At 65.3% G+C, this 57,671-nt stretch carries 47 protein-coding genes and 1 tRNA gene (1 of these 48 only partly in view); 13 read left to right on the top strand and 35 right to left on the bottom strand.

From position 1 onward, the window contains the following. Window positions 1–152: 152 nt before the first annotated feature. The 15 genes from B5G20_RS08005 to B5G20_RS07940 all read right to left on the bottom strand — a co-directional run bounded on the left by B5G20_RS08005 (window position 153) and on the right by B5G20_RS07940 (window position 15,682). Window positions 153–422: a hypothetical protein gene (locus B5G20_RS08005; protein WP_087356386.1), complete on the bottom strand. Its 270-nt coding sequence runs from the start codon at window positions 420–422 to the stop codon at window positions 153–155. A gap of 257 nt (window positions 423–679) precedes the next feature. Next, window positions 680–1,141 (bottom strand): hypothetical protein, encoded by a 462-nt coding sequence (locus tag B5G20_RS08000; RefSeq protein WP_087356385.1) that lies wholly within the window; start codon window positions 1,139–1,141, stop codon window positions 680–682. A 115-nt stretch (window positions 1,142–1,256) separates the two neighbouring features. Next, the gene (locus B5G20_RS07995; RefSeq protein ID WP_239286930.1) at window positions 1,257–2,873 is read right to left on the bottom strand and encodes an alpha-glucoside-specific PTS transporter subunit IIBC; all 1,617 of its coding nucleotides are present in this window, start codon (window positions 2,871–2,873) and stop codon (window positions 1,257–1,259) included. A 79-nt stretch (window positions 2,874–2,952) separates the two neighbouring features. Further along, window positions 2,953–4,302: a 6-phospho-alpha-glucosidase gene (locus tag B5G20_RS07990; protein ID WP_087356384.1), complete on the bottom strand. Its 1,350-nt coding sequence runs from the start codon at window positions 4,300–4,302 to the stop codon at window positions 2,953–2,955. Between the two features lie 301 nt (window positions 4,303–4,603). After that, window positions 4,604–5,383 (bottom strand): MurR/RpiR family transcriptional regulator, encoded by a 780-nt coding sequence (locus tag B5G20_RS07985; protein WP_087356383.1) that lies wholly within the window; start codon window positions 5,381–5,383, stop codon window positions 4,604–4,606. Between the two features lie 1,572 nt (window positions 5,384–6,955). Continuing rightward, window positions 6,956–7,537 carry a nucleotidyl transferase AbiEii/AbiGii toxin family protein gene (locus tag B5G20_RS07980; protein WP_239286939.1) on the bottom strand — a complete coding sequence of 194 codons (582 nt, stop codon included), beginning with the start codon at window positions 7,535–7,537 and terminating at the stop codon, window positions 6,956–6,958. Between the two features lie 60 nt (window positions 7,538–7,597). Beyond that, window positions 7,598–7,738, bottom strand: coding sequence for a hypothetical protein (locus tag B5G20_RS10480; RefSeq protein ID WP_204207723.1), 141 nt, complete (start codon window positions 7,736–7,738; stop codon window positions 7,598–7,600). Then, on the bottom strand, window positions 7,731–8,162 hold the full coding sequence (locus B5G20_RS07975; RefSeq protein ID WP_255377030.1) for a DUF6088 family protein: 432 nt from the start codon (window positions 8,160–8,162) through the stop codon (window positions 7,731–7,733). Before B5G20_RS07975 ends, B5G20_RS10480 begins: the two co-directional genes overlap by 8 nt. 635 nt (window positions 8,163–8,797) lie before the next feature. Further along, window positions 8,798–8,874, bottom strand: a tRNA-Met gene (locus tag B5G20_RS07970). Window positions 8,875–9,018: 144 nt separating this feature from the next. Next, window positions 9,019–9,210 (bottom strand): CcmD family protein, encoded by a 192-nt coding sequence (locus B5G20_RS07965; RefSeq protein ID WP_087356381.1) that lies wholly within the window; start codon window positions 9,208–9,210, stop codon window positions 9,019–9,021. A 2-nt stretch (window positions 9,211–9,212) separates the two neighbouring features. Then, window positions 9,213–10,211, bottom strand: a complete 999-nt coding sequence (gene ccsA, locus B5G20_RS07960; protein ID WP_087356380.1) for a cytochrome c biogenesis protein CcsA — start codon at window positions 10,209–10,211, stop codon at window positions 9,213–9,215. 543 nt (window positions 10,212–10,754) lie between these two features. Then, entirely contained in the window at window positions 10,755–11,480 is a 726-nt protein-coding gene (locus B5G20_RS07955) for a heme exporter protein CcmB (protein ID WP_087356379.1), read from the bottom strand. Between the two features lie 265 nt (window positions 11,481–11,745). Continuing rightward, on the bottom strand, window positions 11,746–12,627 hold the full coding sequence (locus B5G20_RS07950) for an ABC transporter ATP-binding protein (protein ID WP_087356378.1): 882 nt from the start codon (window positions 12,625–12,627) through the stop codon (window positions 11,746–11,748). Next, complete coding sequence (gene ccsA / locus B5G20_RS07945) at window positions 12,614–14,764, bottom strand: cytochrome c biogenesis protein CcsA (protein WP_087356377.1); 2,151 nt, start codon at window positions 14,762–14,764, stop codon at window positions 12,614–12,616. The genes B5G20_RS07950 and ccsA (B5G20_RS07945) overlap by 14 nt, the downstream gene beginning before the upstream one ends. Before the next feature lie 225 nt (window positions 14,765–14,989). Continuing rightward, window positions 14,990–15,682 (bottom strand): cytochrome c maturation protein CcmE, encoded by a 693-nt coding sequence (locus tag B5G20_RS07940; protein WP_087356376.1) that lies wholly within the window; start codon window positions 15,680–15,682, stop codon window positions 14,990–14,992. Window positions 15,683–15,829: 147 nt separating this feature from the next. Between B5G20_RS07940 and B5G20_RS07935 the strand changes: the two genes are divergently transcribed. Further along, window positions 15,830–16,603 (top strand): type III pantothenate kinase, encoded by a 774-nt coding sequence (locus B5G20_RS07935; protein WP_087356375.1) that lies wholly within the window; start codon window positions 15,830–15,832, stop codon window positions 16,601–16,603. 512 nt (window positions 16,604–17,115) lie between these two features. Here the strand turns inward: B5G20_RS07935 and B5G20_RS07930 are convergent. Continuing rightward, on the bottom strand, window positions 17,116–18,039 hold the full coding sequence (locus tag B5G20_RS07930) for a biotin--[acetyl-CoA-carboxylase] ligase (RefSeq protein ID WP_087356374.1): 924 nt from the start codon (window positions 18,037–18,039) through the stop codon (window positions 17,116–17,118). A gap of 409 nt (window positions 18,040–18,448) precedes the next feature. Then, a complete protein-coding gene (folP, locus tag B5G20_RS07925) occupies window positions 18,449–20,281 on the bottom strand; it encodes a dihydropteroate synthase (protein ID WP_087356373.1) in 1,833 nt (610 codons plus the stop codon). A gap of 608 nt (window positions 20,282–20,889) precedes the next feature. On the opposite strand from folP, the gene B5G20_RS07920 reads away from it, so the two are divergent. From B5G20_RS07920 to B5G20_RS10585, 3 genes are all read left to right on the top strand, one after another. Further along, window positions 20,890–21,396, top strand: a complete 507-nt coding sequence (locus B5G20_RS07920) for a DUF4430 domain-containing protein (protein ID WP_087356372.1) — start codon at window positions 20,890–20,892, stop codon at window positions 21,394–21,396. 66 nt (window positions 21,397–21,462) lie between these two features. Continuing rightward, entirely contained in the window at window positions 21,463–22,326 is an 864-nt protein-coding gene (locus B5G20_RS07915) for an energy-coupling factor transporter transmembrane component T (RefSeq protein ID WP_087356448.1), read from the top strand. Next, complete coding sequence (locus B5G20_RS10585; protein WP_275531858.1) at window positions 22,314–24,989, top strand: ATP-binding cassette domain-containing protein; 2,676 nt, start codon at window positions 22,314–22,316, stop codon at window positions 24,987–24,989. The genes B5G20_RS07915 and B5G20_RS10585 overlap by 13 nt, the downstream gene beginning before the upstream one ends. Window positions 24,990–25,117: 128 nt before the next feature. Here B5G20_RS10585 and B5G20_RS07905 read toward each other — a convergent pair whose 3' ends face one another. After that, window positions 25,118–25,879 carry an NAD-dependent protein deacylase gene (locus B5G20_RS07905; RefSeq protein WP_087356371.1) on the bottom strand — a complete coding sequence of 254 codons (762 nt, stop codon included), beginning with the start codon at window positions 25,877–25,879 and terminating at the stop codon, window positions 25,118–25,120. A gap of 296 nt (window positions 25,880–26,175) precedes the next feature. On the opposite strand from B5G20_RS07905, the gene B5G20_RS07900 reads away from it, so the two are divergent. From B5G20_RS07900 to B5G20_RS07890, 3 genes are all read left to right on the top strand, one after another. Then, complete coding sequence (locus B5G20_RS07900) at window positions 26,176–27,030, top strand: exodeoxyribonuclease III (RefSeq protein WP_204207722.1); 855 nt, start codon at window positions 26,176–26,178, stop codon at window positions 27,028–27,030. A gap of 206 nt (window positions 27,031–27,236) precedes the next feature. Next, complete coding sequence (gene glmU / locus B5G20_RS07895; protein WP_087356370.1) at window positions 27,237–28,625, top strand: bifunctional UDP-N-acetylglucosamine diphosphorylase/glucosamine-1-phosphate N-acetyltransferase GlmU; 1,389 nt, start codon at window positions 27,237–27,239, stop codon at window positions 28,623–28,625. A gap of 60 nt (window positions 28,626–28,685) precedes the next feature. Beyond that, window positions 28,686–29,669 carry a ribose-phosphate pyrophosphokinase gene (locus B5G20_RS07890; RefSeq protein ID WP_087356369.1) on the top strand — a complete coding sequence of 328 codons (984 nt, stop codon included), beginning with the start codon at window positions 28,686–28,688 and terminating at the stop codon, window positions 29,667–29,669. Between the two features lie 234 nt (window positions 29,670–29,903). Here B5G20_RS07890 and B5G20_RS07885 read toward each other — a convergent pair whose 3' ends face one another. Together B5G20_RS07885 and B5G20_RS10580 are read right to left on the bottom strand one after the other, a co-directional pair. Further along, on the bottom strand, window positions 29,904–30,176 hold the full coding sequence (locus tag B5G20_RS07885; RefSeq protein ID WP_087356368.1) for a helix-turn-helix transcriptional regulator: 273 nt from the start codon (window positions 30,174–30,176) through the stop codon (window positions 29,904–29,906). Next, window positions 30,139–30,270: a type II toxin-antitoxin system RelE/ParE family toxin gene (locus B5G20_RS10580; protein ID WP_239286937.1), complete on the bottom strand. Its 132-nt coding sequence runs from the start codon at window positions 30,268–30,270 to the stop codon at window positions 30,139–30,141. The genes B5G20_RS07885 and B5G20_RS10580 overlap by 38 nt, the downstream gene beginning before the upstream one ends. Before the next feature lie 442 nt (window positions 30,271–30,712). Between B5G20_RS10580 and pth the strand changes: the two genes are divergently transcribed. The 3 genes from pth to gltA all read left to right on the top strand — a co-directional run bounded on the left by pth (window position 30,713) and on the right by gltA (window position 34,061). After that, window positions 30,713–31,342: an aminoacyl-tRNA hydrolase gene (gene pth / locus B5G20_RS07875; protein ID WP_204207721.1), complete on the top strand. Its 630-nt coding sequence runs from the start codon at window positions 30,713–30,715 to the stop codon at window positions 31,340–31,342. Between the two features lie 461 nt (window positions 31,343–31,803). After that, on the top strand, window positions 31,804–32,640 hold the full coding sequence (locus B5G20_RS07870; protein ID WP_087356367.1) for a sulfide/dihydroorotate dehydrogenase-like FAD/NAD-binding protein: 837 nt from the start codon (window positions 31,804–31,806) through the stop codon (window positions 32,638–32,640). After that, window positions 32,628–34,061 (top strand): NADPH-dependent glutamate synthase, encoded by a 1,434-nt coding sequence (gene gltA / locus B5G20_RS07865; protein WP_087356366.1) that lies wholly within the window; start codon window positions 32,628–32,630, stop codon window positions 34,059–34,061. The genes B5G20_RS07870 and gltA overlap by 13 nt, the downstream gene beginning before the upstream one ends. A 570-nt stretch (window positions 34,062–34,631) precedes the next feature. Here the strand turns inward: gltA and B5G20_RS07860 are convergent. The 7 genes from B5G20_RS07860 to B5G20_RS07830 all read right to left on the bottom strand — a co-directional run bounded on the left by B5G20_RS07860 (window position 34,632) and on the right by B5G20_RS07830 (window position 42,017). Next, window positions 34,632–35,402, bottom strand: a complete 771-nt coding sequence (locus B5G20_RS07860; protein ID WP_087356365.1) for a cytidylate kinase-like family protein — start codon at window positions 35,400–35,402, stop codon at window positions 34,632–34,634. Window positions 35,403–35,412: 10 nt separating this feature from the next. Further along, the gene (locus B5G20_RS07855) at window positions 35,413–36,060 is read right to left on the bottom strand and encodes an amino acid ABC transporter permease (protein ID WP_087356364.1); all 648 of its coding nucleotides are present in this window, start codon (window positions 36,058–36,060) and stop codon (window positions 35,413–35,415) included. 3 nt (window positions 36,061–36,063) lie between these two features. Continuing rightward, complete coding sequence (locus B5G20_RS07850; protein ID WP_087356363.1) at window positions 36,064–36,810, bottom strand: amino acid ABC transporter permease; 747 nt, start codon at window positions 36,808–36,810, stop codon at window positions 36,064–36,066. A 174-nt stretch (window positions 36,811–36,984) separates the two neighbouring features. Next, window positions 36,985–37,848: a substrate-binding domain-containing protein gene (locus tag B5G20_RS07845; protein ID WP_087356362.1), complete on the bottom strand. Its 864-nt coding sequence runs from the start codon at window positions 37,846–37,848 to the stop codon at window positions 36,985–36,987. Window positions 37,849–37,953: 105 nt separating this feature from the next. After that, window positions 37,954–38,685, bottom strand: coding sequence for an amino acid ABC transporter ATP-binding protein (locus tag B5G20_RS07840; protein WP_087356361.1), 732 nt, complete (start codon window positions 38,683–38,685; stop codon window positions 37,954–37,956). Between the two features lie 1,273 nt (window positions 38,686–39,958). Next, on the bottom strand, window positions 39,959–40,402 hold the full coding sequence (locus tag B5G20_RS07835; protein ID WP_087356360.1) for a GatB/YqeY domain-containing protein: 444 nt from the start codon (window positions 40,400–40,402) through the stop codon (window positions 39,959–39,961). A 283-nt stretch (window positions 40,403–40,685) separates the two neighbouring features. Then, window positions 40,686–42,017 (bottom strand): peptidylprolyl isomerase, encoded by a 1,332-nt coding sequence (locus B5G20_RS07830; protein ID WP_087356359.1) that lies wholly within the window; start codon window positions 42,015–42,017, stop codon window positions 40,686–40,688. 567 nt (window positions 42,018–42,584) lie between these two features. Here B5G20_RS07830 and B5G20_RS07825 point away from each other — a divergent pair. Next, complete coding sequence (locus B5G20_RS07825; protein WP_087356358.1) at window positions 42,585–43,043, top strand: PTS sugar transporter subunit IIA; 459 nt, start codon at window positions 42,585–42,587, stop codon at window positions 43,041–43,043. Between the two features lie 34 nt (window positions 43,044–43,077). Here B5G20_RS07825 and B5G20_RS07820 read toward each other — a convergent pair whose 3' ends face one another. The 3 genes from B5G20_RS07820 to glmS form a co-directional block, all read right to left on the bottom strand. Next, a complete protein-coding gene (locus tag B5G20_RS07820) occupies window positions 43,078–44,139 on the bottom strand; it encodes a helix-turn-helix transcriptional regulator (RefSeq protein WP_087356357.1) in 1,062 nt (353 codons plus the stop codon). A 360-nt stretch (window positions 44,140–44,499) separates the two neighbouring features. After that, on the bottom strand, window positions 44,500–47,034 hold the full coding sequence (locus B5G20_RS07815; protein ID WP_158094424.1) for a phosphoketolase family protein: 2,535 nt from the start codon (window positions 47,032–47,034) through the stop codon (window positions 44,500–44,502). A 238-nt stretch (window positions 47,035–47,272) separates the two neighbouring features. After that, a complete protein-coding gene (gene glmS / locus B5G20_RS07810) occupies window positions 47,273–49,180 on the bottom strand; it encodes a glutamine--fructose-6-phosphate transaminase (isomerizing) (RefSeq protein ID WP_087356355.1) in 1,908 nt (635 codons plus the stop codon). A gap of 514 nt (window positions 49,181–49,694) precedes the next feature. On the opposite strand from glmS, the gene B5G20_RS07805 reads away from it, so the two are divergent. Continuing rightward, window positions 49,695–50,801, top strand: coding sequence for a LacI family DNA-binding transcriptional regulator (locus B5G20_RS07805; RefSeq protein WP_087356354.1), 1,107 nt, complete (start codon window positions 49,695–49,697; stop codon window positions 50,799–50,801). Between the two features lie 54 nt (window positions 50,802–50,855). Here B5G20_RS07805 and B5G20_RS07800 read toward each other — a convergent pair whose 3' ends face one another. Together B5G20_RS07800 and B5G20_RS07795 are read right to left on the bottom strand one after the other, a co-directional pair. Next, a complete protein-coding gene (locus tag B5G20_RS07800) occupies window positions 50,856–52,181 on the bottom strand; it encodes a VanZ family protein (protein ID WP_087356353.1) in 1,326 nt (441 codons plus the stop codon). Window positions 52,182–52,183: 2 nt separating this feature from the next. Then, the gene (locus B5G20_RS07795; protein ID WP_087356352.1) at window positions 52,184–52,897 is read right to left on the bottom strand and encodes an HAD family phosphatase; all 714 of its coding nucleotides are present in this window, start codon (window positions 52,895–52,897) and stop codon (window positions 52,184–52,186) included. 316 nt (window positions 52,898–53,213) lie between these two features. Between B5G20_RS07795 and B5G20_RS07790 the strand changes: the two genes are divergently transcribed. Further along, on the top strand, window positions 53,214–54,053 hold the full coding sequence (locus B5G20_RS07790) for an ATP-dependent sacrificial sulfur transferase LarE (RefSeq protein ID WP_143750248.1): 840 nt from the start codon (window positions 53,214–53,216) through the stop codon (window positions 54,051–54,053). 369 nt (window positions 54,054–54,422) lie between these two features. Here the strand turns inward: B5G20_RS07790 and B5G20_RS07785 are convergent, their stop codons facing one another. From B5G20_RS07785 to B5G20_RS07775, 3 genes are all read right to left on the bottom strand, one after another. Continuing rightward, window positions 54,423–56,492, bottom strand: a complete 2,070-nt coding sequence (locus B5G20_RS07785; RefSeq protein WP_087356351.1) for an elongation factor G — start codon at window positions 56,490–56,492, stop codon at window positions 54,423–54,425. An 840-nt stretch (window positions 56,493–57,332) separates the two neighbouring features. Next, on the bottom strand, window positions 57,333–57,668 hold the full coding sequence (locus tag B5G20_RS07780) for a MarR family transcriptional regulator (RefSeq protein WP_087356350.1): 336 nt from the start codon (window positions 57,666–57,668) through the stop codon (window positions 57,333–57,335). A gap of 1 nt (window position 57,669) precedes the next feature. After that, a protein-coding gene (locus tag B5G20_RS07775; RefSeq protein ID WP_087356349.1) for an LPXTG cell wall anchor domain-containing protein crosses the window boundary here: on the bottom strand, window positions 57,670–57,671 show a 2-nt sliver of it. Its footprint extends 223 nt past the window's final position; only 2 of the gene's 225 nt are visible here; its start codon lies beyond the right edge, outside the window; the stop codon is cut by the window's right edge — 2 of its three bases fall inside, at window positions 57,670–57,671.

Here is a 57,671-nt window from a genome sequence, read left to right as displayed (position 1 = left end):
TTTCATCTCCGATGCGCCGATTATACCGTGCGGTGGACCATCTGTGAGGGCCGTCTTTTGCCCCTCGCCCGGGAAGGCACCAGGCGGGGCGCTCCTCCGCGCAGGGGCTCCCCGCGGAAAGTCTCATGAGCCCGCCGAACGCGACGCCATCGCTACAGCTTCTGGTTCAGCTCGAAACGCTCGAAGAAACCGATCCATGAGCCGTCGGCGCCACGGACGCCCCGCATGTAGATGCGCTGGTTGCGCGCCGGCACGCCCACAAGCACTTCCTTGCCGTTGCGCTTGATGCCCTCCCAAACCTGCCTGATGCGCTCGGCAAACGCCTGGCCATGGCATGCAAGCAGGGGCTTTCCACGTTCGGCCGCAAAGCCCTGCTCCACCGAGAACATGAGATGGAGGACGGTCGCGATGCTGCCCTCCATCGTCTAGATGGCCTACATTGTCATGATGCCGCGCTGCTGTATCGTGGCGCGCTGCTGCGCGCTCGGTATTGTGGTGTGCTGTTGCGCACGTGGCGTGGCGTGTTGCGGACGGCGCGCCCCGCGGCGGCAATCGGTTTGGTCGCACCGCCGGGGCTACGCGGTTGTAACGCAGACAAAACTACGCGCCAGCTCGCAAAAGGCAAGCTAGCGCGCAGCTCCGTTTACGTTACGGCTGACTACCGTCCCGCCCGATACCTCTAACCGGTGATGATGCGCAGGTTTACCACCAAGATGATAATATGCAGCAGCAGAATCGCAGCAGGCAGAATGCTCTCCCGCACCAGCTCGCGCTTAGCAGAGCCCTGCAGATCAAACCCGCTCTGCACCACTACGAAAGCTAGCAACAGCGCCGCCGCGTAGCTCTGCACCATAAACTGGGAGAGAGCGAGCAGCCCGCAGGGAACGGCCAGGAAGGCTCCTTCATCATCGTTGTCGAGCAGTCGGAACAGCACCATGGCCGAGAGAACCTTGCCGCAGGTCGCAAGCAGATCGGCGCTTACCACGGGATTGGTTTCGAGTACCGTGAACAGATCAGCGCCGGACGTTGCCGTCATCGCTTGAACGGAGATTGCGAAGAACACAACGGAGGCGGCGAGCAACACGATGGCGGCAAGCATTAGGTTGCGCGGTTTGGCGATGGCACCGAGGCGAAGACTCATGGTCGGTCCTTTCGGCGATAGCTCGATAGGCATGTAGGTAAAGGTGCGGTGAGAAGATCCGACGTGTCGGGCGCACGCCCTGCGGAACCGCGCCCGATACGTTCGTTACGTGTGACTACAGGAGATTCTCAAAGCGCTCGCGCACAATGGAGACATCCATACCCACGATGACCTGGATAGCGTTGCCGTTAACAACCAAACCATAGGCGCCGGCAGCCTTGAAATCGTCAGCCGGGCAAACTTTAGAGCCGTCCTTAACGGTCACGCGCAGGCGGGTCGCGCAGTTAGTAACGTCGACGATGTTCTCGGCACCGCCAAGCATCATGAGAAACTCGACTGCTTTGAGGCCGTTCTCGTCGCCGCCGGCGGCGGCGTCAGCAACACCACCGGCTCCGCCTGCGCCCTCAGCAGCGAGCGCGGCCTGGCGCTCACGATACTCGGCCTTGCTGTACAGACGGATCTCAGCGTCCTCGCGACCAGGCGTCTTGAGGTTGAGCTTGGTGATAAGGAAGTAGAAGACCACGAACCAAATGCCGGTAAACACGAGACCGATGACGATCTGCTTGATCCACATAGTGCTCTGCGTGCTCCACAGCGGAATCCAGTTCATGAGAGCGAACTCGATGAGGTTGCCGGCAGAGCCGTTGACCACGCCAAAAAGGCACTCGACTGCGGCAAGAGCACCGGCCAGGATGCTATGCACCACAAAGAGCAGCGGTGCCACAAACAGGAAGGTGAACTCGATGGGCTCGGTGATGCCCGCAATAACGGCGGTCAGCGTGACGGGAAGCATGAGCGCGAGCACCTGCGGGCGCTTCTCTTTGGGCGCGGTGAAGTAGAACGCGGCGGCGATACCCGGCGAACCGAAGACCTTAGCATAGCCGAGCGTAAGGAAGCGGCCCTCGGGGAAGATATCGGCGAGGTTGCCCTGGTACTGCGAGAACTCGATCACGTGCGTGGACCAGTAGGCCTTGAGGCCACCGGCGACCACAGCGTCACCATAGTTGAACGGCATGTAGATGAAGTGGTGCAGGCCCACGGGGATGAGCAGGCGCGAAAGCGTGGTGTAGCAGAACACGCCCACGACACCGCTGCTCATAAAGAAGGTCTGCATGTTCTCGAACCCAATCTGGATCTGCGGCCAGATGATGGCGAAGGCGAGTGCGAGCGGGATCATCGCAAAGAAGCCGAGCACGTAGATGAACGCAGCGCCCTTAAACACGCCGAGCCACTCGGGGAGCTTGAACTCGTAGTAGCGATTGTGCAGCCACACAACGATGGCACCCACGATTAGCGAGCCGGCAATACCGGTGTCAAGTGTCTTGATGCTCGCGATCAACGTGATACCCGTGTCGTCAGTCGTCATGTTGGCAAAATCGATACCAAAGTTGACGCCCCAGTTAGTGAGGATGGCCGACAAGAAGTAATTGAAGGTCAGGTAAACGGCAATGGCCTCAAAGACGCAGCGACCAACTTGCTTCTTGGCAAGGCCGATGGGCAGGGCCATGGCGAAGAGCAGCGGCATCTGGCGGAAAACCATTTGCGCGCCCTCGTAGATCATGTACCAGATTTGGCTCCACATCGTACCGTCGGCAGCGAGCCCGCCCATAATGGACGCATTGCGGAAGATCGCGCACAGGCCCACGATCATGCCCGGGAAGGTGAACAGCACGACCGGCGTGTACATGGCACCGCCAAAGCGCTGGAACTTCTCGATTAATGTTCCTTTCAAAACACACCCCTCTTAGTAAACATCGGATAGTTGCTCAAGGGCGCACAGGCGAGCGCGCGCCCAAGTGGCACGCGCTATGTTACGCGCGAAAATCGGCACCCCAGTAGTCCTTGTTGGCATCGATGAGGTCGTCGAGCACGGCTCGCGCACGATCGGCGTCCGAGATAGTGCGGTTGAGCGTGAGGGCCTGCAGCAGCTTGCCCTTGTCCTTCTCGAGCAGGCCGTCAACCGCTAGGCGCTCATAAGCATGCTGGCTCTCTATCATGCCCTTGTAGAACGTGCCTATGGGCTCCATCGAAAGCGGCTCGGGACCGTTGATGCCAACACGGCAGGCAACCTCGACCATTGCTTCTGGGTCAAGATTGGGGATTGTCCCGTTGTTCTTCACGATGACGAGAAAGATCTCGTTCTCGTTGTTGAGAATGCTTGTCGCCAGCTCAAAAATATACGATGCGTGGACCGAGGTGGTGTTGTCGAGGTCGTACTTGGTGCCGCGGATGGCGTTAGCCGCAATGATCTCGTTGAGCTTCTTGTGCACGCGGGGGTACTTGCCCTCCATGATCTCATCGTAGCGCGTGTGGTTGGGATCGGAGTGCTCGACCACACGGTTGGGATAGAGATAGTACTTGAGATATGTGTTGGGCAGATACTCGGGGAAGTCGCGCAGCATATCGGCCATGGTGTTGTAGGTCTCGATCCACGACGGGTCGAGCGTGTGCTCCTCGTCGCCCAAACCGAAGGTATAGCCGTCGAGCAGGCATTTCTTGATGCGTGGTGCAAGGTCCTCGCCAGTCTTTTTGTCGTAGACATGCGTGAACCAGCCATAGTGGTTGAGACCGAAATAGCGCGGTTCAAAATCGTGGCGCGAGCAGCCGAGCATCTCGGCATAGCGCTCCATGATGGCGATAGGCATGTCGCAGATGTTCAGGATTTTGTAGTCACCGGGGAAGATGCGGCGCGTTGCCTCAGCGACAATGGCAGCCGGATTGGAGTAGTTGATAATCCATGCCTCGGGCGAGAGCTCGCGGATCTTCTTGATAATCTCGACAATCTCAGGAATAGAGCGCAGACCGTACGCAAAGCCGCCCGCACCGCAGGTCTCCTGGCCCACAAGACCGTGCTTGAGCGGAATCTTCTCGTCTTTCTCACGCATCTCCATGTTGCCAGAGCGGATTTGCATGAGGGCGAAGTCGATGTCTGCAAAGGCGACATCAGGATCGTCGGTCCAGATGAACTCGTCCATCTCGGGGTAGTACTCGCGGAACAGGATCTGGCCGTACTGGGCCATGATCTCCTGGCGCTTCTGATCGATGTCATAGAGGACGAAGCGCCCGATGGGGAATTTCTCTTTATAGCGCACAAGGGTCGCCATCATTTCGGGATTGCGGATGGACCCGCCGCCCACGAGCACGACATTGTACTTCTTCATGATTGTCTCCCGCCGTAGAAACCAATGGAAAAGCTAGCTTTGGCTGTGATTGTATGGGGAGATCCATCGTTTGCGCACGTCAGAGGACATTTAGGGCGAGCGGGCAAAAGCTGGTAGACATCACAGCGGATGTGAATGCTCACGGGACACGTAGGTGGGCCGCGCGGCATGGGAAGCGATTCCGAGCACGCGTCCGAGGCGGTGCGATACCGTGTGGACGCGGGCTTGCAGGGGACCTACGCGCAAGCAAGTCCTGTGGGTACCGCGAAAGACGCGTTTGCGTGGGGGCCTACGCTCACACTCAGTCCTGCGCCCGCGGCGTCTGCTGCGCCTGCAGGTACTCGGCAAACTTGACGCCGATGAGCTCGACCACAAAGAAGACGGCGGCGTTTGAATGAAAGGGCACCGCCGCGCCAATCTCAATCTGGTGGGGGTGCACAAAGAGCGCGTGCTGAGCGTGGTTGGCGAGGTAATTGTTGCTGGTAAGCGTGAGAGATGCGATGGTCACGCCGCGTGCGGCAATTTGAGCGATGGAACGGCGGAGGTACTCGGATTCCCCGCGTTGCGACACGATGAACACAAGGTCGTCGGGCTGCATGAGCGGGATGGTCTTGGCGAGCTCGCTCTCACCGGCGATGTTGTCGACTAGGCAGCCGAGCCCCAGCAGGTTGCGCTTGAACTCACGACACGCGGACTTCTGTAGGTTGCCCGTGCCAAACGAAAAGATGCGTCGCGCATGAGCAAGGTCGTGACAGAAATCAGTGCAGTCGAGGTTGCGAAAAGAGCGGATGGTGCTGATACTGGCCTCACAGGCTTCGTCAACCATGTCGAGCGACGGACGCTGCTGGGCATCGCGCTCCCATTTGAGCAGCGTTTTGAGCTCGGTGAAGCCGTGAAGGTCGAGCTTTTGGGCGAAGCGCATGACCGTCGAGCGCGAGACCGAGCAGGCGTGCGCAAGCTCCTCGATACCCATGTCGCAGACCGCATCGCGATGCGCGACCACGTAACGCAAGCAGAGCATGTCGTTTTCGCCGAGCGAGTCAAAATGCGTGCTGACGAGGTCTTCGAAGCGGTGCTGCATAGTTGCTCCTTCGGCTGGAAGTCGATGCCCTTCATAATAACGGTTTGCATGCTAGAGCGGTCGTGGTCTGAGGATCGGCGGAGCTGGCGTACGGGGTCAAAGGGCTGCGGCGATTGCCCAGCCGCAAACCGCCACGGCTGTCCGCCCATGCCGCTGTGACAGCATGCGATGGCGTTGCGCTCTCGGACGGCATACGGCATAAGTCAATGGCCTCCATGGGATAACTCGACCATTTGGACATGCTGCTTCGTAAACCGTTGACGTTATGATTGATGACGCACCTGGAACCGGAAAACAGCGCTCCTAAAACCCATGAGGGGGCACGTGAAGAAAAGCTCGGCACCATATGACCCACAAGCTGCGAGTTCTTGATCACGGGAACAGGCTCTGAACCTACAGCCTCCGGGCTATGAGGAACCCTACCGAAGTAGGCTGAAAACAATCGTGGAAAGCAAGGGCAGTCTCTAGCTCAAACGACGACAACCGGAAGCAATTCTTAGAGATCTGTGGTAGCCCATGGCAGCCGTATCGCTGCCACAACTTCTGCCACAAAATGAACGGTCACTGCGCCTATCCCCGCCTCCACCTGAAAGTCCTTGTCGAATGCATCCCCCGACACAGGCTCTAGACTCCTCGTCGCGCAACCCTCAATCCACTCAGCCCCAATCGATGCGCGCGCCATGAAGACTACGTCGGATATGACCTCGTCCGAGCGCGCCCTTCGCCCATGAAATTAAAAAGACTCGTCGCTACACCCGAAAACTTCCTCATACTCGGACAAACCGCCCACATTCTGGAAGCTCCCATGACCAGAAAAGCGACAAACGAAAGCAATACTGAACTGCTCGACCTTCTCATCACCAATTGGGAGGACGAAACCATTTAGCTCAAAGAGGTGAGCAACGATTTCGACACCGCCCCGAGCACCACCTTTCGAAACGATTGAGTCCTAGAGCGATGAAGAGTTCCTCAGGCATGCCGGCCTCATCACAAAGCGCTGCGTCACACATGTCTGCATCCTTCTCCTCGGCAAGCCCGAGGCATCTTACCTTCTCGCCCCTCTTATGGCAAAACTCACTTGGAAGCTCGTCGGACAGGAGCATGCCTACAAGCACTTCGCAATCCATTCTGATACATACTGTCAGACTAATCCGGATTTACCCACCGGAACAGCGGCATTGCCCACTATTGGAGTGCATGTAGGCCTCGTCTCCCGGCCAGTATGGCAATCGGCCCCGCCAATTCGGGCGGAGCGGCGCTCTCGACCCCCCCCGTAATCCTCCTATCTTCTGGAAGGGCTCCTGTGGCGTCCTTCGGTTCCTACTCCTATCGGCTATGCCCGTATGCCCCTTCGCATTCAGCGCGCGTCGCGAGCGCGCTCCGGAGCTCCCGCGGCAACGCGACCACGGATATCACCTTTCCTCGCGTGTCTTCATGCTCGCAAGAGCAAGTTTCCTTGAATAGCCGAAACTTGTTCCCCGAGACAAACGCTCCGGATTGGACTTAGACGCCCCTTATGGACAGTACGCTTCCTTGCACGGTATAGCTCGTTTCCCTTATCGCCGACTCAGCTCAGCGCGTTGACACCTTCCTCGAGGCCTCCCATGTACCGTATGATCTCCTCGAACGTCGGGTACTCCCCGAAGAGCATGGGGCCATCGACCGGTAGCCAGCCTTCAGCTCCTCGATTCTGAACTCCGGTGGAACCAGCCTAAGGGATCCCGGCCGCGCTTCGCCCAGCCGTGCCCATGGCGTGCGGTAGAACCTCTCCTTGAACTCCACCACGCGGGCGAGGAGCGCGGTATCGTCGAGCGCCTGCTCGAGGACGGGGGAGTTTCCGAGCCGGTATAGGTCGTAGTAGTGCCGTGAGTAGCGTCTCGGTATGCGTTTCCCCTCGGGACGCATGGCCTCTTGGTGGACGATCGTCGCCTTCTCCCAGAACGTCCGTAGGGGGCTTACCGTCCTGACCGTCGTCGAAAAGCCCACGAGCGCCGGGGAGAACGTATTTCTCAGGTATTCGGCTGTCCTTCTCGCAGCATCGGCCTTGAAGCGCTCCTGGGCTGAGTTGCTCCTCGGCTCCCACGGCTCGTCGCGCCCGTATCCCAATACCCTCCAGTCGAGTATGAGGTCCACGCTCTTTGAGAAACGCTGGATAAGGTGGAACGCCTTGGACAGGCTCGTGCCTCCTTTGAAAGTGAACGATTCCGAGAGCGGTCAACGGTGGAACAGGTGCTCGAGGATGTAGCACACCCAGAAGTCCTTCTCCACGACCGACAGCGTCGTACCGAGGCACTCTGCCGTCGCCTCGAAAACGAGCTTGCGCTCCACCGCGTCTGCACCCGCGATTCTATCCATCGTGTCGTTCCTTCCATATTCTCTTGGCAACCTCGGCAATCCACGAGGCGAGCCCCTTCGACTCCTCCAGCAAGGCATCCGCATCCTCGTCGGTGAGATTCCATGCGAGGGCGGACACGGTCTCGTCGTTCGCCCCATCCCTCCCGAGCGCCCTGAGCGCTTGGATGACAGTGCGGGTGACGGGTGAGCAGTCGAGGAGATCGCGGTTCGCGCGGTGTCTCAGCTCAATCGCATACGGGCCGTAGAAATAGGTCTTGTAGGGTCCGCTGCTCACGTAGACGTGACGCGCCGGCACCTGGGTGTCGAGCCCCAGCGCATTGAGCGCCGCGTCGCCAGCCGGCGCGACGATCCACTTATTTGCGCGCGCCACCGCGCGAACAACCTCGTCAACACTTGCGGGAACCTCGGTGCCAAGGCCCCTCAATATGGAGACCCAAACACAGCCTCCCGCGTAGGCGTAGTCGCGGTCTCCAAGATTATGAGATTAATTCCCTGCTTCGCGGGGGGGTGTAACTCGCACGGACAGAGGCAACGTACGGCGATCGACGCACTTAGGGGCATTCTTCGTAACACATCGGAGCCTCCCGAGGCGCCACCAGATAGGCATCGATTAGAGATGGTGTCCGTCGCGGACCCATCATGGCGTTTCGGTCCACGGGCGGTTGCCACGGAACAGCAGAGAAGATTATGGACTGCGTGGGCATCGCTGAAAACAGCACGGACGAGGGCATCGCAGAGGGACCGATAAAGGAGAATCTGTTACTCCAGGTAGATTCCGCGACCATCTTGTCCGGCTTTTTGTCCGCTGGGCATCTGCGACATCTGCGATGTTTCTGCGACACCAATTTGTCGCAGCAACATCGCAGATGTCGCAAGGACACCATGAAGGGCGTTCTAGCGGACTTCGTAACGGGCGCTTTTGCGGCTTCGACTGGTGGTTGGGAGAGCAGAGGTGTTTCAGTTTGTCGGTACTGCGCACTCGCCGACCATTTCGGCAGGTGTTCACCTGAAATATAAGAAAACGCCTAAACCGTTTTACCAGTTCAGGCGTAAAGTTCTTGGTCGCGGGGGCAGGATTTGAACCTACGACCTCTGGGTTATGAGCCCAGCGAGCTACCAGACTGCTCCACCCCGCAATTGGGAATGCGCTGTTGCGCAAGAGAGTATATTACGCGCCCAGAGGTCCAATTGCAAATGGACAGCGCCGATATGTGGAGCTTGCTCCACATATCGGGCAAAGCCCCTGATAGAAGCCGTGCCGCACTCGGGCGCAAGCGGTGCTACTCGTGCTCGCGGTCGCGGGCATCGAGAGCGCGCTTGAGGGCATCGAGGTCGCGCTCGGTGCGCTTGGCGCGCCGCGACAGAACGAACACGTAGACCGCGAGCACGACCCAGATGCCCACGTAGGCAGCGATTACAAACGGGGCAGCGGGCAGAACGGTCGAGTAGACCTCAGCAAGAATCGGATCCATGGTTAGTCCTCCTCGGGAGTGTCGGACAGGGCGGTTTGCGCGCTCTCGGGCGCGGTGGGAGCGGGCGCTGCGGCTCTGTAGGCGTCCGCGGCGCCGGCAACGGCGTCATGTGAACCAACGTCCCCAGAGGGCGCAGACTCCAATCCGGCCGCTTGCGCCCCGGCGGCAACCTTTGCCCCGGCCGCGCGCAGGCGCTCGAGCGCCTCATCGGCCGCGGCGCGCTCGCGCCAGGCATCCTGCTCCTCGAGCTGCTCCTTGAGCATCTCGACCTCAAGCGCGGCGCCGTTGATGCGCAGCGCGATTCGCGTGAGGGCAAACGCCACCAGCAGCATGCCAAACAGCCCCAGCAAAAACGGGATGAGCATCATCGGGGGCAGGCCGCTGTCGGTGCGGAAGACCACCGGGTGGATGGAGCTCGGCACGAGACGCGTGATCAAAAACGAGATGGGCGCGTCCACAAACGCCACGATGCAAAACACCGCCGAGAAGCGCGCGCGGCGCTCGGGGTCATCGAGGGCGTTACGCAGGATAAAGTAGCCAATAACCAGGAGCATCAGGATAAAGTAGGTGGTAAGCCGCGGCTCCCAGACCCACCAGACGCCCCACTCAAACCGCGTCCACAGGTCGCCCGAGATCATGGTGGCAACCACAAAGACCAGCGTGACCTCCATGGCCGTCTTGGAGCGTCCGTCGTAGCGGCGCTCGCCCGTCATGAGGAAGCGCACCGCCCAAAACGCGCCGAACGCCATGACGGCAAACGAGGCCACCGCCACGGGAACGTGCAGGTAGAAGATCTTCTGGCTGAGCAGGAGCTTGGTGGTGACCTGCTGCCCGGCAATGACCACCGGCTCCGAGAGCACCGCGCCCTGCACCAGCGGGGCGAGGGTAAAGGTCCAGACCACATCGGCGATCACCAGCAAAATGCCGATGACGAGCGCGGCCGGCACGAGCCGGTCCCAGCACTCGCCGCGCCGCTGGACAGGGGTTTTGTTCTGCGCCACGTTGCACCTTTCTAAAGTTATCTCGCGTCAACATGCCATGCGCACTAGTGTATCCGAACGGCCGCAAAACAGGGCGATAGAGGATTGAGTTGAGGTCTCGGGCGGTCCATGTCAACTCAAGACGGAAAACTGTGCAAGGATTGAGATATGCAGAGTAGCCCGAAAACAGCCAACGCTCCTACCTGCATGTTCTTTGTTCATGTTGAGCTGTCTACTTGACGTCCCTTAGCGCTTACACAGTTTTCCGGCCTGAGTTGACACCCGGCAGCGTCCGCGGACCGCTCGGAGCAAAACAAATCGGAGAAAGGCCGAGGGGGCACCCCCATAGCCCGCAGGCCGCCGCACCGAGGTGCCGCAGGTCGGCCCGAAAGAGGAGCGCCGCGTGCTCAGGCACGCAAGCGACGGCTTGAGGGTCGAGATGCGGTGCCCCGCCTACCCGGCCGCCGCGCCGAGGTGCGCCAGATTGCCGCAAAAGAGGAGGGAGCGCGCCTGCGTGCGGCGACTGACGATTGAGCGGCAAGGTGGCGTGCCTCGGTGCGGCGGTCAGCCCTCGACGGCGAATTCGTACAGCCCCCACGCCGCCGCAATCATGACCACGTCGTAGGCGGCGGCCATGGTGAGCGAGGTCCAAAACGTGCCAAACGTGCCCTCGACCCCCATAAACGCCACCGACGTGGCCGAAACGCAGGCGTAGAGCAGCGGAAAGATCACCGGAATGAGCAGGATGGCCAGCAGCACGTCGCGACCGCGCGTGTCGATCGTCATGGTGGAGAGGAGTGTGCCCACGCCGGCAACGCCCACGGTGCCCACCACGAGCGGCAGCACGATGTAGGGCGTCGTCGCGGCGAGCTCCGCGCCCGAGAGGAAGAACAGAAAGAAGAGCGGCACGGTGATGCACTCCACCACCGCGAGAAAGATCAGGTTGGCCGTCGCCTTAGCAAGAAAGATCACCGCGCGGTCCACCGGCGCCAGAAGGATGCCCTCCAGACAACCCGACTCGGTCTCGTGCGCAAAACTGCGGTTGAGCCCGAGCAGGCTCGTAAACACGATGAGCGCCCAAAGCAGCCCGCCGGCAAACGAGACCACCTGGATGCGGTCGCCCACCTGCGCAAGCGCCGCGCCGTAGACCGTCAGCACCAGCAGCGCGTACACAACCATGGAGGTCAGCATCTCGCGCGTGCGAATCTCCTGCCGAAGGTCCTTCAAAAGAAGCGCCTTATACTGCCGCCAACCAGAAGGCTTCCGGGAATCACAGGTAGAACTGCTCATGCCTCGCACCACCTTACACAGCAGAAGATTCCTTTGTCCCCACGTGACGGGAAGGAAAACCGTAGAACCGGCAAAGCCTTTGCGAGACCGAGGACCTTCCAGCATCTTGCGCGCTCAACATCCAATGGCACGACGCGCAGGACCCCTGCGGCAAGCTCCGCCCGCAGTTCCGCACGAGCCGAAGGCGCCAGCGGCGCCTTCGTGCGAGCCAGGACTGTTTGAGGACGGAGCTTGCCGCCGGGCTCCGCTGGGAGCAAACCCGCCATCATGCGACCCCCATGCCGACGGTTGCGAGGTAGAGCTCGCGGAAGGCAGCGCGGTCGAGCCCTGCCTTCTCGGCCATGAGCACCACCTGGCCGCGCGCGAGGATGAGCGCGTGCGTGCAGAGGTCAAAGCCCTTCTCGAGGTCGTGGCTCACCATGATGAACGTGCGGTCGGGCCGCTCGGCGCGCGCACGGGCGATAAGCTCGTCAAAGAGCTCGGCGGCATGCGGATCGAGGCCCGAGTAGGGCTCGTCGAGGAGCACGAGCTCAGGGTCGTTGACGAGGGCACGCGCGATGGAGAGGCGCTGCTGCATGCCGCGCGAGTAGGTACGTACCGGGTCGTGGCGGCGATGGTCGAGCTCAACGAGGGAGAGGAGCGCGTCGATGCGTTCGCGGTCTGGCTCACCGGCGTAAAGCGACGAGAAGAAGGCAAGGTTTTCCTCGGCCGAAAGGTCGCCATAGAGCATCGGGCGATGGCTGATGAGGCCGACGCGCGAGCGCAGGGCGTCCGGCTCCTCGAGCGCGTCGACGCCGAGCATCCGCAGGCTGCCGTCCGTGGGGCGCGCGAGCAGGGCGAGCTGCCGAAGGAGCGTTGTCTTGCCCGCGCCGTTAGGTCCAAAGATGGAGAGGAACGCTCCGCGCGGCACCACGAGGTCCACGCCGTCGAGCGCCCGGCGCTCGCCAAAACGCTTGGTGAGGCCGTGGGCTTCGACGGCAGGCTCGGCAGGCGTTGCGGACGCTGGCCCGACTGACGCCGTGGGCGCCGGGGCCGCTCCAACCGGCCTGGCTGCCGTGGCAACAGGGCCCGCCGCAACCTGCCCGCCCACTGCCCCGGCCGCCCCGAACTCAACCGCCGCAGCCGCCTTGCCGCTAGCCACGGTCATCAGCCGCCAGCAGCGGGGTCGCGCGGCGCGGCAGGAAGGCGAGCACGATACCCGCGATGCAGATGGCGCCGCCCACCCAGTTGCACATGATGAGCGGGTTGACCTTAACGGAAAGCGAGAGCGACCCGTCGGCGTTGAGCCCCTGGAAGGCCACGAAGAGGTCCTCGGTGGGGAAGCTCATCACCGCGGCGTGGAGCGTCTGCTGCTGGGTAGACGCCGAGACCTCGATGGAGGGCGTGAGCACGCCGAGCTCAGTGGCACCCTCGCTCGCCGTACCGTCCTCCGCCGCGGGCGTCACCGCAAGGTCGACCTCCATGATGCGGTTATCCTGCTCGTCAAAGCCGTCGGCGATACCCGTAACCGTGAGCACGTACCCGCCCGAAGACGCCTGGGCGCCCACCTCGGCCGGAACGCTCACCGTCTGCTCCTGCACGTACATGCCCGAGCCCACCAGGCCCACGAGGGCGATTGCGCAACCCAGGTGCGCCAGATAGCCGCCCGCCTGCGCCGGCGAGTGGCGGAAGAGGTTGATCACCGCGAGCGGCGCGGCATCGCCCTTGGACATGCGGGCGCGCACGCCGCGGCCGAGCAGATAGGCCGACGAGGCCAGCAGCAGCGCCGCCGCCGCGAGCGAAACCACCGTCACGGCAAAGTAGTATACGCGCGGGCCCTGCTCGGTGAGCGTGGCCGCCGGGTCGCCGCCCGCAGCCATGACCGCGTCGTAGGCCGGCACGAGCTCAAGCGCAAAGTAGCCCATGAGAACGGCGAACACCACCAGGCCGATCAGCGCGGGCACCCGCATGTGCCGCCGAAAGGCCGCGCCGTCGGTCTTGCGCCAACCGAGCATGGGGCACACGCCCATGAGCAGGCCAAAGATCGCCGTTGCAGGGCGCGCCACCGCGTTGTAGACCCCGGCCGAGACCACCTGGCCGCCCAGCGGCAGCCACGTGGGCAGCGAGCTCGACACCGTGAGGTACGCCACCAGGCACGCCCCCACGATACAGATGAGGTCGGTGAGATAGTACGAGCCGTTCTTGGACGCTAGCGACTCGATCTCGTCGTCCTCGGCAAGCGACGCGTTGCGGTAGAGCATGAGCAGCAGAAACGCGAGCGCCGCCGCGACCATGATGCCCAGGAAGAAGTACGTGGAGACCGGGTCCTCGGCAAACGCGTGCACCGACTGCACCAGGCCCGAGCGGGTGATAAAGGTGCCGAGCACTACAAAGATAAACGTGATGGTGGCGGCAAAGAGGCTCCAACGCTTAAAGACGCCGCGCCGACGGTAGAGCGTAAAGCTATGGATCATCGCGATGGCCGTGAGCCAGCTCATAAAGCTCGCGTTTTCCACCGCGTCCCACGCCCAGAAGCCGCCCCAGCCGAGCACCACGTAGGCCCAGACGGCGCCGAGCACCATGCCGATGGTGAGGAAGATAAAGCTAAAGACGGCAATGCGGTCGGCGTGCTCGACCCAGCGGGGCGAGAGGTCGCCGGTGATGAGCGCCGCGATGGCGTAGGCAAAGGGCACCGTGCAGCCCGCGTACCCAATGAAGGTCGCCGGCGGATGCAGGACCATGGCCCAGTGCAGGAGCAGCGGGTTCATGCCCGTGGACATGCCCGCCACGAGGGTGCCGTCGGCGTTGAGGGCGCTCGCCGGCGTGGCCACAAAGGCGTTGTTGGCGTCGGAGAGAACCATCGCGCCGCAAAAGAGCATGATGACGATCTCCATCACGCCGAGCGCCGCGCAAGTGAGCTCGTCGGTCTGGCGCAGGCGGCGCCACGCGCAGCCCGAGGCAAAGAGCGAGATGAGCCACGTCCAGAAGAGCAGCGACCCCTGGCGGCCGGCCCACACACCCGAGACCTGATAGAGCGGCTTGAGGGCGCTCGAGGTCTGGGGAAAGTTGGTGGCCACGTACGAGAGGCTCATGTTCTCGGTGAGGAAGCACACCAGCACAAGCCCCACGCAGAGCGTGAGCAGCAGCGTGTTAAGAAAGACGAGCAAAAAGCCCACGTTAGCGGCGGTGCTTGCCTGCGCGGTGCGACCGCGGCGGGCGAGCGCGACGCTCGCAAAGAGCGGGATGAACGCGGCGATAGTGGAGATGAGCGCCGCGTCCTGCAACAGGTTGCCGATAAGACTCATGAGTACTGACTCTCCTTGGGTTGCTGCCTTGGGTTAGGCGAAGTGCCGGGGCGGGGTAGGCGCGGGCAGGACGTGGCCAGGCGGGGCGCTGGGCGAACGCGCTGGCACCGGCTCGCCAGATCGGCCGCGAGCCGCAGCCCGCTCCCCCAACCGGGGCCCACCAACGCGGCGCGCCCACGTTCGAGCGTAGCCGCCATCGCAGGCCTCGACCAGCTCGCGCGGTCGCTACGCGCTGACCGCCTCGTCGATGGCTGGCTGGTCGCTTGCGGTAAAGGTGCCGTCGGCGTTGAGCGAGCCCGAGACCACGAGCGCCGTGCCGTCGCCCACCGACTCGTCCATGCCGCCGTCCCAGATAACGTGGATGGTCTCGCCCTGGCTCTCGAGCACAAAGCGGTACCCCTCAGGCGCATCAACCGCGAGCACTTCGCCGCGCACGTAGCCGCAAACCTTGGTCTCGTCGCCCACCAGACTATCAGCCTGGTCGAGCAGGCCCTTGACGGTCAGCGACCCCTCGGCGCTCTCGTACTTAGAGGGGCACTTGGTCACCAGCTCGGAGCAGCTGAGGCTGCAGTCCGACTCAACCGTGCCCGTGCAGATGGCCACAACACCCGTGCCAAACGTTGCCGGGAGCGCGCCGTCGTAGTGCACGGTGAGGGTGTCGCCGCTCGAGCTGGAGCCGTCGGCGTCCTCCTCGGGCTGGATCTTAAAGCTGGCCGTAGAGCCCTCGCTCGAGAGCGAATCGGCCACCACCGAGCCCGATACCTGCACCTTCTTGCCTCGGTACTCCCCCGAGATGATGTCGGAGATGCTGAGCGAGCTCGCCGCGCCGCCCGACCCGGCGATTGCCACGATAACGAGCATCGCCACTACCACAATGCCGCCCACAACTACGAGGCGGCGCTTTGCCTTCTTGTTCATGCGCGCTCCACGATATCGACGAACCCGCCGCTGGGCAGGTCCCCTGCCATCAGTTTTTCTGCCGTTAAGTATACAATGGGCGCTGCAACGTGCCACAACGAACGGCATCGCGCGGAAAAGCCGCAAAGCCACAACCTCGGAGGCCGCATGCTCCTCGCCATTGATATGGGAAACACTCAAACCGCCCTCGGCCTGTTTGAGGGGGACGAGCTCCGCCTCTCGTGGCGGATGCCCACCGACCGCTCGTTTACGGCCGATGAGCTGCACGTTAGGCTGCTCGGCTACTTTCGGATGTACGGCATGACGCTCGACTGCGTAGACGCCGTGGCGTTTGCCGGCGTTGTGCCCGAGCTCAGCCGCGCGTGGCGCCGGGTGGCCGAGCGCATCGCCGCCTCCATTGTGACGGTGGGGCGCGAGACCGCCGCAGTGACGCGCGTGCGCGCCGAGAATCCCGCCGAGGTGGGTGCCGACCGCGTGGCCAACGCCACCGCCGCCGCCACGTTCTATGGCGCGCCGGCCATTGTGGTCGACTTTGGCACGGCCACCAACATTGACGTTGTGGACGCGGAGGGCTATTACATCGGCGGCGCCATCGCACCGGGGCTGCGCATCTCTATGGACGCGCTTACCGCCCGAGCGGCGCGACTCTCGAGCGTGCCGCTCGAGGCGCCGGAGCACGCCATCGGCGTTAACACGGTGGAGGCCGTACAATCTGGCGCCGTGCTGGGAACGGCGGCCATGGCCGAGGGGCTCGTCGCGCGCATTCGGCGCGAGCTCGGTGATCCGCGCGCGCAGGTTATCGCCACGGGCGGCCTTGCCGGAGTGATTGCCGGGTCGACCGACGTCTTTGACGTGGTGGACGGGCAGCTGACGCTCAAGGGCATCCGCGAGATCTACCGCCGCATGCAGCAGCAGGGATAGGGCGCGACGCGCCGCTGCCGGCCGGTCGGGCAATTCGCGCCGCCGGCATGGCATGGCCGCAGCCGTCTCAATCAGGGCAATAGGGAGCCGATTGCTCTCTCCTGGTCAAAATCCGGAGAAATCAACGATTTGCAAAAGTCCCGAGTACACTTGGACCGTTTGGCGCGTGCGAATCCTGCGGAAACGTTTGGCGGAAATGCGGGCGCGCCGTATGAGCGACCAAATAATCGTTGATTTCTCGGGATTTTGGCCACCTGAGCGCCCGTCGGTTTTTGCGGGCTCTCTTTATATGCATAAACAAATACAAATATCCAGATTTATGCATAGCCTTGCTCCGAGGCCCAGAGGCGACACGCGAAGGCCCGGCAACCCGCTGCGAAAGGCGCCGGCCGCGCGCAGTCGCGGGCAGGCAACCCGCAGACTCAGACCAAACGCGCCCATGGACATACCGCGAGAAATGCCGCGGGCAAGCCCAGCCGACTATCGCCCCGTCCGAAAGCCCGACGGCGCGGCTACACCTCGCGCAGGCTCACGACCTCGGCAGAGAACGCCTTGAGCGCCCCCGATCCGAGCTTGACCTCGGCGCGACCCCACGCATCGATCCCGGTAAAGTACCCCACCGCAAGCGTATTGCCGTTGGGTGCGATCACGTTGACCGGTTTGCCGAGCATGGGCAAGTTATCCATATACGACGAGAGAATGGGTGCGAGCGGACCGTCCGCACCGAGCCCCGCCCGGATGGCGCGCTCCCAGCGGGCCACGCGCGCGAGCACCGCGTCGCGTACAGCCGCAGCAAGCGCCTCACGTGTGGGCAGCTCAGCGCCGGCGGGCAGCGCCTCAGCGAGCGAGATGGGCTCGAGCCCCGGAGCGGCCACAGCACCCTCGGCGTCGCTTTGGGCGCGGCGGACCGATGCCACCGCATCAATTGCGGCCTGGACCTCGGGAGATGCAGGCGGTGCGTCAACCGGCGAGATGATATTGGCCCCAATGCCCGCCACGGCAAAGGCGCCCTGCTCAGACGAGCGCGCCTCCACAAGGATACCCACGAGCTTGCGGTTGAACTGTGAGCTGTGCGGCGTGGGGATGGTGTTGGGTACCGAGACGATGTCGTTGGGCCACTTAACGCCCACACGGCCCTGGAGCCCCAGGCCCTCGAGCGCGTCGAGCACACCGAGGCTCGTTACCGCAGGCAGACCCATGAGCATCTGCATGGGAACCCGGGGGCGCAGCACAATGGAGAGGTAGAGGCTGCCGTTGGGCGAGGTCCACGAATGCCCGCGGCGACCGCGACCGGCCGTCTGGAGGTCGGCGCGAACGGCCCAGCCATGCTCGGCCCCGGCGCGGCCCGCATCGACCGCGATGTCGTTGGTGGAGGGAACGGTCTCGAGCGCGAGCAGCGTTGAGCCGGAGAGATCAGTGGTAGACGGGTCGAACATACGCGACACCTCGCAAGGTTTGGTCTCCAAGCGGCGCCGGGCACGCAGGCGAGCCCCGCGACGCGCATACACCCATGAAACGCCGCCGCCCGCCAAGCCCCCGCCACACATCGGCCAGCGGCACCAACAAATCGGCCTGCGACAATCCCCACCACAAACCAAACCGGCTGCGCTTTTTCCTTCCCCGCGAGCCCTCGGAACCCGGACGGCGGGGACGAGGTCTCCGGCGAGTTCCGCACGAGTCGGAGGCGCCAGTGGCGCCTCCGAGCGAGCCAGGACTGTCCGAAGCCGGGGGCTCGTCCCCGCCGCGCGGGTTCCGGGGAGGCCCCAGTGGGGCCTCCGTCTTGCGCAGGACTGTCCGAAGCGTCGACCTCGCCCCGCCGTCACCCGTCGGGCGGACCGCTGGGACCTACAGCTGACCGAGCTCGCCCACCACGTGGCCCACCCGCTCCTCGGGGTCGAACACCTTAACGCCCTCGTACCGGAAGAACCGCGCCGGGTCGTGCACCAGATCCTCGAGCGGAACGAGCACAAAGTCGCGCTCGCCAAGCTTGGGGTGCGGCAGCCGCAGCTTGTCGCCGCCGTGGGTCTCGCCCTCCATCCACAGCAGGTCGCAGTCGATCACACGCGGCCCGTTGGGGCGCGCGCTCGGCGTGCGGTTGCGGCCCAGGCGGTTCTCGATCTTCATGAGCTCATCGAGCAGCACCAGCGGCGCAAGCTCGGTGCGAATCTCGATCACCGCGTTGGCAAAGGCGTCCTGCCGGTGCACGTAGGCCGGCTCGCTCTCGTAGATGCGCGAGCAGTTGAACACGCAGGTGAGCGGAATCTCAGCGATGAGGTCGCGCGCGGCGCGGATGTTGTCCAAGCGGCGGCCCAAGTTGGAGCCGAGCGCCACAAACGCGCGGCGCGGCTGCGGATGCGCCACGGCCCAGTAGCCGTTGAGGAACTGCGCAAACCCGGCCACGTCGTGCACGCGCACGATGTTGGCCCCGTTCTCGATAGCCCCGAGGCACATGCCAAAGGTCGCGGCGTCGCGGTCGGCCGGTTTCTCCACGCCCGAGACGGCGCCCACCACGCGCTTGCGCGACACGGCGCACATGAGCGGGTAGCCGAGCGTGACCATCTTGGCCGTCTCGCGCTGGATGACGATGTCCTCGTTGACGGACTTGCCAAAGCCCGCGCCCGGGTCGATGCAGATGCGGTCGCGCGATACGCCGGCCTGCATGAGCGAACGGGCCTGATCGGAGAGGAAGCCCATAACGCGGCGCATGATGGGCGCCGAATCGGGCAGGGTAAAGCGGCTCTGGCGCACGCGCTCGGCCGCGGTGGCGCCGCGGCGCTCGTTGGCGCGCTGCATGATGGCGGCGAGCTCGTCGGTGGTGGGGATGGTGTCCTCGCCAGGCTCAGCCGCTCCGGGGACCTTCTCGGTGGAAACGGCCGTCTCCACGGGCGCGGCGGCGGCAACGGCGCCCTCGGTCGCAGGCGTGACCGCGGCAGCCTGCTCGGCGGCGGGAGCAGCATCTACCGAGGCGTCGGTCTCGGCGGCCTTGTTCTGCTCGGCCTCAGCCGCAGCAGAACCGTTGGGCACGTCGCCAAACGGCAGGCGCTGCTGAATGGCGCCGCCCTTAAGGCGCGGCTCGCCCAGCACCTTGCCCCCGCGCGCACGGCCCAGGCGACCGCGCGGCTGCGGCTTGCCCTCGGCCTCGGCGCGGGCGCGCTCGGCCTCGCGCTCGGCGGCGTAGGCCGCGGCGGAGGTGTCGAGCGTCACGGCGGTGTGCGGCGCGCGTACGGGCTCGGTGAGCTCGCCGGCGTGCATCACCACCACACCGCAGTTGCTGTTGGCCACAAACTCGACCATCTTGGGGTCGGTAAAGCCCGTAACGTCGTTTACGATGGCGGCGCCCATGCGCACGGCCGCCTTGGCGACCTCCACATGACGCGTGTCGATGGAGACGATGGCACCCTTGGCCACAAGCGCGCGGACCACGGGCAGCACGCGGCGCGCCTCCTCGTCGGCCGAGACCGGTCGGAACCCGGGGCGCGTGGACTCGCCGCCCACGTCGATGATGTCGGCGCCTTCGTCCAGCATGGCGATGCCGCGGGCGATGGCGGCATCTTGATCGAAGTTCTCGCCGCCGTCGCTGAACGAGTCGGGCGTGACGTTGAGGATGCCCATGATGCGCGGGCGATCGAACGTGATCGTGTGCTTACCGCAGTGCCAGGTGCTGCTTTCTCGAGCCATGCGAATCCTATCTCTCCGCCCCCGTGCGGGGCCGTCTGCCTCGTGTGCGACTCATCTATTGTATCCGGCTTGGGCCCAGTCGGTTTGCCGGGGCGCGCAAGACCGCAAGGTTGCCAAAGGCTGGGTACGAGGACGGCTCAGGGAGACGGGGCCGGCGGACGGACGGGGCGCGCGAGTCCGGACGGGCGGGCGGGGCCGAGCGGCGGGCGTTTACGCTAGTACAAGGAATCAGTCAGCGCGAGCGTCGGTGGCTGCCAGCGCTGTCGACTCTCAACCGCGGATATCAACCGGCCCTCGCCACCGTCCTCGTCCGCCGCCCCATGCCTCACCTGCCACCACCCCTCGACTGCCACCCCGTGGTTTCCCACCACAACCTCATGCTACAATCGGCCCTGCAACTGTATTTGGCCTGATGGATGGTGCGGAGACGCACGGGCCCGGCGCGCCGGGTCCAGGGGAACGGGGTTGAGCCCCGGCTGTACCAGCAACCGTGAGTCCAGCAGCCGCGAGAACGCTCCCGCAGATCGGACGGGTGCGCGCGGCCCAGACGGGACGAGCCGGATCGCCTCTCCATCTACGGTAAGGCCCTGGAGAGAAAGGCTTTTGCCATGCTCAACCGCATTACCCGCACCATATCGCACGCGTCGCGCACCTTTGTCGTGGCCGGCGTGCTCGCCCTCGCGCTCGTCGTGGGCGGCTGCACGCAGACCACCGCGACCAACGGCTCCAGCACCGGCAGCACGCAGGGCAGCGCCGCCGTTGCGGCAACCGCCGGCTCGGCTCAGTCCGCGCCCGCTGCGGCCGACGAGCAGGCCATCTCTGTTGAGGTGGTCGTGGACTCGAGCGCCGCCGACGGCAGCGTTACCTACACCGGCACCGTTGAGCTCGAGGACGGTGCCACCGTGCTCGACGCCCTCGAGGCCACCGGTCTTGAGGCAGAGGTGCAGGACTCCGAGTACGGCGCGTTCGTAAACGCGATCGACGGCCTTGCCACCGGCGCCTTTGGCGACGCGAGCGGCTGGGGCTACGACATCAACGGCGAGATGGTCATGGATTCCGCCGACGTGGCGACCGTGGCCGACGGCGACGTGGTGACCTGGACCTACCTGGTGTAAGCCCGGCAGGTAGCCCCTCGGCGCAACCCGCCCGATTCCTTTGGCAGAAGAGGCCGCATGCCCGCTATGCAGCACAATCCATTTGCCTCGTACCACCCGGCGGTGGCGTTCACGTTTCTCGTGTGCGCCGCCGCCTTTGCCATGGCCGCGATGCAACCCGTCTACGTGGCGCTCTCGCTTGCCGGGTCGCTCGTGTGCTCGGCGTGCGTGCGCGGCGCGCGCCGCACGGCCCGTCAGCTGCCCTGGCTTGCGGCGACGGTCTGCGTGGTGGCCCTCGCCAACACGCTGTTTGCAAACGAGGGCGAGACGGTGCTCTTTTACCTGGGCCCGCGGGCGATGCGGCTCGAGGCGCTGTGGTACGGCCTGTGCGCCGGCGGGATGCTCGCCGCGGTCTTTACCTGGATGTCGAGCTACGCAGCCTGCATGGACAGCGCCGCGACCACCGCGCTTTTGGGGAATGTTGCCCCCACCATCTCGCTCATGGTCTCGCAGGTCATGCGGCTTGTGCCGCAGTTTGCGCGGCGCGGGCGCCTCGTTGAGGACGTTGCCGCCGCTGTGCCTGCCGCCGCGCCCCGCACCGCGCGCGAACGCGTGCGCGGGCACCTCAGGACGGTCTCGGTCTTAGTGGGCTGGGGGCTCGACGATAGCCTCGGCCGAAGCGACGCCATGCGGGCGCGCGGCTACGGCTGCGGCTGCCGGCGGACAACCTACCGGCGCTACCATCTGGGGCGCGCCGACGTGACGCTGCTTGCGCTCATTGCGCTGCTGGTTGCGGTAAACATCCCGCTCGCGGCGATCGCCGTGGGCCAATACACGTTTTATCCGGCGCCGCCGCGGCTCATCGTCTGGTGGGGATACCTCCCCTACGCTGCGCCGATGGTCTTGCCGGTGGCGCTGACGGCCCGGGAGTGGTTGCTATGGCGGCGCTAGGCGAGCAGCTCTCCCCCAGCCCCATCTGCCGCGTTGCGGGGCTCACCTTTGCCTACCCCGAGCGCGAGGACGAGCCCGTGTTGCGCGACGTCTCGCTCAGCGTTGCGGCCGGCGCCTTTTGCGTCATCGTGGGGCCGACCGGGTGCGGCAAGACGACTCTCCTGCGCTGCCTCAAGCCCGAGCTTGCGCCGGCCGGCGTGCAGCGTGGGACGGTTGAGGTGCTGGGCCAGGTGCTTGCGGGCGGCAATGGGTGCAGGGCCGATGGTGCAGGCGCGGACGAGGGTGCCGGCGCCGGTAGCGCAACCGGCTCCCCCGCGGCAGGCGAGGCTGCTGGCGCCGCGGCCGACTCCCCAGCGGCACGCAAGGGCGCCTGCACCGCAGCCGCCTCCCCCGCAGCACGCGCAGAGCGCAGGGCAGCCGACTCCCCCGCCGACGGGCGCTGGTCGGCCACCAACATCGGCTTTGTCATGCAGGACCCCACCGAGCAGATCGTCTGCGACACCGTCTGGCACGAACTCGCCTTTGGGCTCGAGAACATCGGCATGCCGCAGGACCGGATGCGCCGGCGCATCGCCGAGGTCGCGCATTTCTTTGGCATCGAGCCGATCATGCACGCCGTCACCGAGACGCTCTCGGGCGGGCAGCAGCAGCTCGTCAACCTCGCCGCGGTGCTCGCCTTGCGCCCGCGCCTGCTTGTGCTCGACGAGCCCACCGCCCAGCTCGACCCCAACGCGCAGCGCGAGTTTCTCTTCTTGCTCGGCCGCGTCAACCGCGAGCTCGGCGTCACAGTCATCATGTCCACGCATGCGCCCGAGACCACGCGCCCCTACGCCACGCAGACGGTCGAGCTTGGCGATGAGATGCCGCTCGGCACGCGCACCACGCTTGAGGAGCGTCTTGCGGGACGCTGGAGCTCCTGGGAGAGCCGACGAGCCGATGAGGAGGCTGTTCTTACCACCCGCGACCTGTATGTTCGCTACGACCGCGCCGCCCCTTGGGTGCTGCGCGGCGTCAATCTGCGCGTGGCGCGCGGAAGCGTGCATGCCATCGTTGGCGGCAACGGGTGCGGCAAGTCGACCCTGCTCAAGGCGCTCGCCGGCATCATCAAGCCACAACGCGGGCGCGTGCAGAACGCCCTTGCCGAGCACCAGGCATATCTGCCGCAGAACCCGCAGGCGCTTTTGGTGTGCGACACGGTGGCCGAGGAGCTGACCGAATGGGCTGGTCGCTGCGGGTATTCCGCATCGGACGCTGCGCGCGCTGGCGAACAGCTGGGGCTTGCCGGCCTCGAGGGGCGCCACCCCGGCGATCTCTCAGGCGGACAGCAGCAGAAGCTCGCGCTTGCAAAGCTCCTCCTTACCAAGCCTGACCTGCTCTTTTTGGACGAGCCAACCAAGGGTCTCGACCCCGCCGGCGCCGCCGAGACGGTGCGCATCCTCCGCGGACTTGCCAAGGGCGGACGCACCGTGGTTATGGTCACGCACGACCTCGACGTTGCCCTTGCGGTGGCTGACGAGGTCTCGATGGTGTTTGACGGGGAGATTGCCTGCACCGAGCCCGCGCGGGCGTTTTTTGCCGAGAACCTCGTCTACCGCCCGCACGATGCGTCGCGGCTCTTTGGTGCGCTGGCAGGCGAGGATGAGGCAACGGCCGGCACTTCCCCCGCCGGCGCCACCCCGCTGACCTGCACTGCACCCTGCGGCAACAGAGCAGCCAGCATCTTGGACGACGAGAACCCGGACGATGCAACTGCCCAGGCATGCAGCGCCACTGCAGGCACCGATCCGGCCCAATCCGTACGTGCGGACGCAGCCGCTGGCTCGTCATCCACCGCTTTCGCCTCCTCGGCCATCGGCTCCTCGCCCGATGCTCGCCCGGCCGCGGGCTCGCCCACCCCTTCCAGCAGCCTGCCCCTCACGCCGTCTGCGGGACCCCGCCATTCCCGCGCCCGCGCCGCCGTCGAGGCCGTGGCGCTCGTCGCTGTGCCGGTCGTGCTCGTTGCCGCCGGGCTCGTGGGGTTCTCGCAGACTGCCCTGCTCTCGTTTGCCGTGGTCATCGCTGCACTCGCCGTCTTTTTTGCAAGCTACGAGACAGAGAGCGCCCGCCTGCACGAGATCATGCCCACGGTCGTCCTCGCGGCGCTCGCGGCGGCGGGGCGCATCGTCTTTGCTGCACTCCCCAGCATCAAACCGGTGAGCGCCATCGCCATCATCGCCGGTGTGGTGCTCGGCCGGCGGAGCGGCTTTATGACGGGCGCGCTCGCCGCCCTCGTCTCAAACTTCTTCTTTGGACAGGGCCCCTGGACCCCTTGGCAGATGTACGCGTGGGGTCTTGTGGGCTACGGGGCGGGCGCGGTCGCCCAGCTCTGGCGGCGAGCCGGCAGGAGTCGGCCGGGCACAGGCTCCAACGTGCGCGGACGGCTCGCCATGCTCGGCCTGTGCGCGTACGGGTTTGTTGCGTCCGTTGCCTACGGATGGATTCTCAACGCTTGGTCGATTCTCGGGTTTCTTCACGCGCACCTCGGCTTTGAGGTGCTTGCGGTCTATGCCGCCTCGCTGCCCTTCGACGTGGCGCACGGCGTCTCGACCGTTGTGTTTCTGCTGGTGCTCTACGCCCCGTGGCGCCGCAAGCTCAACCGCGTCATCCGCCGCTACCGCCTTTAGATAGACACCCGTCCGGGAGCCACCGATCGCGTCGTTTCGCACGGCCGGTACAAACGGTACAAAGAGACAGAACTTTGTACCGAGGATGCCCAATGGTGCAAAACGAACACGTCCCCAACTGTACCATTCTAAAAATCAAACGCCTTTGCGATGTCGCACGAGATGAGCACGTCGGCCTGCGCGTCTTGTGGAGTGGGGTCGCGGTTGACGATTGCAAGCGTGTCGCCCGAGAAATACCTGGTGAGCCCCGCCGCCGGATAGACCACGAGCGACGTGCCGCCAATGACCAGCAGGTCCGCCTCGGCAATCGCGCGCACTGCGCCCTCGAGCACGCGCTCGCGCAAAGTCTCGCCATAAAGCACCACGTCGGGCTTGATAGTACCGCCGCACGCGGGGCACACCGGCACGTGGCGCGGGTCGTCGCGGCCGTCCTCGAGCACCCACTCGGCGGAGTAGGTGGCCCCGCAGCGCTGGCAGATGTTGCGATGCACCGATCCGTGGAGCTCCCACACCCGCTCGCTGCCCGCGGCCTGATGCAGCCCATCGATGTTCTGCGTCACCACCGCCGCGAGCCGCCCGTCGCGCTCAAGCTCGGCGAGCTTGATGTGGCAGCGGTTGGGACGCGCCGCGGGTGCGATCATCTTGGTGCGATAGAACTCAAAGAACTCGCCGGGATGCTCCACGTAGAACTCGTGGCTGAGCATGGTTTCGGGCGGGTAGGCAAACCGCTGATGGTAGAGGCCGTCGACGCTGCGGAAGTCGGGGATGCCGCTCGCGGTGGACACCCCGGCGCCGCCAAAAAAGACCGCGCGGCGGTGCTCCCCAAAGAGTCGCTTAAGCTCCTCCGCAGCCTCGCCCGCATCAGTGATTGCCTTGCCCGTCGCCATCATCGGCCTCCATTCGTTCCGCCGCCCGGGCGTCGGAAGGCCAACCGAGCTGGACCCGCAACCCTGCGCCCCGAGCGCTCTTGCCTGCATTGTATGCCTTTTAGAGCGGCAGCCGTCCCCATCGCAGGCAAGGCCCGGCACAGACGGGGCCATCGACCGCTCCGTTGCCGACGAGCGGAAGCGCACGCTGCAGGCAAGGACCACCGCTCGCCCGACCGCAGGCCGCACCTGCGCCCGTCCCCACAATACGATAGGATGTGACTAGCATTTTGTATCCACCCCCGCCCAAGGGAGCCCGCATGCCCGCTACCAACGCACCTGCCGATCTGCGCACCTACAAGTTTGCCTCGTGGAACGTCAACGGCCTGCGCGCCGTGCTCAAAAAGGAGCCGAGCTTTACCGACATCATGTCCGAGCTCGATGCCGACATCCTCGCCATCCAAGAGACCAAGCTGCAGGAGGGCCAGGTGGAGCTCGACATCCCCGGCTACACGCAGACCTGGAGCTACGCCGAGCGCAAGGGCTACTCGGGCACGGCGGTCTTTACCCGCACCGACACGCTGGGCGAGCCGCTCTCGGTCCGCCACGCCGACAGCCTGCTGCCGTTTGCGGGCGAGGGCGAGGCGGCCGACCTCGTGGCCGAGGCCGCGACCGAGGGCCGCGTGTGCGCGCTCGAGTTTGACCGCTTTTGGTTTGTGGACGTCTACACCCCCAACGCGCAAAACGAGCTCGCGCGCATTTCCACCCGCATGGCCTGGGACGACGCCTACCGCGCCTTTTTGCGCAGCCTTGAGACCGAGACCGGCAGGCCCGTGGTGACCTGCGGCGACTTTAACGTGGCGCACGAGGAGATCGACCTCAAGAACCCCAAGAGCAACCGCGGCAACGCAGGCTTCTCGGACGAGGAGCGCGGCAAGTTCTCCGAGCTGCTCGATGCCGGCTACACCGACACCTTCCGCCTGCTGCACCCCGACGAGACGGGCGCCTACAGCTGGTGGAGCTACCGCTTTAACGCACGCAAGAACAACGCGGGCTGGCGCATCGACTACTTCTTGGTGAGCGACGCGGTGGCCGAGCGCGTGCGCGCGGCGGGCATCCGGAGCGACATCTTTGGCTCCGACCACTGCCCCGTGGAACTCGAAATCGAGCTGTAGCGCCCTGTCGCACGCGGCAATTCGAAGCGTAGAAGCCAGCGCGAAAAACTCGACCCCGGCGTACCCCGCCGCACGCCCCTCGCCCACCCCCTGATATGGGGAACGCGCGCATATGCCGCCGCACGCCCCAACCTGCGGTATGATGCAGGGTGTCCGACTCAACCGAGCCGGAGCATCTGCTCGCGCAGACCTTTCGGGGGAACTCTATGGACGCAACCGTCATCATCCTCGCCGCCGGCGAGGGTACCCGCATGAAGTCCAACCATGCCAAAGTCTCGCACCGCATCCTCGCCAAGCCGATGATCCGCTGGATCGTCGACGCCTCGCTCGCCGCGGGCGCGCAGCGGGTCGTCACCGTCGTGGGCAGCCACGGCGACGAGGTCCGCGCGCTGCTTGAGGGCATCGACGGCGTTGAGTGCGTCGAGCAGGCCGAACGCCTCGGCACCGGCCACGCCGTCAAGGTGGCCATCGAGGCGTGCGGTATTTCCGAGGGGCCCGTGGTGGTGCTCAACGGCGACCTGCCGCTCATCGAGCCCAGGACCATCCGCAAGTTTGCCGACACCGTGGCCGAGGGTCGCGCCGCGGCCGCTGTGCTCACCATGACCCCGCCCGACCCCTTTGGCTACGGGCGCATCGAACTTAACGACGAGGGCCAGGTCCTGCGTATTATCGAGCAGAAGGACTGCACCAACGAGCAGGCCAAGACGCTGCTCGAGTGCAACGCCGGCTGCTACGCTTTTGACGGCGCCGCGCTCGCCGCGCACGTGGGCGAGATCGGCTGCGACAACGCCCAACACGAGTACTACCTGCCCGACATGCTCGAGATTCTCCGCCACGCGGGCAAGCCCGTCACGTACTTTCACTGCAACGACTTCCGCGAGGGCCTCGGCGTCAACAGCCGTGCGCAGCTCGCCGAGCTCACCGCCCTCGCCCGCGACCGCATCAACGCGCGTCTCATGGCCGAGGGCGTTACCATGATCGACCCGTCGAGCACCTGGGTCGGCCCCGATGCGCAGGTTGGGCGCGATACCATCATCTACCCCTCGACCATGATCATGGGCACCACCCAAATCGGCGAGGAGTGCATCGTCGGCCCCAACACGCGCCTCATGGACACGCGCGTGGGCAACCACTCCGTTATTGACGAGACCGTGGCCGAGAACGTGCAGATCGACGACTACGTGAGCTGCGGTCCGCGCGCCTACCTGCGCCCCGGCACGCACCTGTGCGACCACTCCAAGGCCGGCACGCACGTGGAGATCAAGAAGTCCACCATCGGCGTGGGGTCTAAGGTGCCGCACCTCAGCTACATCGGCGACACCACCATGGGCGCCAACGTCAACATCGGCGCGGGGTCCATCACCTGCAACTACGACGGCGTTCACAAGAACGCCACCACCATCGGCGACAACACGTTTATCGGGTCCGACACCATGATGGTCGCCCCGGTCAACATCGGCGCCGATGCCGTCACGGGAGCTGGCGGCACCATCACCAAGGATGTTCCTGACGGCGCACTCGCCCTCGAGCGCACCGAGCAGCGCATCATACCCGGCTACACCGAGCGCAAGCGCGCGCGGCAGCAGGGCAAGTAAGGTCAAGGCAGGGCAACAAGGGCGTTTGCAGGGAGCGCGCTCAAACCAGAAGGGGAGAACATGCCGACCACAGATTTCAGCAAGTCGATGCCGATGTTTAAGACGATGCGCGTCTACTCGGGCACCGCCAACCGTCCGCTCGCGGAGAAGATTGCCAAGATCCTCGGTGTTGAGCTTTCCGGTCTGGCGCTCGAGAAGTTTGCCAACGGCGAGATCTACGCGCGTTTTGACGAGACCGTCCGTGGCGCCGACGTGTTCTTTATCCAGTCGATCTGCGGAGATGTCAACGACGCCCTGATGGAGCTGCTCATCGCCACCGATGCCGCGAAGCGCGCCTCGGCCCGCACCATCACCGCCTGCATCACGCACTACGGCTACGCGCGCCAGGACCGCAAGGCCGCCCCGCGCGAACCCATCACCGCCCGTCTTGTGGCCAACCTCCTCGAGCGCGCCGGCGTTGACCGCGTTATCACGCTCGACCTGCATCAGGGCCAGATCCAGGGCTTCTTTGACATTCCGGTGAACCACCTCTCAGCCCTCCCCCTCTTTGGCGAGTACTACAACGCCAAGAACTTCGATACCGACAACCTCGTTGTGGTCTCGCCCGACGTGGGTCGCGCCAAGGCCGCCAAGAAGCTCTCCGACATGCTCGGCTGTTCGCTCGCCATTGCCCACAAGGGCCGTCCGCGCCACAACGCCGCCGAGGTCATGGGCATCATCGGCGATATCGAGGGCAAGACCTGCGTCATCAACGACGATATGATCGACACCGCCGGCACCCTCTGCGCGAGCGTGCGCGAGCTCAAGAAGATGGGTGCGGGCGACATCTACGTGTGCGCCACGCACGGCATCTTCTCGGGTCCCGCGGTCGAGCGCCTGAACGACGCCCCGATCGTCGAATGCGTGGTCACCGACTCCATCCCCGTTGAGGTCGGCGGCAAGATCAAGACGATTTCGGTTGCCGAGGAGTTCGCCAACGCTATCGCCGCCGTCTACGGCGAGGAGAGCGTGTCCGTCCTCGTGGGCGGCGACTTTGCGATGTAGCGTAAAGCGCGGCGCTCCCCACGGGGAGAAGCTGAAGCGGAAAACGGGAGGCCCCGGAGAACATTCCGCAGGCGCGATCTTTGCGCCGAGGACGTTCTCCGGGGCCTCCCGTTTTCCGCTTCAGCTTCTCACCTGCGCGCAGGCGCTTTAGGGACGCCGGGGGGCAATAGCGCAGGGACGTCCGGGGTCGAAGCGGCGACGCAACCGTAATGGACTCGCGCTGCCGTTGCGGGACTACACGAAGCTGATGCGGAGGCGCTTCCCGAGGCCGCGCGCAATTTTTGCAAGCGTGGCGACAGACGGATTGCCGTTGCCGTTTTCCAAGCGGCATAGATTTGACGCCTTCATGCCGCAACGCTCTGCAAGCTCTTTCTGGCTGAGTCCCGCCGCAAGACGAGCCTCCACAATGCTGCCGATAACCTCGCGCTCAACCTCCTGCGCCTCCCATTCCTCACGGAACGCCGGATCGTTAAGAGAGGCTTCGAGGTGTTCTCTTACGCTGGCCATAGCGCATCCTCCAATCATCTCTGTAGCGCTTCGCCTTCTCGATTTCTCTCCTTGGCGTACGCTGGGTTTTCTTAACAAACCCATTTGTAACGATCGCTCGATCGCCGATGCATAAGAAATAGAGCAGGCGCGTGATGTCCGATCCCTAGGGGATTCGCAGCTCGTAGATACCATCTTCTAGATGACGGGCAAAGGGCATGGAAAGCCGCTCGCCATATTCCTCAAGCAACAACAGCCTGCCGAGGGTTTTGCCTTCATCTTTGGATTGAGCCCGTCGATGAACTCGCGTGCAGGCTGACGCCCCCTGTTGTCTTCATAGTACACGACCTCCATGGAACCGCCTTCTAAAATTATCATATATGGTAATACTATGCAAACCTCCTAATACGAACATCTGTTCTTTGCATAGCGCTCAGCCTCATTTCCCTCTCATGACCGTTCGAACCCTGCGCAGATGGAGAGGCCGAGGGATGCAGGCGCCGCCGCACAGCGCTTGTTACAATATCGGGCTGAAGCTACGCATCGAAAGGAACCTCATGGCAGCAGCACAACCTGGCACGATTCGCTTGGTCGCGGGACTCGGCAACCCCGGCGAGGAGTACGCCGCCACGCGGCACAACGCGGGCTTTCGGGCGGTTGACGAGCTTGCGCGGCAGGCGGGCGTGACCTACTGGAAAAACCAGCTCGGGGCAGAGGTGGCCGTCATAAAGGTCAACGACGCCGAGGCCGAGGGCGGCAAGCGCGAGGTCGTGCTGGTCAAGCCGCAGTCGTATATGAACACGAGCGGCGGACCCATCTCCAAGCTCTGCGCCGCCTACAAGGTGCGCCCCGAGGAGGTGCTCGTCATCCACGACGAGCTCGATATCCCCGAGGGCGACGTGCGCGTTAAGGTCGGCGGCGGGCACGCGGGCCACAACGGTCTGCGCTCGATCATCGACAAGCTCGGCAGCCGCGACTTCAGCCGCATCCGCGTGGGGATCGGCAACCCGCCCGGGCGCATGCCCGTGGCCGACTTTGTGCTCAAACAGTTTCGCCCCAAGGAACTCGAGGCATTTGACGAGACCTGCGCCCGCGCGGCCGACGCCGCAGCACTCGCCCTCGTGCGCGGAGTGGTCTTTGCGCGCGATCACGTCAACGGCTCCGCCGCGCAGAACGGCAAGCACTAACGCGCGGCAGCCCGCGGCAAGAAGGCCGCGCCAGCGCTAAACCGGGGTGTCATGGCCGCGTCCAACGGGCCGATTCCGCCCTGCGAGACCGCAAACCGGCCCCCCTCGAAAAACTCAATCCCCGATGTGAGTGCATCTTTTGAAGACCCCGAGTAGACCCCGCATTTTGGCCGTAGTGCTCAGCATGTTCCCAGTTGAGCACTCTAACTAACTAAAGTAGTACTCCGCCTTCCCAAAAGATACACTCACATCAGGGGTCGAGTTTTTATGGACATCTCGCTCCGCCCAAAATCACCCCCCCAAATGCCCTTTGTTTCTAAATCACCCCGCACGGCAGGCGCCGCAGGCACCGGCCAGCGCGAGGTATAATGACGGTCTCTGCAAACGCCCGGCATATCCGCCGCACCAGGGTCCGCTTCGCCGGGCCGGGATACGGCACTGCCGGTCATGAGAGGGGCCGTATGTATCAGATTCTCAAAAAGACGCAGTTCTCGGAGAAGGTCTTTGAGGTCCGCGTCGCCGCGCCGCGCATGGCCAAAAAGGCGCATGCGGGGCAGTTCCTTATGGTGCGCGCCAACGAGACCGGCGAGCGCGTGCCGTTTACCTTTGCCAACTGGAACGCCGACGAGGGCTGGATCGAGTTCATCTTTATGGTCGTGGGCAAAACCACCCGCTGCCTCTCGCAGATGAACGAGGGCGACTACCTGCAGGACGTCACCGGTCCGCTCGGCTGCCCCACCACGGTTGAGGGCGACCGCGTGGTCGTTATCGGCGGCGGTGTGGGACTCGCCATCGCCTACCCCGTCGCCCGCATGCTCTGCGAACAGGGCAAGCACGTCTCTGTCATCATGGGCGCCCGCACCAAGGACCTGCTCATCCTCACCGAGCAGTTTGAGGCCCTGCCGCTCGAACACCTCTACATCACCACCGACGACGGCACCGCCGGCGAGCAGGGCGTGGTCACGGGACCCCTCGAGCGCATCTGCCAGGCCGGCGAGGTCGACAGCGTCTTTTGCGTGGGCCCGGTGCCGATGATGAAGTTCTCGGCCCTCACCTGCGAGAAGTACGAGGTCCCCGTAATCGCGAGCCTCAACCCCATCATGGTCGACGGCACGGGCATGTGCGGCTGCTGCCGCGTTGAGGTGGGCGGCAAGACCAAGTTTGCCTGCGTTGATGGACCCGACTTTGACGCCACGCAGGTCGACTGGAACGACCTCGCCGCGCGCCAGGCCAGCTACAAGACCGAAGAAGCCGCAGCAAACAAGCACTACGAGGAGGCCTGCGCATGCCAGAAGTAACTCCCGCCGCCCCTGCGGCGAACTCCGAGCCCAAGAAGTACCGTCCGAGCCGGGCTCCCCGCACCCCGGCCAACGAGGAGCCGGCGGCCGAGCGCGCCTGTGACTTCCGCCCCGTCGACACCGGCTACACCAAGGCCGACGCCATTGCCGAGGCCAACCGCTGCCTCGACTGCAAGAAGCCCCTCTGCATGGAGGGTTGCCCTGTGGGCGTGCACATTCCGCAGTTCATCGCGCAGATCCGCAACGAGGACTGGGCGGGCGCGTTTGACACCATCAAGGCCGACAACCTCCTTCCCTCCGTCTGCGGCCGCGTTTGCCCGCAAGAGAACCAGTGCGAAGGCAAGTGCATCCTGGGACGCAAGGGCGAGCCGGTGGCCATCGGCCAGCTCGAGCGCATGGTGGGCGACATGGCCGACGAGCTGGGCAGCACCCCCGAGCGCAAGCCGAGCAACGGCAAGAAGGTCGCCGTTGTGGGCTCCGGCCCGTCGGGCATTGCGTGCGCGGGCGAGCTTGCGCGCGGGGGCTTTGACGTTACCGTGTTTGAGGCGTTCTTTACCGGCGGTGGCGTGCTGACCTATGGCATCCCGGAGTTCCGCCTGCCCAAGAGCATCGTCAAGCGCGAGATCGACAGCCTGGAGCAGCTCGGCGTGCACTTTGAGTACAACGCGGTGGCCGGGCGCCTCTTTACGGCCGACGAGCTCTTTGACGAGGGCTTTGAGGCGCTCTACCTGGCCGTGGGCGCGGGCCTGCCACGCTTTCTCAACGTGCCGGGCGAGAATCTCCCCGGCGTCTATTGCGCCAACGAGTACCTCACGCGCGTGAACCTCATGCGCGCCTACGAGTTCCCCGAGTACGACACGCCCGTCCGCCACGGCAAGAACGTCGTGGTCTTTGGCGGCGGCAACGTGGCCATGGACGCCGCGCGCACAGCGCTGCGCCTGGGGGCGGAGAAGGTCACTCTCGCCTACCGCCGCACCGAGGCCGAGATGCCCGCGCGCCGCGCCGAGATTCACCACGCCAAGGAAGAGGGCGTTGAGATTCTGGAGCTGGTGAGCCCGCTGGAGTTTACGGCTGGCGAGGACGGCTTCGTAAACGGCATCCGCCTACAGCAGATGGAGCTCGGCGAACCCGACGAGTCGGGCCGGCGCCGGCCCGTGCCCGTTGAGGGCGCCACGCTCGAGATTCCCTGCGACGTGGCGATTACGGCCATTGGAACCAAGGCCAACCCGTTTGCGAGCCCTGCCTCGGGCGTTGAGGCCAACAAGTGGGGCTACATCGATACCGACGAGAACGGCCGCACGAGCAACCCGCGCGTCTGGGCTGGCGGCGACATCGTGACGGGCGCGGCGACGGTGATCCTGGCCATGGGTGCCGGCAAGACGGCGGCGCGCTCGATTGCCGAGACGCTGCTGAGCGAGTAGAGGACTCGACCAGCGATAAATTGGGGTTGGGGTCGGACAGCAGCCGGGTTGAGATCAAGGCCGGGCCGAAAGCTGCCGCAAGGTAGCCCCCGGTGGGCTGATGACCCCGGCCCGGCGTCGGCTTGTACTGGCAATTGCCCGAACGTTCCCCCGGCCACCCTCAGGGCAGGTCCGGGTCGGTGCGGCGACGCCGAGCGTCAAGCAAACAGGCCAGCCAAGCCGCTCCACCCTGACAAACCGCACAGGAATGCGCACGGTGCAACACGTCGTGCTGCAAATCGTCAATCTGGGCCGCAATTCAGGCCGTTACTTTGCCAAACCGCGTCGGAACGCACGTGGTGCACAACGTTATGCTGCAAGTCGTCAATCCAAACCGCGTCCCAGGCCGTCACTTTGACAAACTGCACTAAAACACAAAACGGGGCGAAAGTTGCGCAACAGCTCGTCAAACCCCACGCCCACGCTCGGCGCTCGTTTGACAAACCGTTGCACAACTTCCGCCCCAACATAAGACGGATAACGCACGCCCCGCAGCCACCCCAGGCCGCGCGGCCGCTCCGACCCTGGCGCCTACTCCACCGTTGCCGCCACGTGCAGCGGACGCGCGGCATCGGCCTCCTCGACGGCACGCGCCGTCTCGTCCTCGCACACGCCCAGGTCTCGCAGCTTGGCGCGATACGCGGCGGCGATCACGTCCACGCAGCCTTGTCGCCCCAGCTTAGCGCGGTTGACCACGATGTCCTTGCCCGAATCCATGCGCCACTTGCCCGCGGAGTACCGCTTGTAGAAGTCCTCGCGGAAGCGCTGCATGCGCTTTACCAGGCGCCGACCCTGCGCGAGGGTAATCCCGCGCTTGCCGCTCACGATCTTGACGCGGTCCTCGAGCGGCGCTGTCACCAGCACGGCGATGTGGTTGGGGTTAAAGCGCAGGATGTAGTCGGACAGGCGCCCCTCGATGATGCAGCTCTCGGTGGAGCCGAGGTCCAAAATCACCTGCGTCATCTGCTCAAAGAGCTTGTCGGCAAGCGTGCGCGAGTCCACGCGGTCGGGCAGGAAGGCGGTAAACTCAGCCGCCAGCTGCTCGTCGTACTGGGCGATCTTGTCGACGGTCTCGCCGGCGCGCTGGCTCGCGCGAACGAGCACCTCCTTGTCGTAGAGCGGAATGCCCAGCTCGCTCGCGAGCATCTTGCCGATCTCGTGCCCCTCGGCGCCAAAGTCACGCGCGATGGTGATGACCACCGGCTGCCCCGCGCGGTCGGCCTCGGCGGCCGAAACCCGCGCCTCGATGCGATCGCGCCGCGTCGGGCGCGCCTGCAGAAGCGTCCTGATGTCGATAGCCATAACGACCTCCCTACGCCGCGACCACGCGCCGCTGATACGCGCGCACCACGAGCGAGATGCCAAAGTTCAGCGCAAAGTAGAGCAGGAACACAAACCCGTAGAGCAGAAGCACCTGGCTGAGGTCGGTGGTGTAACCCATCACGACCTTGGCCGAGAACATGAACTCCATCACGTTGATGCCCGCAAGGTACGAGGAGTCCTTGATGACCGTCGTGCACTGCGAGAAGAGCGCCGGGATGATCGTCTTGAAGGTCTGCGGCAAGATGATGTAGCGCATGCTCGCAAAGAAGCCAAAGCCCTGGCTCTTGGCCGCCTCAAACTGACTCTTGGGGATGGAGTTGAGGCCGCCGCGCACGATCTCGGCCATAACGGCGGAGGTGAAGAGCGTAAACGCCAGCACCGAGATAAAGACATCGGACCCCTTGACCGTAAAGTAGATAAAGAGGATCCACAGCAGGTTAGGCGTGCAGCGGAAGAGCTCGATATAGGCCGAGACCAGCCACTTGAAGATGCTCAGCTTGCCCGTGCAGTACTGCTTGATGAGCGCGAGCACCGTGCCGAGCACAACCGAGCAGATGATGGCCAAGACCGAGATCTCGATGGTCTTGAGAAAGCCCGCCATGATGAACGAGACGTTTGCCGGGGTAAAGATCGCCATGGGTTACGCCTCCTTCGTGGGCTCGGGGGTGATGCCGGGAATCTTCTTGGCGCGCGGGCGCACCTTGGAGCGCTTCTCGAGCCACTGCACCAGCAGCGCCAGCGGGAAGCAGATGATGAAGTACAGCACGCAGGCCATGATGTAGCCCTGGAGGTAGCCGTAGGTCGAGACGAAGTTGTCGGCGTTGTACATGAGGTCGCCGCCGGCGATGAGCGCGAGCACCGAGGTGTTCTTGACCAGGTTGAGCGCCTGGTTGCAGAGCGGCGGCAGGATGACCTTGAAGGTTTGCGGCAGGATGATGAGCATGTAGGCCTGCGCACGCGTAAAGCCCTGGCTCTGCGCCGCCTCCATCTGGCCGCGCGGCACGCTCTCGATGCCGGTGCGGATGACCTCGGAGATGTAGGCCGCGTGGTAGAGGCCCACGCCGAGCGCGCCGATGGCAAACGACGACAGGCGCACCGGGCTTGGCGCGCCGAGGATGGCCTGCAGCACGCGCGGGCCGGCCATGTAGTAGAAGAACACCTGCACGGGAAGCGGCGTGTTCTGGAAGAACTCGACGTACACGCGGCTGATAGCGCGCAGAATGCGCGAGCGCGTGGTCGAGAAGACGCCCAGGATGCACCCGAGCACCAGCGAGATCGCCAGACCGGCGATCGTCACCTGCAGGGTAAAGCCAAAACCCTGCCAGAAGCTATCCATAGAGGCGAGTGTAATCTGCCATCGTCTAGGGTCGAAGAGACCGTCGAGCATAGCCCTTCCTTTCCAAAGTGCCCCGAGGAGCGGGGCAGCGCCGCATCGGGCGCCCTCGGTGCGCACCGGCTGGCGAGTGCCGGTCGCCCGCCCCGGGCACGGTCAAAGCGGGAAGCGGGTGCGGCGCAACCGATGGCGCAGCACCCGCCTCGCACGCGTCAGAAACGCCTGGTCTTACGCGCTCTCGCCGAGCCAGGTGGTGATCTCCTCGTCCATCCAGCCGTTGCCGATCAGCTCGGTCACCGTCTCGTCCACCACGTCGGAGAGATCGGAGCCCTTCTTGGTGGCAACGCCGTACTCCTGCGTGCCGAACTTGATGTCGGGCTCGACGTACTCCTTCTGGTCGTTCATATAGGTGTTGAGCGTGGAGCGGTCCATGGCAAAGGCGTCGATGTTGCCGCTCTCGAGCGCCGAGTTGATCGTCGGGTAGTCCGCATACTCGCTGAACTCCGGCGTGGCGTCGATGCCCTCGTCCTCAAGCATCTGCAGGATGGCGTCCTTGGTGGTGGAGCCCTGCGAAACGCCGATGGTCTTGCCGTCAAGGTCGGCCATAGACTCGATGCCCGAGTTCTTCATGACCATGATGCCCACCGAGTCGGTGCGGTAGGGCTCGGAGAAGTCCCAGTCCTCCTCGCGCTCGGGGGTGATGGTGTAGGTCGCCACGACCACGTCGAGGGTGTCGTTGTCGATGAGCGGGCCGCGGGTCTTGGGCGTGACGGCGGTAAACTCGCACAGGCCCTGCTCCTTAGCCTCCTCGTACGTGGTGCCGAGCACCGCGGCCGCGAGCTGGTAGCACAGGTCGATCTCGAGCCCCTCGTACTCACCGGTCTCGGTGTTGAGGTAGCCGTAGCCCACAACGTCCTGCTTAACGCCGCAGTTGAGCTTGCCGCGCGCCTTGATGGCCTCGACCTTGGACTCGCTGGAGGTGGAGCCGTTGCCGGCATCCTCACCCGAGCAGCCGGCGAGGACGCCCATGCTGCCGAGAGCGGCGGCGGAGAGACCGAAAACCTTCACGAACTGACGACGGGACAGAGACATAAGAGGTACCTCCTTTTGGTACGGGCGCCCACCGGGTGCGCCGGGGCGCGGGCGCCGTGCGAGCCGCCCGAGCGCAAGGCCGGGCGGGTTGGCCAAAACGACACGCTAGTGCAGGATCTTGTTGAGGAAGTCCTTGCAGCGCGGGTTCTGCGGGTTGGTAAAGAAGTGCTCGGGCGTGCCCTCCTCCAGGATCTGACCGTCGTCCATAAAGATCACGCGGTCGGCCACCTGCTTGGCGAAGTTCATCTCGTGCGTCACGCAGATCATGGTGATGTTCTCCTGTGCGAGCTCGATCATGACGTCGAGCACCTCCTGGATCATCTCGGGGTCGAGCGCCGAGGTGGGCTCGTCAAAGAGGATGATCGGCTGCTTGGTGCACATGGCGCGCGCGATGGCGACGCGCTGCTGCTGGCCGCCTGAGAGGTTCTGCGGGTACTCGCCCGCCTTCTGCGCGAGGCCGACGCGCTCGAGCGCCTCCATGGCGGTCTTGGTGGCCTCCTCTTTGCTCTTCTTCTGCAGCTTGATGGGCGCGAGCGTGAGGTTGCCGAGCACCGTCATGTTGGGATAGAGGTTAAACTGCTGAAAGACCATCGAGCTGTACTTGCGGGTCATCTCGAGGTGGTTCTTCTTGGTGAGCTGGGTGCCGTCGATGGAGACGGTGCCCGACGTGGGCTCCTCGAGCCAGTCGACGCAGCGGATGAGCGTAGACTTGCCCGAGCCGGACGGTCCGATGATAACGACCTTCTCGCCGCGCTTGACGGTGAGGTTGATGTCCTTGAGGACATGCAGGTCGCCAAAATACTTGTTGAGGCCACGGATCTCGATCATCTCGGCCATGGGCAGCATCCTTTCCCTCTGAGCCAGCCGCCGCACGCGGTGCGCACGGCGCGGTTCGTGGGCTCATTGTAGAACAGCGCGCGGACCGGGGCTTTCTGGGGAGCCGCCTGCAACAGACAGGTAACGCGGCCCCCTGGGGTCCCGCGGGCCCGGCTGCGGGCTGCTGGCCCGACGGGTCCGACGCGCGCCAGAAGCAAACGCCCCCAGCTAGGGGGCGCACGCACGATTGTCTTATGATACCCGAATTGTTTGACATCTAACCACTTTCGCAGGTCAGGGTATGTGCAGGGATGATGGAGAGGGGTTATTGGGGCGGGGGCGGGGGCGGGCGGCAGAGTTGGCGGGTGGTCGCTAGCGGGTGAAGACGGGCCGGCAGGACGGCGGAGGGGCGGGCGGGCGCCTCCTCTGACGTCCATCTCTCCTCGAGGGCCGCCAGCGCCACGTTGCCCCGACTGACCGTGCGGACCTCCATCCCGGATTTGCGGGCTCTTACCGCTGTCCCAACGCACCGTGGGAGCCCGCACGGGGTTCCCCGGCAGAAAAAAATAGCCCAGTGTGGCCAAAAACACGGTCGAAAAAGTAATCTGGCAACGCCCCGCTGGCCCCCAGGGGGCCTCCCGGCGCGGTTGCCCCGCCCATGCCCGCCCCCTGGGCGGCGTTTTGCGCATCTTGGGGGCCGGCGGGACACCTCGGCCGGGCCCGCCGCTCGCCAAAATACTTTTTCGACCGGATAATTGGCCAGGGTTGCTGTTTTTTCAGGGCGCAGCGCGGTGTCTGGCCGCGCCGCATCCCGTCGCGGCCCGCCGGGCCGCAGGGCAGCGGCCTCGATTGACGAACCGCAATGCACTGGCGGCCCGGCGCGAGTTCCCCCGCGGCCTGTCAAACGGAGAGGGTGAACGCAGTCTCCGTTTGACCATCTGCTGGGGAACGTCCAGCCCGCCTCGAGTTGCACGGCACTTCGTCAAAACAGGGGCCCGGTCGTCGGCATGAATTGGCGATCCGCAGCGGTACCGCCGCCTCCATACGAGGCCACCGCAGTTCGTCAAACCGGGCGGCAAGGCCGTTCTCTCGCGTAACAAACTGCGGCAACGGCTGAGTCCGATCTACGAGGGAGCTGCAGGTTGCTTCCCAAGGGACTGATTTTGCCTCGCTAGGTGCTGAGCTGCGGCGGGGGTGAGCTAACCTTGGGCCCACGCCGGGCCCGTCAACGCAAAGGGTCCCGCGGCCGTTACAGCCGCGGGACCCTTATCGCACACGGTAACCAGCGCCGACGCTACGAAAGGCGCGCGCCGACCTCCTTGGCCGCGGCGGCTTTGTCAAAGTTGCCGTTCGTGGCCTTGTTGAGCGCGCCCATGACCTTGCCCATCTCCTTCTTGGAGGTGACGCCAAGCTCGGCGATCTTCTGCTCGATCAGCTGCACGAGCTCCTCGCCCGCCAGCTGCGCCGGCAGCAGGCTCTCCAGAATCTTCACCTGCTCGCGGAGCGTATCGGTGCGCTCCTGGTTGTTACCTGCTTTCTCGGACATCTCGAGCGTCTCGCTCGTCTGCTTGATGAGCCGGCGAATCGAGGCCGTCACGTCCTCCTCGGTGGCGTCGCGGCGCTCGTTGACCTCGATGTTCTTGACCTCGGCCATCACCTGTCGAATGATGGAGAGCCGCGTCTTGTCCTTTGCCTTCATGGCCGAGACCATTTGGGCATGAAGCTCGTCATTCGTCATATAGTCCTCCTTTTCCCAGCGGCTTGCCGCAGCACGTCATCTTGCCGTTCAAGTCTTCGGGCATGGCGCGAAGGCCTATACCCTCGACTTTCGCGGCAACCTGGCACACTGCCGCAACCCGTCTACATGGTCGTTTAGCCCGTCTACGTGGTTGGTCTATCTACGGCGCCTTTCGCAACCCGCTCGCGTGGTCGGCCAACCGGCGGCACCTCGGCACCCGTCCACGTGGTCGGATGCGCCAACCGCGGCATGCGGGCCGTCCTCGGCCCTCGCGCCGCCGCGCCTACTCCGTCGCTGCAGCGTCGTCCGTAGCGCCCGCGTCCGCCGACCCGTCCGTCGCCGCGGCGTCGTCCGTCGTTGCGGCATCGTCGGTCTCCGCAAGGCTCATGTCAACGTTGTACGGCACGTCCGCGGGCATCTCGTTGATCTGGATGTCGGCGTCCTCAACATACTGGTCAACCCAGTCGTTGTAGGCCGTGCTCTGGTTCTGGCTCGCCAGGGTGTCTGAGATGGTCTTGCGCAGGTCCTCGGGAATCTGGTCAATCGAGGTCACCTCGCCGTCCACGTGGAAGTACCCCGTGCACAAGATGATGTGGTAGCCGTAGTCGGTCTCCACGATCCCACTCATCTGGCCCTCGCCGAGCTGCGAAAGCGCGTCCTGGTAGGTGGACACAAACGTCGTGAGCTTGTCCCAGCCCACGTCGCCGCCGTCGCTCGCCGAACTGTCCTCGGAGTACTCCTTGGCCGCGTCCGCAAACTTAATCTCGCCGGCGTTGAGCTTGTCGAGCACCTCCTGCGCCTTGGCCTGTGCGTCGGCGCGCTCCTCGTCGGTGGCGTCGGAGTCGACCTTAAAGAGGATGTGGCTCGAGCGGCGCGCGTCGTTGAGCGTGTCGAGGTTCTGGTTGACGTAGTCGATAATCTCCTGGTCGGACGGGTCCTCGAGCGGCGCCACCTTGTCGCGGAGCTTCTGCTGGGCGAGTGAAGACTCCACCGACTGACGCAGCGTGTCCTCGGTGTAGCCAAATGCCGTCAGCTGCGAGATGTAGTCGTCGGCCGACATGCCGTAGGCCTCGGCCTGGCTGGCGATCTCATCGTCGATCTCTTCGTCCGTGACGACAATGTCGTAATCCTGGATGCCGCGAGTGATGAGGTACTGGCGCGCGAGGCTGTCGATGGTCGACTCGCGCAGCGTCTCGGGCGTCTGGCCCTGGCTGCTCAGGTAGGTGGCCCAAGCCTCGTCGGTGTCGTATCCGCCGCTCTCGCGCGTGCTCATGATCTGCTTGGTGACGGTGTCCTCGGTGATGTTGACGCCGTTGACCTCGGCCGCCACGCCGCCAGTGAGGTGGTAGCTGTCGCCGCCGGAGCTCACCTGGTTGAGCACGCCCGAGCACGCCATCGCCGTGACCGAGAGCAGCATGGCCGCGCAGCCGATGGCCACGAGCACGTACTTGGCAACCTTGCCCATCTTCTCTTTGTGCTCGCGCTTGACCTGCGCCTTGGAGGGCGCGTTTTTCTTTGCGTCGCGCACGGCCCGGCTGGTCGCCTTCTTGCCGAAGGCCTGGGCGTCCTCGGCGGACGCCTTGTTGTTGTCTTTGTTCTTGCTAAAGAGCGCCATGTGGCTTCGCTCCCTTTCCGCGGATGCCAGGCACCTGGGACTACGAGCGGGCGTGCGGACCGGAGCCGCCCTTGCCCGCGCATGGGCAGATAAACGCTCTCATTCTCGCACAAGCGCCACGGTAACGCGCGCGCTGCGCATAAGTTCCGCAGAGCGGTACGGAGGGGCGAGGGTGGGCGCTGGGCGGGGCTGGCGGACGAAGTTGGGCGAGGGGTCAGCGCCGGCGGGCGAGAGGTGCCGATGGGCAGGTCGGGCAAAGCGGGCAGACGGGCAAGGCACATACGGCGGCCGGATGAGTCGAGTCCTCTGGACCGGGCCTGCCGGCGGCACGCAGGGCAGTGCCGGCGGGCGAGGTGCCCGCGCCGGACACTCCTGTTGGATGAGCCCGCGTCACACAGACCCCTCGACCAAGCGCGGGAAGGCGCCTTCTTTTACAATGGAAGCACTGATAGTTAGCCCATTTTGTCGCAGCCCCTATGAAGATTTCGCACACACGGGGCAAAAGGATACGCAGGTTGGGCGCCCAACCGGCCCGCCGCTCGAAGCCCTCCGCCAGAAAGGACCACCATGCCCCTCAATCTCGACCTCATCACCCCGGAGCTCGTCTTTTTGGGATGGCGCGCCACCTCGCCCGATGACGTTTTCACCCGACTCGCCAACGAGCTCGAGTCCCGCGGCTACGTAGCCCCTACCTGGCGCAACGCCGTCTCCGAGCGCGAGCGCACCTACCCCACCGGCCTCCAGACGCTCGCATGCGGCATCGCCATCCCCCATGCCGACGCCGTACACGTGCAGAGGCCCTTCATCGCCATCGTCCGCCCCGAGGAGCCCGTGCGCTTTGCGCCGATGGACGGTATGGGCGACCCCGTCGACGCCGAGCTCATCATCGCCCTCGGTTTTACGCACGAGGGCGACCAGGTGAGCACCCTGCAGCACCTCATGAGCATCTTTGCCGACGAAGACCGGGCCCGGGCGCTCGCCGGCGCGGCGGACGAGGCAGCGGTCGCACGGCTACTGCGCGCGTAGCGGGCAGGACCGCGTCGCGCCCGCCCGGCCGGCGCTACTCCTCGCTGGCAAACGCCTTCATCAGCACGCTCACCACGCCGCAGAGCAGCCCGCCCACAACCCAGGCGAGCCAGAACCACATGGCCGTGGTGCCCTCGGGGTTGAACTCGCCCCAGCGCCACGTGCCCGCCTGACCCATCGGTGCAAACAGCATCACCAGGCCGACGATGGTCGCGAGCAGCATGATGGCGCCGCACACCGAGCCAATCTTTTGATTGAGGCGGCGATTGGCAATGAGCGCGCTGCGCACCTCATCGTTGATCTGCGCCGTCATCATGTCCTCGAGCTCCAGGTCCTCGCCCACGCTGCGGTTGTACTCGGCAATGTTGGTGCGACCGAGGAGCATGCCCCAGTGGGTGATGTTCCACGCGCCCAGCGCGATAAAGAACAGCAAGAAGAAGAGCGATATATTCTCCGCCGTCTCCTCGAGCATCAGCATGCAGCCGATGCCGAGGATAATGCAGGCAATGCCGCTGAGGAGCCCTGCGGTAAACGCCTTGCGGGCGCGGGCGCGGTCCTCCTCGGTGTAGAAATCCTCCACGTAGGGGTGTGCCTTCTGAAAAGCCGTGTGCTCCATGCCGGCGGGGATGAGAAACGCGAGGCCGGCGAGCACGCCAAGAAGCACCGCGAGAATAAAGAGCCCGTCGCGTCCATTCCACGAGGCGAGGTCGACCGCGCCCTCGAGCAAAAAGCCAAGGGCGATGCCCAGGAGAATCGCCGCCACGCCCGTGGGAACCTTCCACGCCATCTTGCGCTGGTGCTCGTCGTAGCCGCAGATATCCTGCGGAGGCCCGGCGGGGACCTGGGGCACTGACGGGGTGGCGGAGGGGTCGGCGCCACCCGAGGCGGCGCGAGCGGTGAGGTCGCCCGTCACGAGGTCGTCGAGCGAGCAGTCGAAAAACTGGCAGAGCTTGAGCAGCTTGGGGAGTTCCGGCGTTGCCCGCTCGGCCTCCCACTTGGTGATGCTCTGGCGCGAGACGCCGAGCAGCATGGCAAGCTGTTCCTGGGTCATGTTGTGCTCGGCGCGGAGGTGCTGGAGGTTGTCGCGAAAGCTCATGGCTGGCCTTTCGGTCGGGCCGCGGGACGGTCTGGCGGGGCGCGGGGTGCCGGGGCGGCAGCGCGCGGGCGCTCGCACCATTGTGTCACGCAGCGGGGCGTTAGGTGCTAACGACTCTCATCTTGCGGGTGCCGAGCGGCCCGTTCCACCAACCGACGGGCTGCATTTTGGTGAGATTTGCGCAACCGCGAGGCGCCTTTTGGTTGCCTTCCGCAGGTCAGAGGTGGTGTACGGGCATGGCGAACCCCGACGACCGAAACCACGGCCCGGAACCGCACCAGCGCAAGGCGTGGCGGCCCGGGGCACGACGGCCCAAAACTGCGACGTCCCTCGCCCGACGCCCTCCCGAGCAGGGATCGCCTACATCAGCCCCAGGCTCGGGTGGTCGATGCCGTGCTCGATGGTGTATTCCATGAGCTCGCGGCGGCGCTCACGCAGCTCGGCCACCTCGTCGGCATGCGCCGCAGCATCCAAGCGCTCGAGCGCCGCGGCCGCAAGGACAAAGCGGTCCATGCCGTTCTCGTAGAGCATGCCGTAAGGCGTGGTCGTGGCCCCCTGGTTGCGGAACCCGTGCACGTCAAAGCGGTCCGCCCCGGGGCGGCGCGCGAGCAGCCGAAGCAGCTGCCCCTCGTAACCGTGAAAGCAGAAGAGCACCGGCACCTCGCGGGGGAAGAGCCGCTCAAACGCCTCAGCCGTAAGCGCGCGAGCTGCGTCGCCCGGCGCCGCGAGCCGCAGCAGGTCCACCACGTTTACAAACCGCACGCGCACACCGCGCTCGGCAAGCAGCCGCGCCGCCGCGAGGGCCTCGACGGTCACCACATCGCCCGCACTGGCCACCACCAGATCGGCCGGCTCGTCCGCCGCCACGCTCGACGCCCATCCCCACACCGCGGCACCTGCCACAAGCTCGTCGCGCGCCTCGGCCAGCGTGAGATAAACGGGGCTCTCGTGCTTGCCCGCCACGATGGCGTTGACGCAATCGGTCGAGGCATAGCAGCGCTGCATGACGGCGAGCATCATGTTGGCATCTGCCGGATAGTAGAGGTGGACGAGGTCCTCGTCGCCCGCCGCCTTGTTGATGAGCAGGTCGGCAAAGCCGGGGTCCTGGTGCGAGAAGCCGTTGTGGTCTTGCCGCCACACGTGGCTCGTGAGCAGGATGTTCAGGCTCGAGAGCGGCACGCGCCACGGAGCGGTGCGGCGCGTCTCCTCGAGCCACTTGAGGTGCTGGCCCACCATTGAGCCCGCTAACTGGGCAAACGCCTCATAGGTGGCCCAGATGCCATGGCGGCCGGTGAGCACGTAGCCCTCGAGCATGCCCTCGCACTGGTGCTCCGAGAGTACCTCGACCACCTTGCCGGAGGGCACGAGGTCGAGCTCGGCCGGGTCGTCCGAGACCGCCGGGTCGCCCTCGTCGCAGATGCGCTCGATACCGCCGGCGTTCCACTGCTTGCCCGTGACCTCGAGCGAGGCGTCCATACGGTTGGACGAGAGCTCGTCGGGGCTGAACAGCCGGAAGTTCTCGGGGTTTTCGCGCATGACCTCGCGCGTGTAGGCGCCGCACATGCCGGCCAGGCCGACCTTGCGCTCGCCGCGCGTGCGGCCGGAGATGAGGAGCGCGTAGTCTCCCGGGTCGGGCAGGGCGAGGGGCTCGCGCAGGATGCCGCCGTCGGCGAGCGGGTTGACGCCAAGGCGCAGCTCGCCCGTGGGCATGATGGAGCGCACCTCGGGCGCCAGGGCGCCGCGCGCGTCAAAGAGCTCCTCGGGGCGGTACGAGCGCAGCCAGGCCTCGAGCCAGGCCAGGCGCTCGGTGGAGGCACCGATGCGCAGCGGCACCTCATGGATGGAGGTGGTGTCCTCAAAGGGGGTGCCGTCGGGCGCGGCCGGGGTAGTCCAGCCCTTGGGCGACTGGAAGATGATGAGCGGCCAGGCCGGTGCGGTGCGCGCGGGCTCGGCGGAAGCGGAGGGCGCGGTACCCGGCGCGGCGGGGTTGCGGCGGCCTGCGGGCCCCGGCTCGTCCGCTCCCGCCAGGGCGTCACCGGCGCCGGCGGCGGCCTCGGCCTTGATCTCGCAAATCCGCTCGTACACATCCTCGAGCAGCTCGGCAAAGCGCGTGTGGAACGAGATGGGGTCCTCGTCGTCAAACCCCACGGTAAAGGTGACCGGGTCGTAGCCGAGCCCGCGGAAGTACATCTCGCGCTCGACGGGCGTGGCGGCCGCGATGAGCGAGGGCATGGTGATCTTGTAGCCGTTGAGGTGCAGGATCGGCAGCACGATGCCGTCGGTTGCGGGGTTCATGATGCGCGACATGCTCCACGCCGAGGCGATAGCCCCCTCCTCCGACTCGCCGTCGCCCACGATGGGCACGATGAGCTGGTCGGGGTTGTCAAACGCCGCGCCAAAGGCGTGCGAGAGCGTGTAACCCAGCTCGCCGCCCGTGTGGATGGAGCCGGGGAGCGCCGGGGTGGCGTTGGAGGGCATGCCGCCCGGAGCGGCGTAGTCGCGCATAAAGGTGGCGAGACCCTGCTCATCATCGGTGACGTAGGGGTAGCGCTCGGCATACGAGCCGTCTACGAGCGAGCTCACGGCCACCGCGTTACCGCCGTGACCGGGGCCGACCACCACGAGCGTCCGCTGGGCGTGCGCCGCGGCCAGGCGGTTGAGGTGCGCATACAGAAAGTTCAGCCCGGGGATGGTGCCCCAATGGCCCACCGGGCGCGGCTTGACGTCGCCAAGCTCGAGCGGTCGGCGGAGCAGCGGGTTGGCGCGCAGGTAGATCTGCCCCAGCGACAGGTAGTTGGCGCAGCGCCAGTAGGCATCGAGGCCGCGGGCCGTCTCGGCGGAGACGGTGGCGCGCCCAGATGCCCAAGCTGCATCGGTTGCATGCTGCGTCGCCATGGCTCCCTCCCCTGCACGGCCGCGCACAATGATTCCCTCCATCATAGGCGAGCGCGCGGGGCGGGAGGGCGGCGGACCGGCGGACGGCAGCAAAGAACCAGTTCGTGCGAGGCGGGACACAATTACTGCACACGCCGAACACCCGCCCATGGGTCAGATGAGGACGTGTTCCAAGTGACCCATTCTGAAGCGGGCCCGCCGCCAATGGGTCATTTGGAACACGTCCCCAAATGACCCATTATTCGACGGTGACGCTCTTGGCGAGGTTTCTGGGCTGGTCCACGTCGCAGCCGCGCATGATGGCCACCTCGCGGGCGAGGAGCTGGAGCGGCACCGTCGCCGTGATGGCGCTAAAGGCGTCGCGCACGGGCGGGATGTAGATTACGTGGTCGGCGATGGCGCGGATCTCCTCGTCGCCCTCGGTGGCCACCACGATGATCTGCGCGCCGCGCGCCTCGCACTCCTTAAGGTTTGAGACGGTCTTGTCGTAGACGGGGCTCTTGGTTGCCACCGCGATCACGGGGAAGCCCTGGTCGATGAGCGCGATGGGCCCGTGCTTCATCTCGCCCGCCGCGTACGCCTCGGCGTGCAGGTAGCTGATCTCTTTGAGCTTGAGCGCGCCCTCGTGGGCGATCGCCGCACCCATGCCGCGGCCCACAAAGAGCGCCGAGTGCGCGTCCTTGCAGGCGAGCGCCGCCTCGTGGATGGCCTCGCCCTGCGTCTCCAAGATCCACTGAATCTGCTCGGCCGTGTTTCCCAGCTCGCGGAAGAGCATCCGCACCTGCCCCGTGGTGAGCTTGCCCTTGACCTGGGCGAGCAGCAGCGCCAGCAGCGTGAGCGAGACCACCTGCCCGATAAAGCTCTTGGTGCTCGCCACCGCGATCTCTTTATTGGCCTTGGTGTAGATCACGCCGTCGCTCTCGCGCGCCACCGGGCTCCCCACCACGTTGGTGATGCCAAAGACCTTGGCGCCCTTGATGCGCGCGTCGCGGATGGCGGCGAGGGTGTCGGCCGTCTCGCCGGACTGGCTCACGGCCACCACCAGCGTAGACGGGGTGATGATGGGATTGCGGTACCTAAACTCGCTCGCCGCCTCAACCTCGCAGGGAATGCGCGCCCAGGCCTCGATGAGATTCTTGGCGATGAGCCCCGCGTGGTAGCTCGTCCCGCAGGCGATCACGTAAACGCGGTCGATGAGATTGAGCTCCTCCATGGTGAGCCCCAGCTCGTCGATGTCGAGCTCGCCGCCCACCATGCGGCCCACGAGCGTGTCGCGCACCACGCGCGGCTGCTCGTGAATCTCCTTGAGCATAAAATCGGGGTAGCCGCCCTTCTCGGCCATGTCGATATCCCAGTCGATGTGGGTGACGGCGGGCTCAATCGGGGTGCCCTCGGCATCGGTGTAGGTGATGCCCTCGGGCGTGAGACGGGCAAACTGACCATCCTCGAGCACCACGACGTCGCGCGTGGCGTCGATGAGAGCGATGACGTCCGAGGCCACGTAGCTGCCACGCTCGCCCCGCCCGATGACGATGGGGCTGTCTTTGCGCGCCACGGCGATCACCCCGGGCTCGTCGGCGCAGACGGCGGCAAGGCCGTACGCGCCAACCACCTGCGTGCATGCCTCGCGGACGGCGGTCATGAGGTCGTGCGAGCCCGGGCGGGCCGGCTCGCCCGTTGCCGGGTCGTCCGGACGGCCCTCGTAGGCCTCCTCGATGAGGTGGGCAAAGACCTCGGTGTCGGTCTCGCTCGCAAAGGTATGGCCGCGGCGCTCGAGCTCGGCGCGGAGCTCGGCAAAGTTCTCGATGATGCCGTTGTGCACGATGGCGATCCGCCCGTTGCACGAGGTGTGCGGGTGCGCGTTGGCAACGCTCGGCCGCCCATGGGTAGCCCAGCGCGTGTGCCCGATGCCGCAGGCAGACGGCGCGCCAAAGGCAGAAAGCTCAGACTCGAGACCTGCAACCTTGCCCACGCGGCGAATGACGCTGAGCGTGACGCCGGATGCAGGGGCGCCCGGGGTGGCCGGGGACGCACACTCGAGCGCCACGCCCGCCGAGTCGTACCCGCGGTACTCCAGCCGCTTAAGACCGGTAATGAGGATGTCTTTTGCCTCGTCCTGCCCGGTGTATCCCACGATGCCGCACATAGCCTTGCCCTCTCGCCATTGGTTTTTGGCCTCTTGTCTGATACAGCGCCCTGCGGCGGGCGACGCTCCTCCCGGAGCACCCCGCGCAGCACAAGCTGGTTACTGCAATACGATACCAGTAGGGACGCGAGCGACGGAGGGCGCCGGCTCCTTAGGCCCCAACGTAACAAGAACCCCGCAAACCGGCCACAAACTCACCCCCTCAACCGCAACGCAGCCGCCGCAAAGGCGAATGTCAGGGGGGTCAGTTTCAAAACCTCGCGCCAATGTAAGGACGGAATCGACACTTTGCGAGTAGGCTGCCTAATCGCAAAATCAAAACCCCAGCTACAGGGCTTGCCAAAAAATGGGCTACTCGAGCAACCCTGTTTTCATCCTTACATTGGCGCGAGGTTTTGAAATTGACCCCCTAAGGACCACGCCAGAGTGTGTTTAAAGCGCTTCAACGGGCGTGTTACACTGCCAGAAGAACGCACGCGCCGGCAGCCCGCCGGCGCACCACCCGAGGAGAACCATGGCAAAGGTCAAGATCATCGATGTTGCGCGCGAGGCGGGCGTTTCACTCGGCACCGTATCTAACGCGCTCAACCACCCCGAGAAGGTCCGGCCCGAAACGCGCCGGCTTATCGAGGAGGCCATCGAGCGGCTCGGCTACACGCCCAACCACAGCGCCCGCATGCTCGCCGGCGGCCGAAGTGCCACGCTCGGGCTCGTGCTGCCGCGCCTCAACCACGGCCCCAGCCTGCAGATTGCCAACGGTGCCCACACCGAGGCGCGCAAACACGGCTATGACCTGCTCATTGCCAACGCCGACGGCGACGCCGACCTCGAGCGCCACTACAACCGCTACTTTGTAGGCACGCAGGTCTCGGGCGTGCTCATCAACCCGGTTGAGACCTCGCACTGGCATCCCTGCCCTACCCTGCCCGTTCCCGTGGTCTACCTCGGCATTCACAGTGATGAGCCAGGTCTCTACGTCACGGCCGACCACAAGGCTCAGGGGCGCATCGTGGCGGCGCACCTCGTGGCCCAAGGGGCGCGGCACGTCGTTATCATCGGGCACGCGTCCAACCAGTCCATGCACCTGAGGCTTGAGGGCGCGCGCGAGGTTTTTGCCGACTACCCCGATATCCAAGTCGATGCCGTTGACGCGGGCGAGGGCGGCGTCTCGGGCGACGGCTACAGCCTGGGGCAGCAGATTGCCCAGATTGCCGCCGACGAACGGCCCGACGCCGTGTTTGGTCTGAGCGACGTGCTGGCCGCCGGCGTAATCGCGGGCCTCATGGCCGCCGGACTGCGCGTGCCCGACGACCTCATGGTCGCCGGCTGCGGCGGCAACCCCCTCGCCTGGGGCGGTGCGGTGGCGCTTACCACGAGCGCCCCGAGCGGATACGAGGTAGGGCGTAAGGGCGTCCAGCTGCTTATCGATGCAATCGAGCTCGCGGCCGAGCGGGACGCCGGACGCCTTGGGGCCGCAGCCGGCGACGAGCCCCTCACTCAACGCGAGCTCGTGCGGCCCTTCCTCCTGGCGCGCGCGAGCACCGGCAGCTCGAGCGGCGTTCTGGGCACCGCCAGCCAGTCAGCGCTGATCCCCGAGCTCAACCTGGGCGCGTATCTGTAGACAGGGCACAACGCAGCTGCCGGGATTGCACCGTGACACCGCGGTAAGGCCCGCCTAGATGTGCCCCTGCTCCTCGGCATCAAAGGAGACGCCCTCGTCGGCGCTCGTGGAGTCAAACGACGCGTCAAAGGCGTCGTCGATGTCCGTCCCAAGCGAATCGATATCGAGCTCGTGCAGTTCCTCGTCGAGCGTGGCCTCGTGGCGCGCCGCACGCAGCCGGTCGGCCTGGGCCACCGACATCACGCGCGTGTTGGAGATCACGCCGTTGAGCATCACAAAGGGTCGATGGAACGCCGAGGCAACGGCCCGCACCAGCACCGAGATGACCCACACGCCATAGACGCTCAGCATCACGAGCATCAGCGCCTCGGAGCCGATGGAGACCTCGTCGCCGAGCATGCGCACCGGGCTCGCCTCAGAGGGAAAGAGCGCCGCAACCCATGCCGGCAACAGCAGAAACGCCCAGAACAGCAAGCCGTAGCGGACGATATAGGACCACCAGCTCGCACTCGAGCCGTTGGGGCGCACCACGCGCAGGCGCACGATCGCGTGCCCCACGGTCTGGCCGCGCGTCACGATGGGAACGAGCATAAATGTCACGCCGGTCGCGGCCATCAGCAGGCCGATGTGCCCCGCCGCGGTGTGGTCGGCGCCCGGCAGCGCCCACCGCAGCACCACGAGCACCGCACCCGTCACGGCCATGTCGACCGCAAACGCCACCAGCCGGCGCGAGAACGTGGTGTGCGCGGCGCCGCGTTCGATCGCCTGCTCCTCCACCTCGTCCATGCTGGGGAGGAAGCGGCACAGCGGCAGCGCGAGCAGGTTGCCCAGGAGGGTGCCTGCCGTGTTGGTGATGAGGTCGTCCACGTCGAAGAGCCGGTACGGGTGCAGATAGAGCCCAAACAGGCCGGTTATCTGCGAGACCTCAAAGAAGAGCGAGAGCCCAAAGCCCGCCAGCACCGCCTGCCACCACGGCCGACCAAAAAGGTAGCGCAGGTAAACGCCAAACGGTAGCGTGAGCAGCACGTTAAAGAGCGTGGTATAGACCGTTGGGTTTTTGAGGAACGCCCACCACGAGGCGGCAGAGAGCGGGTTGAGCCGCTCGAGCGCAGGCGCCGCCAAGCGGACGGCATAGAGCAGGTCGAGCTGCGGGTGGAGCGCTCCCGGGTAGACGGCGGTGCGGTCGGCCGGGAGCGGCAGGATCACCATAAAGTAGGCGCAGATGAGATAGAAGATGAACGAGAAGACGAGCACGGTCTTCCAAACGGAGATGCTCCCGAAGCGCCGGTACTGGTAGATGGCGTAGGGCAGCGAGAGCAGCGCGGCGAGCACGGGAAAGAGCAGCGCCGCGACAACGATGTTGTTGAGATAGGACGCCATGGCTATGCGTCTGCACCTTCGGCGGACGGGTCGGCGGCGGGCGCGGCGCAGGCGGGCGCGTCGAGCGCCGCCACCGCAGCAGGCAGCTCGGCAAGAGAGGCCAGCACCGCATGGCAGAGCGCCGTGAGCTCCGGCGCAAGCTCGATCACATCCGGCACGGCAAAGACCGTCATGCCTGCAGCGGCAGCCGAACGAATGCCGTTGGGCGAGTCCTCCACCGCGACGCAGTGAGCCGGGTCGACCCCAAACTTGCGGGCGGCGAGCAGATAGATGTCGGGCGCGGGCTTGCCGTGCTCCGTCTCGGTGCCGCAGGTTATCTCGTCAAAGTAGTCGCGCAGGCCCACGCGCGAAAGGTTGAGCTCGATTATCTCGCGACCAGAAGACGAGGCTACGGCCAGCCGGTACCCAGCGGCCTTGAGTGCGCGCGCCGCCTCGAGGGCGCCCGCCTTGGCCTCGAGCTCGGTGGCTGCCAGCTCGCGGCGCTTCTCCCAGTGCAGATCAAAGAGGCGGCGCGCGAGGTCGGCATCGCCGAGCGCATCGGTGAGCATCTGCAGCACGGCGGGCTCGTTGTGCCCCACAAAGCTCGTCATGAGCTCGCGCGAGATATGCGCGTCGAGCTCATCGCCGGCAAGGTCCCAGCCCTTAAAGCCGAGCCGCTCCGTATCGACAAGCGTGCCGTCCATGTCAAAGATGATCGCGTCGATGGTGTGCGACATTCCGGATCCTTTCGTGCGCGTACCGAACAGGGCGAGTTACGAGGGCGTGGGGCAAAGCGGGCAGCGGTTGCCGGGCTGCCGGGCCGCCGGGCGGCGGGAGTCCGCCTGCCAGGCGTCGGGCGGAACGGACCGCCCGGTGTCCGCGGCGGCGCGCAACCTGCTCCGACCTGCCCGCGCCAAGCCATCGGCGGCAACCCACCGCCACCGCTGGGACCGCCCGGCGTTTGGCTGCCACCCTACTTGGGTATTGTGCCAGAAGAACCACCCAGCCGGCGCGCTCGCCCGCAACGCGCACCAGCGACCACGAGGAGGAACCGTGCCGGAGTCCACTACCTGCACCCCCAATACGCTCGAGTCCAAGCTCACCGCTCTCGAGAACCTGCTGCGCGAGCTCGCGCCCGTGGCGCTCGGCTTCTCCGGCGGTGTGGACAGCACCTTCTTGGCCACGGTGTGCCGCATGGTCATCCCTGGCGAGACTATGCTCGTCCACCTCAACTCGCCGTTTGTTGCCACCCCGGAGCAGACCTCGTCCGCGGCGCTCTCCCAAAGTCTCGGCCTGCCCGTGGTAACCATCGACTTTGACCCGTTCACCTGCCCCGATGTTTCCGCCAACGAGCCGGACCGCTGCTACCGCTGCAAGCGCGAGGGCTTCTCGCGCATCCTCGACGTCGCGCGCGAACACGGGTGCCGCACGGCGCTCGACGGCAGCAACGCCGACGATGCCGCGGCCACGGACCGCCCCGGCGCGCGCGCCCTGCGTGAGCTCGGCGTGCGCTCCCCCCTTATGGAAACTGGCTGGACCAAGGCCGAGGAGCGCGCGATGCTCCGCGCATGGGGCGTCGGCATCTGGAATATGCCCGCCGGCGCGTGCCTGGCTACCCGCGTGGCCACGGGCGAGCCGCTCACGCCCCAAAAGCTCGAGGTCATCCGCACGTGCGAGGACTACCTGCACAGCCTGGACTGCACGCAGGTCCGCGCGCGCATTGCTGCCGGCATCCTCACCATCGAGGGCTCGCCCGATGACCTCGAGTGCATCGCTGCAAAAGACGGCTCGCTCGCTGAACCGGTCCTCAGCCAGCTCGCCAAGCACGCCCGCAGCGTCGCCCGCGTCTCGCCTGCCGCCAAGCTCTACCAACGCGGCAGCATGAACCGCTGATTGAACCCAGTCCGCATCAGTCGCGTCTGCCGCAGCAGCGGTGCCGCCCGCAGCAGCCGCCCGCGCCGCTCACCCCGGCCGCCCACTTTGCTGCGCCAGTCGCGCTGTCCACCCCGGCCGTATCGGTCGCTCGTTCAGCCGCGCCGCCCGCCGCCGGCCTCTCACTCTCCCTTCTCTCTGAGCCCCTTCAAGCACGAACATATATTCGATATACTTACTCTATCATAACCATGCGAATATATGTTCGTAATTCGTAAACCATCTGCCCTGCAAACACAAAACGCGCCGCCGGGCGAGTCGCTTCCCAACGGCGCGTTTGGTTTACCAGCTGCCGGGCAGGTTACCCCGCCCGGCTAGGCCAATAAAACCCTACTTGTTGCCCGCGGCACGGGCTTCCTGATACTCCTTCACCAGACGATCCTGCACGTCATGCGGCACCTGCTCGTAGCCGGCGGGCTCCATGGTAAAGTCGCCCGTCCCGCGCGAGAGCGAGCGCAGGCGCGTCGCGTAGTCGGTGAGCTCGGCATAAGGCACCGTAGCCGTAACGACGGTGTCGCCGTGCTCGTTGGTGTCCATGCCGGTCACGCGGCCGCGGCTCGCCGAGACATCGCCCATCACGGCGCCGGCGTAGCTCTCGGGGATGGTCACGGTGATGTTCTCCATGGGCTCCAAGACCACCGGACCCGCCTCGGCGCACGCCTTGGTGAGCGCGATGCGCGCGGCGGCACGGAAGGCCATCTCGTTGGAGTCGACCGGGTGGTACGAGCCCTCGTACACGGCCACGCGGATCCCCGTGAGCGGGAAGCCCGCGATCACGCCGCCCTTCATGGTCTCCTGCACGCCCTTGTCGACCGCGGGGATGAGCGCGCGCGGGATGTGACCGCCCACGACCTCGTCCACAAACTCGTAGTCGGTGCCGTCGGTCAGCGGCTCAACGCGCAGGTAGCAGTCGCCAAACTGGCCGGCGCCGCCGGTCTGCTTCTTGTGACGACCCTGCGCGCTCGCCACGCGGCGGATGGTCTCGCGATACGGGATCTTGATCGGCACGCTCTTGGCCTTGACCTTCGTCCGCTCCTCTAGGCGGTTGAGCAGCACGCTCACCTGGGCCTCGCCCACCGCCGAGATGATGGTCTGACCGGTCTCCTCGTCGCGCTCGATCTTCATCGTGGGATCGGCGTCACACGCGCGCTCCACAAAGGTGTAGAGCTTCTCCTCGTCGCCGCGGTTCTCGGCCTCGATAGCGATGCGGTACTGCGAGTTGGGGAACTGGAACGCCGCCGCCTCGACCTTGCCGGAGACCGAGAGCGTGTCGCCCGTGTCAGCCGAGATCTTGGTGGTAACGATAATGTCGCCCGCGGCCGCCTTGCCAACCTCAGTCATCTCGCGACCGCACATCACATAGAGGTGCGCCAGGCGTTCGGACTTGCGGGTGCGCGCGTTGACGAGCTCGATGCCCGGGGTGAGCGTGCCCGTGAGCACCTTGATAAAGCTGATGCGGCCCTGCGCCGGGTCGTTGAGCGTCTTAAAGACAAACGCCACCGGGCGCTCATCCTCCGAGCTGATCTTGAGGGTGTCACCGTCGATGAGGGGCATCTCGCCGTAGTCGGTCGGCGTGGGGAAGTAGGTGATGATGTCGTCCATGACGGAGTGGACGCCGAGCTCCTTGGTGCAGCTGCCCACAAAGACCGGAACAAAGAGGCGCTGGGCGATGGCCTTGCCGAGCAGGCTCTCGACCTCTTCTTGGGTGAGCGGCTCGCCCTCGAGGTACTTCTCCATGAGGTCGTCGTCGGCCTCGGCCACGAGCTCGCAGAGGGTCTCGCGGGCCTCGTCGGCCGCGGCGCGGTACTCCTCGGGGATGTCGAATTCCTCCTGCTTGGTGCCCTCGCAGTGGCGCGCCTTCATGCGCACGATGTCGATGACGCCCTCAAACGCGTCGCCGGTACCCCACGGCAGGGTCACAGCGCCCAGGCGCATGCCAAAGCGCTCGCGGAGCGTGGCCATGGTGGCGTCGTAGTCGGCGTTCTCTTTGTCGATACGGTTGATAAAGACGGCGCGGGCGAGGCGCAAGTCCTCGGCGGCGTACCAGAGCTTGACGGTGGTGGGTTGCGGGCCGTCGGCGGCGTCGACCACAAAGAGCGCCGTCTCGCAGACGCTCATGGCCGCGTAGGCATCGCCGATAAAGTCAGGATAGCAGGGGGCGTCGAGCACGTTGATGCGGTGATCACGCCAGTCGATGGGAGCGATGGAGGTCGAGATGGAAACCCCGCGCTTGACCTCCTCGGAGTCGTAGTCGAGCGTGGGCTTGGTGCCCGCGTGGCCGCCCAGGCGGGCGGTTTTGCCTGAAAGGTGCAGCATCGCTTCTGCCAGGGAGGTCTTTCCTACTCCTCCCTGGCCAACCAAGACGACGTTCCTCACTTTGGCGGTCTCGGGCGCACCCATGGCAACCTCCTTCGGTTGGGCGCACGGCGCGATTGCCAAAGGTGGGAGCGCACAGGGGGCGGCGGTCCGGTTATCTGGTCCGCACGCCGTGCGCGCACGAACACATACGTTATGGGTGAGCCTACCCCGCGGTGCGGGCGCTCATGCCAGCGTGTCGGTAGGCGCGCGGGGACGCGGGGTGGGCGGTGCAGGCGGGTGTGGCGGTGCGGGGGGCGTGGGCGGCGGGGCCGTTCAGCTGGACGGCGCGCAGGGTCGACCCCGCCAGCAGAAGGAATCCGACGCATTCGTCCCATTTTTCGACCGATTCCGTCTACTAGAAAGAATTTCCCAAGGTCCTAGCTCCAGTCGAGCGCCCCGCACGCCACAATCTTCAGCCCTGCTTTGGCCTCTGCGGCACCGGGCGCTGCGGCTTCTCGACCGTCGCATCGCCCGAGGGCACCTCGGGTCCCCGGCATGCAGCGCATTGTATTCCAAGGTTTTCGAATAACCTTGGAATAGAACAGCGATATTCCAAGGTTATGAACACTCGGGAACAGATGAGATGCAAGCGTAGGACCACACCGGACGCTCTGTAACAGTCCACCGCTAATTGTTAACCCCCATATTTTGATAACTGACAGGCAACTGAAACCGATGAGGTGCGCTCCTACCAAAACCCTAAATGCGCAGGTAAAGCGCTTGTGACTGAGTGCACAACTTTGGTGCATACCCCAATTTGTGATTTGGGCGCAACTAAACGCGACCAAACCCGTTTCAGCGCCCACCCCTGCAACACAACAAAAGGGCCGCCCGGGTAATCCCGAGCGGCCCCTTGCCGTACCGCATATCCCTCCTGCAAGGCTACTCCGCCTTGCGCTTGGGCTTCTCGCGCGTGAACGTCCGCGCGAGCGCGATGCCTTCCGGCGTAGCGCGGTACACGTTGCCGAGCTGCGCGCCCGACGGCGCGAAGGCAGCCTCGGAAACGATCAGCCCGTCGTGACGCAAGCACGTAACGGCCCGGTCGAGGGTCCGCTCGCAGCACCCGAGACGTCGCGCGAGGTCGGCCTTGCTGAAGGTGACCGACTCGCGCAGCTCCGTCTCGCGCACAATGAGCGCGAGCACACGCTCGTGGGTGAAGGCATGCCTCCCGTTGATGCGGGTGCTGACACCCACGAGCGATGCGCCCGTACCTGCCATGTT

Origin of the sequence: Collinsella sp. An7, from assembly GCF_002159335.1 — a bacterium.
GTDB lineage: Bacteria > Actinomycetota > Coriobacteriia > Coriobacteriales > Coriobacteriaceae > Coprousia.
The sequence above is the reverse complement of the archived record's forward strand: the minus strand, read 5'-3'. Positions and strand labels throughout refer to the sequence as shown.

Bases quoted from the DNA above. Each gene is read 5' to 3' on its own strand.
- B5G20_RS07850 (WP_087356363.1), bottom strand. From the start codon at position 36,810: ATGCTCGACGGTCTCTTCGACCCTAGACGATGGCAGATTACACTCGCC.
- B5G20_RS07830 (WP_087356359.1), bottom strand. From the start codon at position 42,017: ATGGCGCTCTTTAGCAAGAACAAAGACAACAACAAGGCGTCCGCCGAG.
- B5G20_RS07800 (WP_087356353.1), bottom strand. From the start codon at position 52,181: ATGGCGTCCTATCTCAACAACATCGTTGTCGCGGCGCTGCTCTTTCCC.
- B5G20_RS07915 (WP_087356448.1), top strand. From the start codon at position 21,463: ATGCAGCACAATCCATTTGCCTCGTACCACCCGGCGGTGGCGTTCACG.
- B5G20_RS10585 (WP_275531858.1), top strand. From the start codon at position 22,314: ATGGCGGCGCTAGGCGAGCAGCTCTCCCCCAGCCCCATCTGCCGCGTT.
- B5G20_RS07835 (WP_087356360.1), bottom strand. From the start codon at position 40,402: ATGACGAATGACGAGCTTCATGCCCAAATGGTCTCGGCCATGAAGGCA.
- gltA (WP_087356366.1), top strand. From the start codon at position 32,628: ATGCCAGAAGTAACTCCCGCCGCCCCTGCGGCGAACTCCGAGCCCAAG.
- B5G20_RS07950 (WP_087356378.1), bottom strand. From the start codon at position 12,627: ATGACCGTGGCTAGCGGCAAGGCGGCTGCGGCGGTTGAGTTCGGGGCG.
- glmU (WP_087356370.1), top strand. From the start codon at position 27,237: ATGGACGCAACCGTCATCATCCTCGCCGCCGGCGAGGGTACCCGCATG.
- ccsA (WP_087356377.1), bottom strand. From the start codon at position 14,764: ATGAGTCTTATCGGCAACCTGTTGCAGGACGCGGCGCTCATCTCCACT.
- B5G20_RS07825 (WP_087356358.1), top strand. From the start codon at position 42,585: ATGCCCCTCAATCTCGACCTCATCACCCCGGAGCTCGTCTTTTTGGGA.
- B5G20_RS07845 (WP_087356362.1), bottom strand. From the start codon at position 37,848: ATGTCTCTGTCCCGTCGTCAGTTCGTGAAGGTTTTCGGTCTCTCCGCC.
- B5G20_RS07815 (WP_158094424.1), bottom strand. From the start codon at position 47,034: ATGGCGACGCAGCATGCAACCGATGCAGCTTGGGCATCTGGGCGCGCC.
- pth (WP_204207721.1), top strand. From the start codon at position 30,713: ATGGCAGCAGCACAACCTGGCACGATTCGCTTGGTCGCGGGACTCGGC.
- B5G20_RS07885 (WP_087356368.1), bottom strand. From the start codon at position 30,176: ATGGCCAGCGTAAGAGAACACCTCGAAGCCTCTCTTAACGATCCGGCG.
- B5G20_RS07840 (WP_087356361.1), bottom strand. From the start codon at position 38,685: ATGGCCGAGATGATCGAGATCCGTGGCCTCAACAAGTATTTTGGCGAC.
- B5G20_RS07990 (WP_087356384.1), bottom strand. From the start codon at position 4,302: ATGAAGAAGTACAATGTCGTGCTCGTGGGCGGCGGGTCCATCCGCAAT.
- B5G20_RS07965 (WP_087356381.1), bottom strand. From the start codon at position 9,210: ATGGATCCGATTCTTGCTGAGGTCTACTCGACCGTTCTGCCCGCTGCC.
- B5G20_RS08000 (WP_087356385.1), bottom strand. From the start codon at position 1,141: ATGAGTCTTCGCCTCGGTGCCATCGCCAAACCGCGCAACCTAATGCTT.
- folP (WP_087356373.1), bottom strand. From the start codon at position 20,281: ATGGCTCGAGAAAGCAGCACCTGGCACTGCGGTAAGCACACGATCACG.
- B5G20_RS07795 (WP_087356352.1), bottom strand. From the start codon at position 52,897: ATGTCGCACACCATCGACGCGATCATCTTTGACATGGACGGCACGCTT.
- B5G20_RS07900 (WP_204207722.1), top strand. From the start codon at position 26,176: ATGCCCGCTACCAACGCACCTGCCGATCTGCGCACCTACAAGTTTGCC.
- B5G20_RS07890 (WP_087356369.1), top strand. From the start codon at position 28,686: ATGCCGACCACAGATTTCAGCAAGTCGATGCCGATGTTTAAGACGATG.
- B5G20_RS07940 (WP_087356376.1), bottom strand. From the start codon at position 15,682: ATGAACAAGAAGGCAAAGCGCCGCCTCGTAGTTGTGGGCGGCATTGTG.
- B5G20_RS07930 (WP_087356374.1), bottom strand. From the start codon at position 18,039: ATGTTCGACCCGTCTACCACTGATCTCTCCGGCTCAACGCTGCTCGCG.
- B5G20_RS07955 (WP_087356379.1), bottom strand. From the start codon at position 11,480: ATGAGCAGTTCTACCTGTGATTCCCGGAAGCCTTCTGGTTGGCGGCAG.
- B5G20_RS07935 (WP_087356375.1), top strand. From the start codon at position 15,830: ATGCTCCTCGCCATTGATATGGGAAACACTCAAACCGCCCTCGGCCTG.
- B5G20_RS07985 (WP_087356383.1), bottom strand. From the start codon at position 5,383: ATGCAGCACCGCTTCGAAGACCTCGTCAGCACGCATTTTGACTCGCTC.
- B5G20_RS07855 (WP_087356364.1), bottom strand. From the start codon at position 36,060: ATGGCGATCTTTACCCCGGCAAACGTCTCGTTCATCATGGCGGGCTTT.
- B5G20_RS10480 (WP_204207723.1), bottom strand. From the start codon at position 7,738: ATGGATAGAATCGCGGGTGCAGACGCGGTGGAGCGCAAGCTCGTTTTC.
- B5G20_RS07860 (WP_087356365.1), bottom strand. From the start codon at position 35,402: ATGGCTATCGACATCAGGACGCTTCTGCAGGCGCGCCCGACGCGGCGC.
- glmS (WP_087356355.1), bottom strand. From the start codon at position 49,180: ATGTGCGGCATCGTGGGATACACCGGGCAGGACGAGGCAAAAGACATC.
- B5G20_RS07905 (WP_087356371.1), bottom strand. From the start codon at position 25,879: ATGATGGCGACGGGCAAGGCAATCACTGATGCGGGCGAGGCTGCGGAG.
- B5G20_RS07870 (WP_087356367.1), top strand. From the start codon at position 31,804: ATGTATCAGATTCTCAAAAAGACGCAGTTCTCGGAGAAGGTCTTTGAG.
- B5G20_RS07785 (WP_087356351.1), bottom strand. From the start codon at position 56,492: ATGGGTGCGCCCGAGACCGCCAAAGTGAGGAACGTCGTCTTGGTTGGC.
- B5G20_RS07920 (WP_087356372.1), top strand. From the start codon at position 20,890: ATGCTCAACCGCATTACCCGCACCATATCGCACGCGTCGCGCACCTTT.
- B5G20_RS07805 (WP_087356354.1), top strand. From the start codon at position 49,695: ATGGCAAAGGTCAAGATCATCGATGTTGCGCGCGAGGCGGGCGTTTCA.
- B5G20_RS07780 (WP_087356350.1), bottom strand. From the start codon at position 57,668: ATGGCAGGTACGGGCGCATCGCTCGTGGGTGTCAGCACCCGCATCAAC.
- B5G20_RS07820 (WP_087356357.1), bottom strand. From the start codon at position 44,139: ATGAGCTTTCGCGACAACCTCCAGCACCTCCGCGCCGAGCACAACATG.
- B5G20_RS08005 (WP_087356386.1), bottom strand. From the start codon at position 422: ATGGAGGGCAGCATCGCGACCGTCCTCCATCTCATGTTCTCGGTGGAG.